47 protein-coding genes (2 of these 47 only partly in view) are annotated in these 57,671 nt (G+C 68.9%); 33 read left to right on the plus strand and 14 right to left on the minus strand.

Annotated features, from left to right (window positions below; genetic code table 11):
• On the minus strand, positions 1-588 hold the 5' end (the start) of the coding sequence (locus AVL48_RS06745) for an MFS transporter (protein ID WP_208616247.1). The gene continues 786 nt to the left of window position 1, outside the view; 588 of the gene's 1,374 nt are visible here — the first part of the coding sequence; the start codon lies at positions 586-588; its stop codon lies off the left edge, out of view.
• A 229-nt stretch (positions 589-817) separates the two neighbouring features.
• On the opposite strand from AVL48_RS06745, the gene AVL48_RS06750 reads away from it, so the two are divergent.
• From AVL48_RS06750 to AVL48_RS06765, 4 genes are all read left to right on the plus strand, one after another.
• A complete protein-coding gene (locus AVL48_RS06750) occupies positions 818-2,527 on the plus strand; it encodes an ABC transporter family substrate-binding protein (protein WP_082857555.1) in 1,710 nt (569 codons plus the stop codon).
• 285 nt (positions 2,528-2,812) lie between these two features.
• Complete coding sequence (locus AVL48_RS06755) at positions 2,813-4,615, plus strand: ABC transporter family substrate-binding protein (RefSeq protein ID WP_061986004.1); 1,803 nt, start codon at positions 2,813-2,815, stop codon at positions 4,613-4,615.
• Between the two features lie 181 nt (positions 4,616-4,796).
• The gene (locus AVL48_RS06760) at positions 4,797-5,813 is read left to right on the plus strand and encodes an ABC transporter permease (protein WP_061986070.1); all 1,017 of its coding nucleotides are present in this window, start codon (positions 4,797-4,799) and stop codon (positions 5,811-5,813) included.
• Between the two features lies 1 nt (position 5,814).
• Positions 5,815-6,738, plus strand: coding sequence for an ABC transporter permease (locus tag AVL48_RS06765; protein ID WP_061986002.1), 924 nt, complete (start codon positions 5,815-5,817; stop codon positions 6,736-6,738).
• A gap of 209 nt (positions 6,739-6,947) precedes the next feature.
• Here AVL48_RS06765 and AVL48_RS06770 read toward each other — a convergent pair whose 3' ends face one another.
• Entirely contained in the window at positions 6,948-8,729 is a 1,782-nt protein-coding gene (locus AVL48_RS06770) for an ABC transporter ATP-binding protein (protein ID WP_061986000.1), read from the minus strand.
• A 157-nt stretch (positions 8,730-8,886) separates the two neighbouring features.
• On the opposite strand from AVL48_RS06770, the gene mshB reads away from it, so the two are divergent.
• The 3 genes from mshB to AVL48_RS06785 are packed head-to-tail and all read left to right on the plus strand — an operon-like array spanning position 8,887 to position 10,941.
• The gene (gene mshB / locus AVL48_RS06775) at positions 8,887-9,720 is read left to right on the plus strand and encodes an N-acetyl-1-D-myo-inositol-2-amino-2-deoxy-alpha-D-glucopyranoside deacetylase (RefSeq protein WP_061985998.1); all 834 of its coding nucleotides are present in this window, start codon (positions 8,887-8,889) and stop codon (positions 9,718-9,720) included.
• Complete coding sequence (locus AVL48_RS06780; protein ID WP_061985996.1) at positions 9,717-10,142, plus strand: hypothetical protein; 426 nt, start codon at positions 9,717-9,719, stop codon at positions 10,140-10,142. Before mshB ends, AVL48_RS06780 begins: the two co-directional genes overlap by 4 nt.
• Positions 10,135-10,941: a hypothetical protein gene (locus AVL48_RS06785; RefSeq protein WP_061985994.1), complete on the plus strand. Its 807-nt coding sequence runs from the start codon at positions 10,135-10,137 to the stop codon at positions 10,939-10,941. Before AVL48_RS06780 ends, AVL48_RS06785 begins: the two co-directional genes overlap by 8 nt.
• On the opposite strand, the gene AVL48_RS06790 is transcribed toward AVL48_RS06785, so the two are convergent.
• Complete coding sequence (locus AVL48_RS06790) at positions 10,925-11,686, minus strand: site-2 protease family protein (RefSeq protein WP_061985992.1); 762 nt, start codon at positions 11,684-11,686, stop codon at positions 10,925-10,927. The genes AVL48_RS06785 and AVL48_RS06790 overlap by 17 nt on opposite strands.
• 171 nt (positions 11,687-11,857) lie before the next feature.
• Between AVL48_RS06790 and AVL48_RS06795 the strand changes: the two genes are divergently transcribed.
• Both AVL48_RS06795 and AVL48_RS06800 read left to right on the plus strand, forming a co-directional pair.
• Positions 11,858-12,241 carry a WhiB family transcriptional regulator gene (locus AVL48_RS06795; protein ID WP_007028952.1) on the plus strand — a complete coding sequence of 128 codons (384 nt, stop codon included), beginning with the start codon at positions 11,858-11,860 and terminating at the stop codon, positions 12,239-12,241.
• Between the two features lie 164 nt (positions 12,242-12,405).
• Positions 12,406-15,702, plus strand: coding sequence for a glycosyltransferase family 2 protein (locus AVL48_RS06800; RefSeq protein WP_061985990.1), 3,297 nt, complete (start codon positions 12,406-12,408; stop codon positions 15,700-15,702).
• Between the two features lie 319 nt (positions 15,703-16,021).
• Here AVL48_RS06800 and AVL48_RS06805 read toward each other — a convergent pair whose 3' ends face one another.
• Positions 16,022-16,453, minus strand: a complete 432-nt coding sequence (locus AVL48_RS06805; protein ID WP_037306554.1) for a metallopeptidase family protein — start codon at positions 16,451-16,453, stop codon at positions 16,022-16,024.
• 116 nt (positions 16,454-16,569) lie between these two features.
• On the opposite strand from AVL48_RS06805, the gene AVL48_RS06810 reads away from it, so the two are divergent.
• The 5 genes from AVL48_RS06810 to manA all read left to right on the plus strand — a co-directional run bounded on the left by AVL48_RS06810 (position 16,570) and on the right by manA (position 21,022).
• Entirely contained in the window at positions 16,570-16,923 is a 354-nt protein-coding gene (locus tag AVL48_RS06810; RefSeq protein WP_074038239.1) for a DUF3499 domain-containing protein, read from the plus strand.
• A gap of 71 nt (positions 16,924-16,994) precedes the next feature.
• Positions 16,995-18,350, plus strand: a complete 1,356-nt coding sequence (locus tag AVL48_RS06815) for a phosphomannomutase/phosphoglucomutase (protein WP_061985986.1) — start codon at positions 16,995-16,997, stop codon at positions 18,348-18,350.
• A gap of 84 nt (positions 18,351-18,434) precedes the next feature.
• Positions 18,435-18,656: a Trm112 family protein gene (locus AVL48_RS06820; RefSeq protein ID WP_061985984.1), complete on the plus strand. Its 222-nt coding sequence runs from the start codon at positions 18,435-18,437 to the stop codon at positions 18,654-18,656.
• A complete protein-coding gene (locus tag AVL48_RS06825; protein WP_061985982.1) occupies positions 18,640-19,731 on the plus strand; it encodes a hypothetical protein in 1,092 nt (363 codons plus the stop codon). The genes AVL48_RS06820 and AVL48_RS06825 overlap by 17 nt, the downstream gene beginning before the upstream one ends.
• A gap of 67 nt (positions 19,732-19,798) precedes the next feature.
• On the plus strand, positions 19,799-21,022 hold the full coding sequence (manA, locus tag AVL48_RS06830; RefSeq protein WP_061985980.1) for a mannose-6-phosphate isomerase, class I: 1,224 nt from the start codon (positions 19,799-19,801) through the stop codon (positions 21,020-21,022).
• A gap of 331 nt (positions 21,023-21,353) precedes the next feature.
• Here the strand turns inward: manA and AVL48_RS06835 are convergent, their stop codons facing one another.
• Positions 21,354-24,359, minus strand: coding sequence for an AfsR/SARP family transcriptional regulator (locus AVL48_RS06835; protein ID WP_061985978.1), 3,006 nt, complete (start codon positions 24,357-24,359; stop codon positions 21,354-21,356).
• 144 nt (positions 24,360-24,503) lie between these two features.
• Between AVL48_RS06835 and AVL48_RS06840 the strand changes: the two genes are divergently transcribed.
• The 3 genes from AVL48_RS06840 (at position 24,504) to AVL48_RS06850 (ending at position 28,290) form a co-directional block, all read left to right on the plus strand.
• Positions 24,504-25,418 (plus strand): cation diffusion facilitator family transporter, encoded by a 915-nt coding sequence (locus AVL48_RS06840; RefSeq protein WP_061985976.1) that lies wholly within the window; start codon positions 24,504-24,506, stop codon positions 25,416-25,418.
• Positions 25,419-25,841: 423 nt separating this feature from the next.
• Positions 25,842-27,362 (plus strand): amino acid permease, encoded by a 1,521-nt coding sequence (locus tag AVL48_RS06845; protein ID WP_061985974.1) that lies wholly within the window; start codon positions 25,842-25,844, stop codon positions 27,360-27,362.
• A gap of 223 nt (positions 27,363-27,585) precedes the next feature.
• Complete coding sequence (locus AVL48_RS06850) at positions 27,586-28,290, plus strand: LPXTG cell wall anchor domain-containing protein (RefSeq protein ID WP_061985972.1); 705 nt, start codon at positions 27,586-27,588, stop codon at positions 28,288-28,290.
• 44 nt (positions 28,291-28,334) lie between these two features.
• Here AVL48_RS06850 and AVL48_RS06855 read toward each other — a convergent pair whose 3' ends face one another.
• Complete coding sequence (locus AVL48_RS06855) at positions 28,335-30,629, minus strand: hypothetical protein (RefSeq protein WP_061986068.1); 2,295 nt, start codon at positions 30,627-30,629, stop codon at positions 28,335-28,337.
• Positions 30,630-30,721: 92 nt separating this feature from the next.
• On the opposite strand from AVL48_RS06855, the gene ahcY reads away from it, so the two are divergent.
• Both ahcY and AVL48_RS06865 read left to right on the plus strand, forming a co-directional pair.
• On the plus strand, positions 30,722-32,194 hold the full coding sequence (gene ahcY / locus AVL48_RS06860; RefSeq protein WP_061985970.1) for an adenosylhomocysteinase: 1,473 nt from the start codon (positions 30,722-30,724) through the stop codon (positions 32,192-32,194).
• Between the two features lie 192 nt (positions 32,195-32,386).
• Entirely contained in the window at positions 32,387-32,830 is a 444-nt protein-coding gene (locus AVL48_RS06865) for a hypothetical protein (RefSeq protein WP_143104842.1), read from the plus strand.
• A 43-nt stretch (positions 32,831-32,873) separates the two neighbouring features.
• On the opposite strand, the gene AVL48_RS06870 is transcribed toward AVL48_RS06865, so the two are convergent.
• The gene (locus AVL48_RS06870; protein WP_061985966.1) at positions 32,874-33,869 is read right to left on the minus strand and encodes a hypothetical protein; all 996 of its coding nucleotides are present in this window, start codon (positions 33,867-33,869) and stop codon (positions 32,874-32,876) included.
• 250 nt (positions 33,870-34,119) lie between these two features.
• Here AVL48_RS06870 and AVL48_RS06875 point away from each other — a divergent pair, with 250 nt between their 5' ends.
• From AVL48_RS06875 to AVL48_RS06885, 3 genes are all read left to right on the plus strand, one after another.
• Complete coding sequence (locus AVL48_RS06875) at positions 34,120-34,722, plus strand: papain-like cysteine protease family protein (RefSeq protein ID WP_061985964.1); 603 nt, start codon at positions 34,120-34,122, stop codon at positions 34,720-34,722.
• Positions 34,719-35,486: a hypothetical protein gene (locus tag AVL48_RS06880; RefSeq protein WP_061985962.1), complete on the plus strand. Its 768-nt coding sequence runs from the start codon at positions 34,719-34,721 to the stop codon at positions 35,484-35,486. The genes AVL48_RS06875 and AVL48_RS06880 overlap by 4 nt, the downstream gene beginning before the upstream one ends.
• 85 nt (positions 35,487-35,571) lie before the next feature.
• The gene (locus tag AVL48_RS06885) at positions 35,572-36,204 is read left to right on the plus strand and encodes a dTMP kinase (RefSeq protein WP_061986066.1); all 633 of its coding nucleotides are present in this window, start codon (positions 35,572-35,574) and stop codon (positions 36,202-36,204) included.
• A 38-nt stretch (positions 36,205-36,242) separates the two neighbouring features.
• Here AVL48_RS06885 and AVL48_RS06890 read toward each other — a convergent pair whose 3' ends face one another.
• The 4 genes from AVL48_RS06890 to AVL48_RS06905 all read right to left on the minus strand — a co-directional run bounded on the left by AVL48_RS06890 (position 36,243) and on the right by AVL48_RS06905 (position 41,962).
• Positions 36,243-37,346: an aromatic ring-hydroxylating oxygenase subunit alpha gene (locus AVL48_RS06890; protein WP_061985961.1), complete on the minus strand. Its 1,104-nt coding sequence runs from the start codon at positions 37,344-37,346 to the stop codon at positions 36,243-36,245.
• Complete coding sequence (solA, locus tag AVL48_RS06895) at positions 37,343-38,488, minus strand: N-methyl-L-tryptophan oxidase (protein ID WP_061985959.1); 1,146 nt, start codon at positions 38,486-38,488, stop codon at positions 37,343-37,345. The genes AVL48_RS06890 and solA overlap by 4 nt, the downstream gene beginning before the upstream one ends.
• Positions 38,485-40,923 carry a GcvT family protein gene (locus AVL48_RS06900; protein WP_061985957.1) on the minus strand — a complete coding sequence of 813 codons (2,439 nt, stop codon included), beginning with the start codon at positions 40,921-40,923 and terminating at the stop codon, positions 38,485-38,487. Before AVL48_RS06900 ends, solA begins: the two co-directional genes overlap by 4 nt.
• Before the next feature lie 253 nt (positions 40,924-41,176).
• Positions 41,177-41,962, minus strand: a complete 786-nt coding sequence (locus AVL48_RS06905; protein ID WP_061985955.1) for an IclR family transcriptional regulator — start codon at positions 41,960-41,962, stop codon at positions 41,177-41,179.
• Positions 41,963-42,115: 153 nt separating this feature from the next.
• Between AVL48_RS06905 and AVL48_RS06910 the strand changes: the two genes are divergently transcribed.
• From AVL48_RS06910 to secA, 8 genes are all read left to right on the plus strand, one after another.
• On the plus strand, positions 42,116-42,433 hold the full coding sequence (locus AVL48_RS06910) for a bifunctional 3-phenylpropionate/cinnamic acid dioxygenase ferredoxin subunit (protein WP_061985953.1): 318 nt from the start codon (positions 42,116-42,118) through the stop codon (positions 42,431-42,433).
• Entirely contained in the window at positions 42,430-43,566 is a 1,137-nt protein-coding gene (locus tag AVL48_RS06915) for an NAD(P)/FAD-dependent oxidoreductase (protein ID WP_061985951.1), read from the plus strand. The genes AVL48_RS06910 and AVL48_RS06915 overlap by 4 nt, the downstream gene beginning before the upstream one ends.
• A 111-nt stretch (positions 43,567-43,677) precedes the next feature.
• Positions 43,678-44,355, plus strand: coding sequence for an MtrAB system response regulator MtrA (mtrA, locus tag AVL48_RS06920; protein WP_005150760.1), 678 nt, complete (start codon positions 43,678-43,680; stop codon positions 44,353-44,355).
• Between the two features lie 94 nt (positions 44,356-44,449).
• Positions 44,450-46,132: an MtrAB system histidine kinase MtrB gene (gene mtrB / locus AVL48_RS06925; RefSeq protein ID WP_061985949.1), complete on the plus strand. Its 1,683-nt coding sequence runs from the start codon at positions 44,450-44,452 to the stop codon at positions 46,130-46,132.
• Complete coding sequence (locus tag AVL48_RS06930; RefSeq protein ID WP_061985947.1) at positions 46,129-47,859, plus strand: LpqB family beta-propeller domain-containing protein; 1,731 nt, start codon at positions 46,129-46,131, stop codon at positions 47,857-47,859. Before mtrB ends, AVL48_RS06930 begins: the two co-directional genes overlap by 4 nt.
• 546 nt (positions 47,860-48,405) lie before the next feature.
• Positions 48,406-49,056: a ComF family protein gene (locus AVL48_RS06935; protein WP_061985945.1), complete on the plus strand. Its 651-nt coding sequence runs from the start codon at positions 48,406-48,408 to the stop codon at positions 49,054-49,056.
• A 543-nt stretch (positions 49,057-49,599) separates the two neighbouring features.
• Complete coding sequence (hpf, locus tag AVL48_RS06940) at positions 49,600-50,292, plus strand: ribosome hibernation-promoting factor, HPF/YfiA family (protein ID WP_061985943.1); 693 nt, start codon at positions 49,600-49,602, stop codon at positions 50,290-50,292.
• Between the two features lie 249 nt (positions 50,293-50,541).
• Positions 50,542-53,370 carry a preprotein translocase subunit SecA gene (secA, locus tag AVL48_RS06945; protein WP_061985941.1) on the plus strand — a complete coding sequence of 943 codons (2,829 nt, stop codon included), beginning with the start codon at positions 50,542-50,544 and terminating at the stop codon, positions 53,368-53,370.
• A gap of 53 nt (positions 53,371-53,423) precedes the next feature.
• On the opposite strand, the gene AVL48_RS06950 is transcribed toward secA, so the two are convergent.
• Complete coding sequence (locus tag AVL48_RS06950) at positions 53,424-53,939, minus strand: Rv3235 family protein (protein ID WP_061985939.1); 516 nt, start codon at positions 53,937-53,939, stop codon at positions 53,424-53,426.
• Between the two features lie 89 nt (positions 53,940-54,028).
• Between AVL48_RS06950 and AVL48_RS06955 the strand changes: the two genes are divergently transcribed.
• Positions 54,029-54,469 (plus strand): HAD-IA family hydrolase, encoded by a 441-nt coding sequence (locus tag AVL48_RS06955; protein WP_143104844.1) that lies wholly within the window; start codon positions 54,029-54,031, stop codon positions 54,467-54,469.
• On the opposite strand, the gene AVL48_RS06960 is transcribed toward AVL48_RS06955, so the two are convergent.
• The gene (locus tag AVL48_RS06960) at positions 54,466-55,230 is read right to left on the minus strand and encodes a TrmH family RNA methyltransferase (RefSeq protein WP_061985936.1); all 765 of its coding nucleotides are present in this window, start codon (positions 55,228-55,230) and stop codon (positions 54,466-54,468) included. The genes AVL48_RS06955 and AVL48_RS06960 overlap by 4 nt on opposite strands.
• Before the next feature lie 34 nt (positions 55,231-55,264).
• On the opposite strand from AVL48_RS06960, the gene AVL48_RS06965 reads away from it, so the two are divergent.
• Together AVL48_RS06965 and AVL48_RS06970 are read left to right on the plus strand one after the other, a co-directional pair.
• On the plus strand, positions 55,265-56,671 hold the full coding sequence (locus AVL48_RS06965; RefSeq protein WP_061985934.1) for a WS/DGAT/MGAT family O-acyltransferase: 1,407 nt from the start codon (positions 55,265-55,267) through the stop codon (positions 56,669-56,671).
• Positions 56,668-57,159: a DUF6912 family protein gene (locus AVL48_RS06970; RefSeq protein WP_143104845.1), complete on the plus strand. Its 492-nt coding sequence runs from the start codon at positions 56,668-56,670 to the stop codon at positions 57,157-57,159. Before AVL48_RS06965 ends, AVL48_RS06970 begins: the two co-directional genes overlap by 4 nt.
• A gap of 82 nt (positions 57,160-57,241) precedes the next feature.
• Here the strand turns inward: AVL48_RS06970 and AVL48_RS06975 are convergent, their stop codons facing one another.
• On the minus strand, positions 57,242-57,671 hold the 3' end of the coding sequence (locus tag AVL48_RS06975; RefSeq protein ID WP_061985932.1) for an NAD-dependent epimerase/dehydratase family protein. Its footprint extends 455 nt past the window's final position; the window shows 430 of its 885 coding nt (coding positions 456-885); the start codon falls outside the window, past its right edge; its stop codon occupies positions 57,242-57,244.

The following is a 57,671-nucleotide window of genomic DNA, read 5'->3' on the forward strand; positions in this document are numbered from 1 at the left end:
GGCGCCCGCCCAGTCGACCCGGCGCCCGGAAGTCCCGGGAACTCGCGGGAGAAGCGGCGTCAGGGCCAGTACGAGCGCCGCCACGGCGGCCGGTGCGCCGAAAACGGCCCGCCAGCCCAACAGTTCGACGAGCAGGCCGCCGATCGACGGCCCGAACGCGAGCCCGATCCCGAGCACCGTGCCGACCGAACCGAACGCGCGGGTCCTCGCCGCGCCCTGGAAGGTTTCGGTGAGGATCGCCAGTCCGCCGGTGACCGCGGCGGCCGCGCCGGTCCCGGCGATCAGCCGGACGACATCGAGCACGACGATGTTCCCCGCCACGGTGCAGGCGATGCCGCCGCCGGCGAACAACGCGAGGCCGGCCACGTAGATCCGGCGTCTGCCCAGTACATCGGCCAGAGAACCCGCGAAGACCAGGAAGCTCGCGAAGCAGGCGTTGTACCCGTTGACGACCCACTGGGTCGCCGCGAGGCCCGCACCGAGGTCGTCCGCGATGTCGGTCAGGGCCACCGAGGCGCCCGTGATGGTCAGCGGGAAGGTGAACGTGGACATGAGCACGATCACGAGGACGAGCGCGCGTTTGGTCACCCCGGCAAGCTAGCGGCCCGGTACTTCGCGCGGCTAAGCGTTTTCCCGCGGTCCGCGCAGGAACCTCGCGGGCCTCCCGCACGTCCACCGGATGGGTGGTACTCAAGCCGGTCGGGCGACGGCCAGGCCGATATGGGAATCTCGCTGTGGCGGTCGGATCGACGTGGCAGCATGGCGAGGGACAAATCAGGAGGACTCAGGCGTGCGGTTAGTGACCACAGCGGCGCCCATGCTGGCGTGCGCGGCCGTGCTCCTCGCCGCCTGCAGCAATACGCCGCCCCCACCCGTGGTCAGCTCCTCGGCCTCCCCGGTGAGTTCCTCGACCACGAAGACGCCTTCGCAGGTCGTAGTGGGTGTCGACACCATTCTCGGCGGCTACAACCCGCATAACCTCGCAGACGCCTCCCAGGTGACGTCGGCGCTCTCGCAGCTTCTGCTCCCGTCGGTGTTCCGCCCCAAGGACGACGGCAGTGTCGAGCTGGACAAGAACCTGATGAAGTCCGCCGAAGTCGTCTCGCAGCAGCCGTTCACGGTCGCCTACACGATCCGGCCGGACGCGTCCTGGTCCGACAGTGCGCCGATCGCCGCCGAAGACTTCGCGTACTTGCGCGAGGCGATGCGCGACCAGCCCGGCGTGATCGGCGCCGCGGGCTACCGGCTGATCTCCGACATCCAGTCGCGTGAGGGCGGTAAACGGGTCGAGGTCACCTTCGGCAAGCCGTACCCCGGCTGGCAGACGCTGTTCGCGAACCTCCTGCCCGCCCATCTGCTCAAGGACGCCCCGAACGGATGGCAGGGCGCGCTGGCGACCACCTTCCCGGCCGTCGCCGGCCCCTACTCGATCAAGAGCCTCGACACCGCGCGCGGAGAGGTGATCCTGGAGCGCAACGAGCGCTATTGGGAGAAACCCTCGGCACTGGACCGGATCGTCCTGCGTGCGGCCGATCAGGACGGCACACTGGCCGCGCTGCGCAGCGGCAACGACCAGTTCGTGATGACCAGGACCGGCGCCACCGGTCTCAAGCGGCTCGGCGAGCTGGGTTCCGCCGTGCAGCTGCACACGGTCGCCCGGCCGACGGTCGCGCAGATCCTCCTGCGGCCGGTGAGTTCGACGCTGTCGGATCCCAAGGTGCGCGAAGGCGTCACCGCGCTGATCGACCGCGGCAAGCTGATCACCGAGGCGGCGGACGGGGGCCCGTCGGACAAGCTCCGTGCCGACGCACAGGCCCGGGTCCCGTCGGGAACCGGTTTCCAGCCGACGATCCCCTCGCCGGGCCCGCCGTCGGCGCCCGATCCGGCCAAGGGCGAGGAACTGCTCAAAGCCGCCGGATACACCAAGGAAGCCGGAACCTGGCGCAAGAACGGGAAGAACCTTTCGCTGGTTGTCGCTTCGCCCGCCAAGCAGGAGCCGTACGCGACGATCGCCAAGGAGCTGACGGCGCAACTGGTGGCCGCGGGGATCGAGGTCAACGCGATCGCGCCGCAGCCGAGGGAGCTGTTCTCGACGCTGCTGGCGATGCCGGTGCTCAACGGCGTCCAGCAGACGACGTCCGAGGGCGCGGGCAACGTCGGCATCGACATCGCCGTGATCGGCCAGGCCACCGGCGGCGCGGACGTCGCGTCGGTGCTGGCGTCCACCTTCGGCTGCCGTCCCGATCAGCTCGCCGACAAGACCAAGGCCGTCGTGCCGGGGAACCCGCTCGGCTTCTGCGATGCGGCCCTGCAGCCGGCGATCGACGCCGCGCTGACCGGCGCCACGCCCGCCGCCGACGCGCTTTCGACCCTCGAACCGGAATTGTGGCGCCGGAATGTGGCCATTCCGTTGTTCCAGCTGGCCGATACCCTCGCCATCGGCTCTGGTATTTCCGGAGTAACCGCAGGTCCTCCTATGGTCGGCCCTTTCGGGTCGGCGGTGAACTGGACGCGGGGTCCGAAGTAGCCCATTCGCGCTCAAGTTCGCGCCGGAGGGTGACCTTTCGCGGCACGTTCGAGTGGCGGACTGATTCCTCCTGGTAACCAATATATTTCTCGAAGTCAGCCGCAAGTTACCCTTTGGTCACGATCGCCCCGTAACTGGTGACTGTTCGTGCATTTCCTTTCTAGCGTGCACCCGCAGTGCGCCAAATGAGGTTGCTTGGCGTGTCATAGGCTCCGGGCCATCTCACCGGAGCGGTGTGGGGTCCTGTTCCGATCTCAGGAACCCAGTGCTAGGAGGGCACACTTCATGAGGAAGTCCAAGGCAGTCTCCGCCTGGTCGCTGGTCGCGGCCTCCGCGCTTGTGCTGAGCGCATGCAGCGGTGGCGACAGCGGTAGTTCCGACCAGAACGGGTCGTCTACCGACATCAAGAGCATGGCGGTCGGCAAGGCGCAGAACGGCGAAAACTTCAAGCTCGCGGACACCCCGGGGTACGAAGGCACCGTCACCGTGGGTATCGACGACGGGTACTCGGGCTACAACAACGACACGCCCGACACCAACACGTCGTACAACACCTACATCCTGACGGCCGTGCTCGCCGGTGCCGATGTGCTCGACGGCAACAACAAGGTGCTGCTGAACAACGACGTGTTCGACTCCTGGGAGGTCACCACCAAGGAGCCGCAGACCGTCGTCTACAAGATCAAGCCGAACGTGAAGTGGTCCGACGGCGAGGCGTTCGACTGCGACGACATGTACCTGTCGTGGCTGTCGCACTCCGGTGCCGCCAAGACCGCTGACGGCAAGCAGGCCTTCCTCGCCGCTTCGACGACCGGCTACCAGCTGATCAACCAGGCGACCTGCAAGGACGACCTGACCTTCGAGACCAAGTACACCGAGCCGTACCTGGACTACAAGGGTCTGTTCAACTCGACCGCGATCATGCCCGCGCACATCGTCGAGAAGCGCGCGAACGTCCCCGACATCACCAAGCTGACGCCGACCAGCGACTCGGCCCAGCTCAAGGCGGCGGGTGACTTCTGGACCAACGGCTTCAAGCAGTTCAAGGCCGAGGACATGCCGGCTTCGGGTCCGTACAAGATCACCCAGTTCGACGCCAACCAGAAGGCCGTCACGCTGGAGAAGAACCCGAACTGGATCGGTGGCAAGGGTGGCCCCTCCAAGATCGTCGTGAAGGCGATGGAGGACACCAAGGCCATGGCGACCGCGCTGCAGAACGGTGAGATCGACATCGCCGCTTCGACCCAGCCCGACGCCACCGCCGCCGGCACCCTGAAGAGCCTTTCCGCTCAGGGCGTCACCTATGGTTCGGCCTCGCAGCTGACCTTCGAGCACATCGACCTCAACTACAAGCGCATGTTCAAGGACAAGAACCTGCGCAAGGCGTTCTTCGAGGTGGTCAACCGCCAGGAGATCACCGACAAGCTGCTCAAGGAGGTCCAGGCCGACGCGAGCCCGCTGAACAGCATCGTGTTCATGCCGGGCGAGCAGGGCTTCAAGGACCTGTACAGCAGCAAGGCCGGTCTGGGCGCCGAGGCCGCGGCCAAGACGCTGACCGACGCCGGCTGGGTCAAGGGTGCCGACGGCATCTTCGCCAAGGACGGCCAGCGCGCGTCGTTCAAGATCTCGCACAACCAGAACGCCCGCCGTCAGCAGACCGTCGAGATCATCATCTCGCAGGCCAAGCTCGCCGGTATCGAGATCACGGACGACCAGGACGCGAACTTCCTGAAGGGCGGCCGCCTCGCGGCCAGTGACTACGACGCCGCGCTCTTCGGCTGGTCCGCCGCTCCGTTCAAGGCCGAGCAGAAGTCGATCTACATCACCCGGGTCGACGACAGCAGCCAGAACTACCAGGGCCTGTCGAACCCGACGATCGACTCCGCGTTCGAGGCGGCCGTGAAGGCCACCGACGAGGCCGTCCAGCTGGAGAGCTACCAGAAGGCCGACGCGGCGATCGCGGACGAGTACGCGACGCTGCCGCTGTTCCAGACCCCGTCCATGTGGGCGTTCAAGGGCATCGACCGCACTTACATGCAGTCGTACAACGGTGTCCTGTGGAACGCCGGTGAGTGGGAGAAGAAGTAGGGCTTAGCCCCGCTTTTTCACCTCTCGCTTACGCGATCCTGGTGGTAAGGGGGCCCGGCCACAAGCCGGGCCCCCCTACCCGCCGGAAGTAGCTGTTGACCGTAGGGTTACCGCCACTACGGTGGACAACCGGGCGACGGTCCAGCACTTCGGCGACCAGGCCCGGATGAGGAGCAGTTCGTTGAACCTGGTGATCTACATTCTTCGCCGTCTGGCGATATCGATTCCCGTCCTGCTGGTCGGGACTTTTCTGTGTTTCATCATGGTCGCCGGCACCGGTGACCCGCTCGCCGAGCTGAAGAGCAACCCGGCCATGAACCCGCAGGTACTCGCGGAGACGGCCGCGCGGCTCGGACTCGACCAGGGCATCATCCCTCGGTACTTCTCGTGGCTCGGCAACTTCATCACCGGCGACTGGGGCGTTTCCATCGCCCAGGGCAACGCGCAGGCCCCGGTGTTCCCGAAGGTGATGGCCGCGTTCGAGGTCACCTTGAAGCTCGTCGTCGGAGCCGAGATCCTCGCGCTCATCCTCGGCGTTCTCGTCGGTGTGGTCGCGGCGGTCAAGCAGTACTCGATCCTCGACTACGTCGCCACCACGCTGGCCTTCCTGCTGTTCTCGATGCCGATCTTCTGTGTCGCCATCGTGCTGAAGGGCTACGCGATCCAGTTCAACGGCTGGGTGCGGGACCTGGGACTGTCCGATGTGCTCGGTAATCCCTGGATCCGCACCACGAGTCCGGAATCGCTGAATTTCGACGGGCCGGGCGGTTTCCTCGCCAGTTACGTCGGCGCGTATCTGCTGCCGACACTGTCCATCATGGCCATCAGCTTCGCCGCGTACAGCCGGTTCCAGCGCGCTTCGATGCTGGAGACGCTGAACGCGGACTACGTGCGGACCGCGCGTGCCAAGGGCCTCGCCAACGGCCGGGTCATCTTCCGGCACGCCTTCCGGAACGCGCTCATCCCGGTGACCACCCTGTTCTCCGTGAACTTCGGTGCCGTGCTCTCGGGCGCGATCATCACCGAGTCGGTGTTCAACTGGAATGGCATGGGCAAGCTGCTCGTCGAAGCCGTCGTCAAAAACGACACACAGGTGATGATGGGGTGGCTGGTGCTCATCGCCAGCAGCATCATCGTCGCCAACCTGATCGCCGATCTGATGTACGGCATCCTGGACCCGAGGATTCGCGTTGGCTGACTTGAACTCCCTCATCGCGGCGGAAGGCTCGACGTCCGCCGACGGCAAGCTTCCGGAAGAGGCCCTGCCCGAACCCCGGAGCCAGGGCAAGCTGGTCCTGCGCAAGTTCCTGCGGCACAAGCTGGCGATGATCTGCACGGCGATCCTGCTGTTGCTCGTGCTGACCGTCATCATCATGCCGATCTTCTGGCCGTACGACTACGAGGACAGCTCGTTCCCGTCCTTCGCCAAGCCCAGCGGGGACTACCCGCTCGGCACGACGCAGGTCGGCAAGGAGATGGTGTCGCAGATCCTGCGCGGCACGCAGTACTCGCTCCTGATCGCGCTCATCGTGTCGATCGTCGCCACCACCATCGGCACCATTTTCGGGGCCATGGCGGGATACCTGCGTGGCTTCACCGACTCGGCGATCTCGCGCGTGACGGACCTGTTCCTGATCGTGCCGCAGATCGCCGCCGCGGCGATCCTGGCGAAGGTGTTCGGCGGCGGTACCTGGTACATCGTCGCGATCGTGCTGGCCGCCTTCGGCTGGATGCCGATCGCGCGGATCGCCAGGGCCGAGTCGATGTCGCTGTCCCAGCGTGAGTTCGTGGACGCCGCTCGCGCGTCCGGCGCCGGGACGCTGCACATCGTGTTCAAGCACCTGGTGCCGAACATGGTCGGCCTCATCACGGTCAACGCGACCCTCGCGATCGCGCAGGCCGTGTTGATCGAGGCGGCGCTGTCCTTCATCGGGCTGGGGGTGCAGCTGCCGGACACCTCGCTCGGCCGCGTCATCCTCGAGAACTACTCGCAGCTGCAGAACCGGCCCGCGTTGTTCTTCGGTCCGTTCATCGTGCTGGTGCTGATCTCGCTGACGATCAACTTCATCGGCGACGGTCTGCGGGACGCTTTCGACCCGCGGCAGCGCCGGATGAAGGCGTAAGGCTCCTTATCGCGTGAAGGCCCCCTTTCCTCGGCTGAGTCGAGGAAAGGGGGCCTTCACGCGTTTCGGGACGTTCTATGGACTTCGGGTACCGCGACACGCTTCAAGCCGCCGTGTGCCGCGATTCGGGCAGCCCCTCGCCCCAGTACATGAAGGCCCCCATCACTGCGCTAGACGCAATGAAGGGGGCCTTCATGTACTTCCAGAGGCTAGTCGGCCACCGGCGCGAGCTTGCCGGCCTGCCAGGCCGCACGGCGCTCGGCCTGCAGCACCGGGTCCGCGACCGGAGCGGCCGAGAGCAGACGGCGCGTGTAGTCCTCGCGCGGCGAGTGCAGCACCTGGTCACGCGTGCCGACCTCGACCAGCTTGCCGTGCTGCATCACCGCGACGCGGTCGGCCAGCAGGTCGACGACGGCGAGGTCGTGGCTGATGAAGAGGCAGGCGAACTGCAGCGAACGCTGCAGGTCCAGGAACAGGTCCAGCACGCGCGCCTGCACCGACACGTCCAGCGCCGAGGTCGGCTCGTCCGCGATCAGCAGCGCCGGGTCGAGCGAGAGCGCCCGCGCGATGGCGACGCGCTGGCGCTGGCCGCCGGACAGCTCGTGCGGGTACCGGTTGCGGTAGTGGCCGCCGAGCTCGACCTTGTCCAAAAGGGACGCCACGCGCTCGTTCAGCGCCTTGCCCTGCAGGAACTTGTGCAGCACCATCGGCTCGGCGATCGACTCGCCGATGGTCATCTTCGGGTCGAGGGTGGACGCCGGGTCCTGGAACACGATGGAGAAGTAGCGGCGCAGCGGGCGCAGTTCCTTGTTGGACATGTTCGTGATGTCCTTGCCCGCGATCGACACCGACCCCTCGGTCGGGGTCAGCAGACGGATCGCGCAGCGGCCGACGGTCGACTTGCCGGAACCGGATTCACCGACCAGGCCGACGATCTCGCCCTTGGCGATGCTCAGCGAGACGTCGTCGACCGCGCGGTTCTTCGCCTGGCCGCGGCGGCCGGGGTACTCCAGCACGAGGTTCTTGATCTCGAGCGCCGGGGCGTCCGCTTCGATCACGGCTTCGAGCTCGGCGTCCTTGAGGCGGATGTCCTCGGCGATCTTCGAAGCCTCGTCGCTGTCGGCGTCGATGCCGGAGTCGTCGAGCAGACGGCGTCCTTCGGGGCGCTGGCCCAGCACCGGCACCGCGGCGAGCAGCTTGCGGGTGTACTCCACCTGCGGCGACGCGAACAGGTCGCGCACCGGCGCCTGCTCGACGATGTTGCCCTGGTACATCACGACCACGCGGTCGGCGAGGTCGGCGACGACACCCATGTCGTGCGTGATCAGCACGATCGCGGTGTTGAGAGTGTCGCGCAGCTTGCGCAGCAGGCCGAGGATCTCCGCCTGCACGGTGACGTCTAGTGCCGTGGTCGGCTCGTCGGCGATGATCACCTTCGGGTCGCACGAGATCGCCATCGCGATGACGACGCGCTGACGCAGACCGCCGGAGAGCTGGTGCGGGTACTGCTTGAACCGCAGCGGCGGGTTCGGGATGCCGACCATCTCCAGCAGCTCGATGGCGCGCTTGTCGGCGGCTTCCTTCGAGATGTCCTGGTGCGAGCGGAGCGCCTCACGCAGCTGCCAGCCGACGGTGTAGACCGGGTTGAGCGCGGTCATCGGCTCCTGGAAGATCATCGCGATCTGGTTCCCGCGGATCTTCTGGAGGTCCTTCTCCTTGAGGTCGGCGAGGTTGCGCTCGCCGAGGCGAAGCTCGCCCGCGATCCGGCTCGTCTTCGGAAGCAACCCGAGCACCGACATCGAGGTCACGGACTTGCCGGAACCGGACTCGCCGACCACCGCGACGATCTCACCCGGTTTGACGTCGAACCCGATGCCCTTGACGGCGTCGACAACGCCTTCGTCGGTCGGGAACGAGACGCTCAGGTCGGAGATGGACAGAACCGAACCCGACACGCCGCCGAGGTCCGACGATGCTGCTTCAGTGCTCACCAAGATGCCCTTCGTGGGGGTACATATGGTCACGGCGCAATGTCCATGACTCGCGCGAGGATAACCGAGAGTCGCCCGACTAAGGTCGGTGCTCGTGGCTTCCGTTCCCGACACCCTATAAAGGAATGCCCGCCGTGTTCGAATTAGTCTTCAAGCCGTGATCTCCGCTCAGGCCAAATTGCTACTGGTGCACGCCCATCCGGACGACGAAAGCATCACCACCGGCGGGACCATCGCGCGGTACGCGGCCGAAGGCGCCGACGTGACCGTGGTCACGTGCACTCTCGGTGAGGAAGGCGAGATCATCCCGCCGTCCCTCGGCGGGCTCGGTTCGTGGGCTTCCGACCAGCTGGGCGGATACCGCGCGGGCGAACTGGCGTCGGCGTGCGCCGCGCTCGGCGTCTCCCGGCACCGGTATCTCGGCGGCATCGGCCGCTGGCGCGACTCGGGGATGGCCGGAACGCCGTCCGCGGCCCACCCGCGGGCCTTCTCCGGTGGCGACGTCGAGGAGCAGGCGGCTCAGCTCGCCGAGATCCTCGACGAGGTCCGTCCTCAGGTCGTGGTCACTTATGACGCTTTCGGGGGTTATGGGCACCCCGACCACATTCGCGCGCACGAGATCACGATGGCCGCCGCGCCGAAGGCCGCTTCGGTCGAGCGGGTGTTCCATACGGTTTCTTCGCGTGACGCCGTCGCGGCCGGGCTCGCCGCGCTGCGCGGCCACTCGCCGTTCCGGGTTCCGGAAGACGGCGAACTGCCGGTGACGCCGGACGAGACGATCACGACCGTCCTCGACGTCCGCGCGCATCTCCCGGCGAAGGCCGCCGCGCTGCGCGCGCACGAGACCCAGGTCAGCGTGCCCGCTTCCGAGGACCACTTCGCGTTGAGCAACGACGTCGCCCAGCCGATCACGCCGAACGAGTACTTCGTGCTCGCACACGGGCCGGCCGAGGGTGCCGCCGCGGATCTGTTCGGAGGGCTCGCGAAGTGACGGTCACGCCTCAGCCGCTCACCGCGCGTCAGCGTGGACTGCTGGTCTTGCTGTCCTTCGACGCGTTCCTGCTGGGGCTGCTCGAGTTGTTCTTCCTGCCGCTGCGGCTCGACGGCATCGTGCTCCCGAAGCTCGGGGACGCGCCGATCCCGCTGACCGTGGTGCTCGCCGTGCTCACCACCCCCTTGCTGGTCATGATGACCGCGAAAGTGATCCGCCCGTCCTTTTCGGTGATTCCGCTGCTCGTCTGGGTACTAGTCGTACTCGTGATGGGCGTGACGGGCCCGGGAGGTGATCTGGTGCTGGTACAGGACTGGCGGGCGTTGCTGCTGATCGGCGGCGGGGCGCTGCCGGGCGCGCTGGCGCTGGGTGGAGGCCTTGGCAGGGCGGCGAAGGCGGGCAAGGGAGGCAATCATGGGTGAAGCGATTTCGGATCGCCAGGTCGTGACGGTGTTGCGGCCGTTCGTCCGCGCCTGCGGTCCGATGGTCGACGCGTTGCGGGTCGCGGATCCGTTCGGCCTGCAGGCCAGGGGCCGTCGCGAGGACGCGCTGGAAGGCGTCGAACCCAAGCTGAAGGACAAACTCCTCGACGGGATCACGTCGGTCAAGGTGCCCGGCACCGCAGCGTGGGCGGAGATGTCGAACTATCAGCGGACCCATTGGTGGGTGAACCGGGTCGGCCGGGTCACCGCGCTGATCACCGCGATCCCCGGGCTGGGTGGCGCGCTCGCCGACCGGCTGCCGGTGCAGGACGCGCTCGGCTCCGCGTCCCAAGGGATCCTGCTGTGCGCGATCGCGGGGGAGTACGGCGTGACCGACGTCGGTGCCCGGGTCCGGCTGATCGCGTGGGTGCTCTTCGAGCGCGACATCGATCCGGTGATCGCGGCGGGCAAGCACGCCGAGCACGACAAGGCCGCCGAAGACGACGAAGCGGCGAAGCTCACCGAAGAACTCGACGATGCCAAGCAGAAGCACGGCAAAGTCACCTTCAAGGCGGCCGCGGGCACGCTGTGGCGGCTCGGCCGGGGATTGCTGGGCATCGTCGAGGAACTGGAGAAGCGGCCGCGTGGCCGTCTCATCCACCGGGCGCTCGGCAAACTGCCGGTGGTCGGGATGGCGGGCGACTACCTCGGCGAGCGCTCCGGACTGAAACGTGTCTGGAAGCGGGCGCACGCGTGGTTCACCGAGCACCCTGACGGCGGGCTCACTTCCAGAACATGAACGCGTCTTGCCCGTACTGAGCCGCGAGCGAAAAACCGCCGACGGCGTCGAAGATCGCGAAAGACGCCCGCCACAGCAGAAGGCTCGCTTCGTCCACCAGGAACAGCACGGCGAACAGCACGAGCGGCGCCCACGGCCGGGCCTTGGCGCCGAACTCGCGCGCACCGGGTGAGAGATAGGGCTCGATCGCGCCCCAGCCGTCGAGACCGGGGATCGGCAAGATGTTCAGGATGAACGTCACGATCTGAAGCAGCGCCAGGAAGGACAGTCCGATCACGAGCCCGGCCGTCATCGGCACGAGCGCGACGACGAGGGTCAGCAGCACGCCGACGGCGAGGTTGCTCAGCGGCCCGGCGAGCGACACCCATGACTGGACACCGCGGGACCGCAGGCGGCCGTGTTCGATCCAGACCGCGCCACCCGGCAGCGGGATGCCGCCGATGATGAGGAATACCAACGGCAGGATGATGGACAACGCCGGATCCGTGTACTTCCGGACGTCCATGGAGAGGTAACCCTTGTGGGCGACACTGTGGTCGCCGCCGCGGAACGCCACGATCGCGTGCCCGAACTCGTGCAGCGTCAAGGACGCGACCCAGCCGCCCGCCACGAGCAGGACCACGCCGGCGATGATCAGCGGGTCGTACTTCTGACTGGGAATCGTGGTCACGTCACCGAAAGCCGCCAGTACACCGCCCAGGACGGTGACCGCGAGGATGCCGAGGAAGATCGGGCTTGGCCGCACTGCTGATCTCTGCACCCCTCCAGTCTTCCGTATGCCCGATGTGAAGTTCTCGGCGTGTCCCCTTGCGCGGTCGCGCCGAAGTATCCCCCGAACTCGCTACTCCGCTTGACCTGACCGCACTACACGGGTGTAATCACAGTGATGTCATTCGTCGCTGGAAGGGGGCGGCGGATGGTGTTTCAACACCGCCAGCCTGGGGAGTGCGTGGACAGCGAGGAGGCGGACGTGCGGTTGGAAGCAGATGGAAGGGAATGGGGGCAAGTCGTGGGCTGGGGTGAGGTCCCGGAGCAGCAACTGGGCGATCTCACCGAGCTTTTCGACGATGCCTCCGCGGAAGAGCAGGACTGGCAGGAACGGGCCCTCTGCGCGCAGACGGACCCGGAGGCGTTCTTCCCGGAGAAGGGCGGCTCCACCCGCGAAGCCAAGCGGATCTGCCTCGGTTGCGAGGTCAAGGACGAGTGCCTCGAGTACGCCCTCGCGCATGACGAGCGGTTCGGTATTTGGGGCGGGCTCTCCGAACGCGAGCGTCGGAAACTGAAGAAACGAGCTGTGTGACGGCGATCTCCGGCACCCCGTGCGCCGGAGATCGCTTCCTGCCCGCTTCCACCTGGTCCGGGTTCCACACGGTCGTTGTTCCATACAGTGGGGCCACCAACGGGTGACAGGGTCGCGTCGTAGGGTGGCGGCACTCGACTTCGCCGCCACATCTGGAGTGCCCGTTGTCCCGCACTGCCGCGTCACCCGCACTGCGCACGGTCCCCGTTCTGGCCATTGTGGTCTGTCACAACGGCGAGAACTGGTTGCCGCTGGCGCTTTCCGCGTTGCGGCGCAGCGGTGTCCGGCCCCGGCACGTGCTCGCCGTCGACACCGGTTCCACTGACCGGACCGCGCGAATCCTCACCGATGCGGCGGCGGCCGAAGGCGTCGCGGGAGAGGCGCCGGTCCTCGACGGAATTCTCACGCTATCGGATGACGTCGGCTTCGGCGCCGCGGTCGGCGAGGCCGTCGAGTACGCCGTCGAACGCTGGGGTGATCCCGGCGGCTGGCTCTGGCTGTTGCACGACGATTGCGCGCCGGAACCCGACTGTCTCGAAAACCTGTTGGCAGCGGCCGAAAACGAGCCCGCCGCGACGGTGCTCGGTCCACTCGCGGTGGACTGGAGCGATCCGCGGCTGATCGTCGAAGCCGGGCTGTCGACCGACGCCATCGGCCATCGGCAGCAGATCTCGCCCGAGGAGACCGCCGCGGCGGTGCTCGCCGTGCCGAGCGCGGGATCGCTGGTACGGCGGGAGATTTGGCACGATCTGGGCGGTTACGACCCCGGGTTTCCTTTGCTGCGTGAGGATCTCGACTTCGGCTGGCGCGCGAACGCCGCGGGCGGCCGCGTGCTTTCGGTGCCGTCGGCCCGGCTCCGGCACGCTCGCGCGCTCAGCACCGGACAGCGGGAACCGGACGCGCTCGGGATTTCGCTCGCCGCCGCCAACCGCGCGCACGGCCTCCGGGTGTTCCTCGTCAACTGCTCGCCGTTGTCGTTTTGGTTCGGCTTGTTCCGGATCCCGTTCTTCGCGGTGCTGCGCGCGCTCGCGTTCCTGCTGCTGCGCCGCACCGGCGAGGCGGGCGCGGAACTCGCGGCGACCTCGTACCTGCTGCGCGGCCGCGGTGGGCTGCGCGCGGCCCGCGCCGAACGCCGCGAGACCGGCGAACCCGGCGCTGTCCGCGGCCTCTTCACCGGGCGGATGACGCGGGTGCGCAACGCGGTCCGCGCCGGTGTCGTCGGTCTCGTCCGGCGCGGCGTCGAACGGGACTACGCGCTCGGGACCGTGCCGGAGACCGTGGATCAGCAAGGCGCCTGGATTCCGCCGGAAGCCTTGAAGGCCGGACAAGAGCGGCCGGTCGGCCCCGGCGCGCTGCCCGCGGGGGCGATGCGCGGTGTCGGCTCGCGGGGGACCGGTCTGCGACGGCCCAGCGGGGTCGTGGCGGTCGCGGTGCCCGAGCAGGCGGCCGAGCCACGCGGCGAGGGCAGGCCGAAACCGTCGCCGGTACCGCGTGACGGCGCGCGGCCGGAGCCGGAACTCGTGTTCGTCGAGGTCGACCGGAAACGGGTGCTCGGCGCGACCGTGTTCGCCCCGCCGGTGCTGATGCTCGTCGTGCTGACGGCGCTCGCGTTCGTGGTCAACGGTTCGCGGCTCGGGCTCGACCTCTTCGGCGGGAAACTGCTGCCGGTCGGCGGGCTCGGCGAGATCTGGTCGTCGTATCTCGCGCCGTGGCACGCGATCACCGGCGGGACGGCGAGTCCAGCCCCCGCGACGCTGCCGGTGCTGGGCGTCCTCGGCGCGATTTTCACACCGATCGGGGGACCCGCGGCGCTGGTCGCGATCCTGCTGATCGGTGACATCCCGCTCGCCGCTCTGAGCGCGTACGTGGCCACTCGGCACCTTCGCGTGCGTCGCTGGGTGCGTGCCGTCGTCGCGGCGGCGTACGGCGTGCTTCCCGCCGCCACGGCTTCGGTCGCGCAGGGACGGCTCGACGTCGTCGTCGTGCACCTGCTGCTGCCGCTGGTGATCGCCGGCCTCGTGGGGTTGCTGGTCCGCGCGGATTCGCGGTGGCTGCACGTCTCCGCGCTGAGCGCGATCGGGCTGGCGCTGATCGGCGCCTTCTCGCCGCTGGCGCACGCGCTGGCGCTGGTCGGGCTGGTGGTCGGCTTCGTGGTGCTGCCCTCGCCGAGCGGGCTCGCGCGGCGGATCGCGTCGGTCGGCATCGTGGTCTTCCTGCCGCTGGCGCTGCTGCTGCCGTGGCCGAGTGTGCTGCTGAGGCATCCGGAACTGCTGTTGCACGGCCTCGGTGGCGGTGCCACGGCCGCGTCCGGCGCCGATCTCGCCGGGCTGGACCCCGGCGGTCCCGGCGCCTGGCCGATCGGGGTGGTGCTGGTCGCGGCCGCGATCGTCGCGCTCGTGGTCCGGCCGTCGAGGGGCGCGGGCGGCGGCGTCGCGGTCGTCGTACTGGGTGTGCTCGGGCTCGTGGCCGTGCGGTTCGTGGCGGTGACGCCGATGTCGGGCGGCGCGCACGCGACCGGCTACGCCGGGGTGCCGCTGCTGGTGATCGGCGCCGGGCTGCTGTGGACGGTGCTGGCGACCTGGCAGCGTGGCGCGGCCGGTGTCGAACCGGCGCCGTGGCTCGCGAAGGTGACGGCCGTGGCGGGGGTGCTCGTGCTGCTGGCGCTGGCGACCGGTGCCGTCGTCGCCGGACGCGAAGGGCCTTTGAGGTCGGGTGACCGTCCTACACTGGCCCCGGAGATTTCGGCGGAACTGGCTTCGAGCGGACGTTCGGTACTGGTCGTGGGCTCATCTCCGGACCTGGTCCGGCAGACCGGTGGCCGGTTGCCGCTTTACGGCGACGACGAACTCGCACCGACGCCCGGCAGCGCCGACAGGCTGGCCTCGTGGCGCAAGGACCTGCTGCAGGGCTCGCCGGACGCGGTCAAACAGGCCTTCGCGGCGGCCGCCGCTTCCGGGGTGCAGTACGTCGTGCTGCCCAGCGGGGTCGACGGCTCGGCCTTCGCCGGACTCGCGCGGGACCTGGTCGCACCGGTCGCACCGACCTCCGACGGGCGTGCGGTGCTGCGGCTGCTGCCCGCCGGTGGCCAGGTGGCGCTGATCTCGCCGGAACTGGCGCAGGCGGCGGTGACCGGGAAGGGCGCGCCGGGCGCGTCGCCCGGCGTGGCGCCGGTGCAGGCCGGACTGCCGGACGTGCGGGTGCGCGTCTCGGAGGGGCCGACCGGACGGCTGCTCGTGCTGGCCGCGGAGTTCGAGGCGGGCTGGCAGGCGACCGTGGACGGGAAGGCCGTCCCGATCGTGCGGGCTTGGGGCCACCAGGTCGCCGTCTCGGTGCCTCCCGCGCCGTCGGAGGTGGTGGTGGAGCACCAGGGCACCACGCGGAACTTGCTGCTGCTGGCGCAGATCGCGGCGGTGCTGTTCACGCTGCTGACGGCGGTGCCCACGCGGCGCCGTCCGGACTGATCCGCGGTCTTCGGCCCGCTGCTTTCGCGACTCGCAAAGGCCTCCTTTGAGACGTTGAAGGTCTCGACGGAGGCCTTCGCGACTTCGCTGCTCCGTCTCCCTGAAGCGCGCTATGAAAGGTCCTTTACTTGCAAAATTTGCGAGGAAAGGACCTTTCCTCGCACCGGAACCGAGTTGTCCACAGCCCCGCCCTCTTGTGGACAACTCCGCGCTCCAGGCCCGTTTTCCCAGGTCAAGTCGGTCCCTCGCGGTACGCTGGGCTGGGGACGCCCCCCGGGAAGGGTGGGGGCTGGGCCGGGGCGGGCAGGGAAGGTGAGGGTTATTCGCCTTCGATGACGTCGGGTTCGACGCCGAGGTAGCCCGCGACCTGTTCCACGAGGACGTCATGCACGAGTTCCGCGAGTTCGCCCGGGTCCTTCGCGCGCGCTTCGAGTGGGCGGCGGTAAAGGACGATGCGGGCGCGCGTGGGCAGTCCGGCGCGGTCGACGCCGGCGGGCACGAGTCGCGAGAGCGGGACGGCCCCGTCGTGCAACACGCCGTCCACTCCGCTCGGTGCGCCATCCGAGCGAACTTCGGGAACGTCGTCGACGGCGACATCGAGCTTCGTCAGCTCGTGCCGCCACCGTGCCTCGATCGGTTCGAGCGCGTCCAAAACCAGTGCGTCGAACCTTTCCGCCCTGCTAGCGGCGGCGGGAAGGGTCGACGGATAGAGCGCACCACGCAGGCCCCGGCCGTGCCGGTCCCGGCGCATCCGCCGTCGCTGTCGGGAATCACGAGCCGTCGCCACGAACCGAAGGGTACGCGCTCGGCGAGTCGAAGCGCGTGTCGCCGGTACGCCTGGCTCGCGACGCGCTATCGTTCTCGATCGTGCGGAGCGTACGAAAGTGTTCGCGAACGGGTTGCCTCGAACCCGCTGTCGCCACGCTCACGTATGCCTACAGCGATTCGACGGCCGTGGTGGGACCTCTGGCTACCGCGAGCGAACCGCACTCCTATGACCTCTGCGAAGCCCACGCCCTCCGGCTCACCGTGCCCAAGGGTTGGGAAGTCGTCCGGCACGAGGGGGCCTTCGCCGCCCCGGACCCGTCCGCCGACGAGCTGACCGCGTTGGCCGAGGCCGTCCGCGAAGCGGGCCGCTCGGACAAGCCCGCGCCCGACCCCGAACCCGAGGGACCCTCGGGCAGGCGCGGCCACCTGCGCGTCCTGCCCGGCCGCGCCTGACACCAGGGCTCGCCGGTAGGCTTTCGAGGCGCCAGAGGGCGTTGTAACGAGACTATCGGCGGGGAGCAGGCGTGCCAGACCTTTCGGGCATCGTGAAGGCCTACGACATTCGTGGTGTGGTCGGTGAACAGCTGGACGTGGCGCTCGTCCGCGACCTCGGTTCGGCGTTCGCCCTGTTGATCAAACCCGAGTCGGACGCGATCGTCATCGGCCACGACATGCGCGACTCCTCGCCCGAGCTGTCCGCCGCGTTCGCCGACGGCGTGACCTCGCAGGGCCTCGACGTCGTCACGATCGGTCTCGCCAGCACCGACCAGCTGTACTTCGCGTCCGGGTCGCTGAACCTGCCCGGCGCCATGTTCACCGCCAGCCACAACCCGGCCGAGTACAACGGCATCAAGCTGTGCCGTTCGGGCGCGGCCCCGGTCGGCCAGGACTCCGGTCTCGCGGAGATCCGCGACACCGTCGAGCAGGGCGTGCCCGCCTTCGCGGGCCAGCGCGGTTCGGTGACCGAGAAGGACGTCCTCGCCGACTACGCGGCGTACCTGCGCAAGCTCGTCGACCTGTCGGGCAGCCGCCCGCTGAAGGTCGTCGTCGACGCGGGCAACGGCATGGGCGGCCACACCGTGCCGACCGTTTTCGCGGGTCTGCCCATCGAGATCGTGCCGATGTACTTCGAGCTCGACGGCAGCTTCCCGAACCACGAGGCCAACCCGCTCGACCCGAAGAACATCGTCGACCTCCAGGCGAAGGTGCGCGAAGAGGGCGCCGACGCCGGGCTGGCCTTCGACGGCGACGCGGACCGCTGCTTCGTGGTCGACGAGCGCGGCGAGCCGGTGTCGCCCAGCGCCATCACCGCGCTGGTCGCGATCCGTGAGCTGGAGAAGGAGCCGGGCGGCACCATCATCCACAACCTCATCACGTCGAAGGGCGTACCCGAGATCGTCGCCGAGCACGGCGGCAAGCCGGTGCGCACCCGGGTCGGGCACTCGTTCATCAAGGCCGAGATGGCCAAGACCGGCGCGATCTTCGGCGGCGAGCACTCCGCGCACTACTACTTCCGCGACTTCTGGCGTGCCGACACCGGCATGCTGGCCGCGCTCCACGTCCTCGCCGCCCTCGGCGAGCAGACCGGCCCGCTCTCCGAGCTGACCGCGGAGTACTCGCGTTACGCGGCCTCCGGCGAGATCAACTCGACCGTGGACGACCAGGTCGCGCGCATGATGGCGGTCAAGGACGCGTTCGGCGCGCGCGACGGCGTCGAGATCGACGAGCTGGACGGGCTCACCGTGCAGCTTCCCGGCGGCGGCTGGTTCAACCTCCGCCCGTCCAACACCGAGCCACTGCTCCGCCTGAACGTCGAGGCCGCCGACGCCGAAGCCGTCCGGGCATTGACCGAAGACGTACTGGCGATAGTCCGTGGGTAACGAATGTGTCGTGAAAACACACATAGAGACATGTCTTGGTCTCGAACGTGGCATCCACGACGCACCCACAGGTAGGGAGTAACCATGGCCGTCACGCTTGACGCGCAGCTGCTGGACATCTTGGCCTGCCCGTCCCCCGATCACGCGCCGCTGCGCACGGGGACGGCGGCGGACCCCGAGGCCGACGCGCTGACTTGCACGGAGTGTGGCCGAGTGTATCCGGTCCGTGATGGAATCCCGGTATTGTTGCTGGACGAAGCCACCGAGCCGACGAACCCGGATGGCGAACATGCCGACGGTCCCTGACGATTCCCTGCTCGACGACCCCGCGCGGCTGGCCGAGGCCGACAGCGCGGGGCTTCTCCGCGCCGCCGCGATGGCGGGTGCCCAGGTCAGGGCGACCGCCGAGGCAGCGGCCGAACTCGAGTTGAGCGACCGCCTCGACGTCGGGCGGCCCCGCTCGCTCGTCCTGCTCGACCGGCCCGGGGTCAGCCGGACGCTGACCCGTCTGGTCGCCGCGCTGCTGACCCCGTCGTGCCCGGTCCCGGTGGTCGTCGCCGAGGTGGTGCCCAGCTGGATCGGCGCGCTCGACGTCGTCTTCGCGCACACCGACGACGCCGGTGACCGCGAGCTGGCCGCTTCGCTGGAGCGCGCCGCCCGGTTCGGCGCGACCGTCGTGCTGTCCGCGCCCGCCGAAGGCCCGGTCGCGGCCGCCGTGGCGGGAAAGGGTGTCCTGCTGGCGCCCCGGATCCCGGTCCCGCCGGAGATGGCGTTCCCGCGGGGGCTCGCCGCCGCGCTGGTCACCGCGAACGCGCTCGGCCTGCTCGTGGCCGATCTGGAGCAGCTCGCCGACCACCTCGACGCGGAAGCCGAGAAGGACTACCTGGCCAGGGACTCGTTCGCGAACCCGGCCAAGGCGATGGCGCTGCGCGTCGCCGACCGGCAGCCGCTGCTGTGGGGACTGGACCCGGTCGCGGTCGCCGTCGGCGAGCACGCGGCGCACGCTTTCGCCGCCCACGCGGCGCTCGTCTGTGACGTCGAGGACTACCGCCAGGCGCTGGCCAGGCCCGCTTTGCGGCGTGCGGCATTGTCCGGGGGCGTGGAGCGCGATATCTTCGCGGACCCGGAGGAGGGGGTCGGCTTGACGCCGAGGGTGTTGCTCCTCTCGGTTCGGACGGGGCCCGCCACGGAGGCGGCCCGCTACGAGGCACAAGACCTGTTGCCCGGTGCGGACGTGATCGCCCCGGCCGAAGAGATCGAAACGGACGAGATCGTGCGTGCGGCCGTTCTCGCGCTGCGCTTCGAGCTGGCCGCGGTCTACCTGGGGCTGGCCGTCGGCAGCATCGGCGGCGCCGGGAGGTACACGCCCGCGACGGCGTGAACCCCGCGCGCGAGACGAAGGAATGAGGGCCGGCACCACCCGTGCCCGGCGAGGAGTTGAGGTGACAGTGGAGCTGCTGCGCAATGCCGTGCGGCCCTACGCGTGGGGATCGAGAACGACGATCCCCGAGCTGCTGGGGCGTCCGGTGCCGGCGCCGCATCCGGAGGCGGAACTGTGGATGGGCGCCCACCCCGGTGACCCGTCCCACGTCATCGGCCCGGACGGCACCGAGCGGAGCCTGCTGGAGCTCGTCGAAGCCGACCCGGTCGGCCAGCTCGGCACGAGCTGCGCCGACCGCTGGGGCGGCAGGCTGCCGTTCCTGTTGAAGATCCTCGCCGCCGAAGAGCCGCTTTCGATGCAGGCGCACCCCTCGGCCGCACAGGCGGCGGAGGGCTACGCGCGCGAGGAGTCCGCCGGGATCCCGCGCGACGCCTCGAACCGCAACTACCCGGACCCGACCGCGAAACCGGAACTCGTCTGCGCGCTGACGGAGTTCCACGCACTGGCCGGCTTCCGTGACCCGGAGCGCACGATCTCGCTGCTGAAGGCGATCGAGACGCCCGGTCTGGCGAAGTACGCGGTGCTGCTGGAGGCCCAGCCGGATCCGGCCGGGCTGCGCGCGCTGTTCACCACCTGGATCACCCTGCCGCAGGCCGCGCTCGACGAACTGCTGCCCGAGGTCCTCGACTCCTGCGTCGAACACGTGCGGGAACGCGGCGAGTTCGACGTCGAATGCCGGACCATCCTGGAACTCGGCGAGTCGCATCCGCGGGACGCGGGCGTGCTCGCCGCGCTGCTGCTCAACCGCCTCACCCTCAGCGCGGGTGAGGCGATCTACCTGCCTGCCGGGAACCTGCACCTCTACCTGCACGGCACCGCCGTCGAGATCCTCGCGAACTCGGACAACATCCTGCGCTGCGGGCTCACCCCCAAGCACGTCGATGTGCCGGAACTGCTGCGCGTCGTCGATTTCGCGTGCGGCGAGATGCCGGTCCAGAGCGGCGAACGCGAGGAGCGCATGTCGGTGTACCGCACCGACGCGCCCGAATTCGAGCTGTCGCGGATCGAATGGGAGGCCGGGGACGACGGCGAGGTCGCCGTCCACGACGTCGGCCCGCAGATCCTGCTGTGCACCGCCGGCAGCCTTCAGGTGACCGCCGACGACGGCGAACAGGTCGAACTCCGCCGCGGCCAGTCAGTGTGGCTCCCGGCCGCCGACCCGGCCGTCCGCGTGCGGCCGCTTTCCGGCGAGCGCACCCAGGTCTTCCGCGCCACCGCCGGCACCTGCTAGCTCCCCGACCTCTCGCATTTCGTCCTCTAGTTGCGGTACTTGCACACGCAAGGACCGCAACTAGAGGACGAGATGCGGTCCTTGGCCGAACTGTGTGCGTTCCGTGTGGTGGGTTCCGCAACTATCGCCCGAAGGGGTGACCCGGCGGTTGTCGTCGGCTCATCCCGGATGTCGAGAGCCAAGGAGTGACCAGCAGTGACTTCCCATCCCGACGCGGCGAGCGGGCGCTGGTCATCGTGCTGGCCTGGTTCTCCTCGGCCCGTCGTGAGCCGCGGCTCACGCTTAGGTGATTTCCGGGTGGTGCTCGTCTGAGGGGTCGGGCACCCCCCGGTCAGGCCGGGGCGGGTTCGGTGAGCGACAACAGCAACCGGACGAGGGTCGAAGCGTTGGCGTCGTGGGGGACTTCCAATCGCTTCGCCTCTTCACCCGCCGCCTCGGCCGCCTTCGTCTCCCCGACGGCCTCATACGCCCGGCGCAGCACGTGCAGGGTGAGGCCGGTCGCGGGTTTCCCGCCCATGGCCCGGAATTCGTCGAGGCACCGGCGCAGCACGGGGATCGCGCGATCGGCCCGGCCGTCGCCGATCCAGCTGGCCGCGATCGCGCGGGTGCACGAAAGCTCCCGTGGCCGTTCTTCGAGCGCGCCGGCCAGCTGTCGCGCGTTTTCGTAGGCCTTCACCGCGCCGGCCCGCCGTCCGGCGCCCGCGAGGATGGCGCCCTGGGTGCGCAACGACTTCGCCAGCGCGGACTTCGCCGTCGTCCGGCGCAACACCCGGACCGATTCCTCGATCGTCTCCAGCGCTTCCTCCGAGCGTCCGTCGAGCATCAGCGACCACGAAAGTCCTTGCAGGGCAACGCCGAGCTGACGATCGTCACCTCGTTCGCGGGCGTGCGCGAGGATTCTGCGGTCGATCTCCAGCGCTTCGGCGACCTTGCCGAGCCGGTGCAACGCGGCGGACTCCGCGTGCCGCGCGTACGCACCCGGTCCCGTTTCCTCCACAGTGGACAGTGCGCGGGCCTGGGTCGCGGCGTGCAGGGATTCCCCCGCCCGGCCGAGGCCGACGAGGCAATGCGCCAGGTTCGTCTCCACCCACGCCTGCGCGGAACTGTCGCCGAGAGCCGCCAGCTCCTTCGAGCATTCGCGGTAACCCTCGGCGGCGCGTTCGTACTCGCCGCGAGCGTGCAGCAATACCGCCAAGTTCGCTTCGGCGATGACCACGATATGCCTGTCACCCGCCTCGCGGGCGGCGTCGCGCAGGGTCTCGTACGCCGTCCGCATATCGGTGTAGTGGCTGTGCAGGTACAGGTACGCGGTCAACCTTTCCAGTATCCGCAACGCTTTTCGCAGCCAGCCGACGGCGCACAACGACGAGACGGCGGTGACCAGATTGGCCCGCTCCACGGAGAACCATGCCCCGGGGTCGCGCAGCAGCCGCTCGACCAGTTCGTCCGCGAGCGGTTGCGCGGGCAGGTCCTGATCCGACAACGGCATCGGCACCGTCCTCGGCAGGCGGCGGGCCGCCGTGTCGGCGAGGCACAGCGCCGCGTCCGACACCTTCGCGACGGTGACCACCCGCTCGGCGCGGGTCTCCAGTTCCCGGCCGAGTTCGGTGGCGAAGACGCGCACGAGGTCGTGCACGCGGAACCGCTGTTCGCCCGTCGGGTCGAGGCCGGTGGCTTCGAGCAGGCTGGCTTCGACGAGTTCGTCGATGGCCTCGTCCGCGTCTTCGTCGTCGATGAGGGTCGACACCGCCCAGGCGGGAAGATCGAGGGTGCGGCAGCGGCCGATCAACCGGAACGCGCGCCGCGCGGCCGGGCTCAAGGCCCGGTAGCTCAACGCGATGCTGCCGCGGACCTGAAGATCGCTGACCCGCAGTTCGTCGAGGCGGGAGACCTCGTCCTCCAGCTTCGCGGCGAGTTTGCCCAGCGGCAGCCCCGGCCGCATCGCGAGCCTGCTGCCCGCGATCCGCAGTGCCAGCGGGAGATTGCCGCAGGCCTTGGCGATCCGCTCCGCGTCCGCGCGTGCGGCGCCTACCCGATCCGGCCCGGCCAGCCGCGCCAGCAGGGTCATCGCCTCGGCACCGGACAGTGGGGCGAGGTGGAGGCGATTCGCCCCGGCGAGCCCGGAAAGCCGTTGCCTGCTGGTGATCAGGACGGCGCAGCCCGGCGTTCCCGGCAGCAGCGCGCGGACCTGATCCGGACCGGCGGCGTCGTCGAGCACCACGAGGACCCGCCGGTCGGCGAGGCGCCCGCGGTAGACCGCCGCCCGCGCCTCGACGTCGTCCGGGATGGCGGGGCCGGTGACCCCCAGCGCCCGCAAGAGGTCGCCGAGGACGTCGGCGAGGTCGCGCGGACTGGAGGCGCCTGCCAGCGGGACGAACAGCTGACCGTCCGGAAAGGACCGGCGGAGCCGATGTGCCGTGCTGACCGCGAGCGTGGACTTGCCGGCACCGGGTTCGCCGGTGATCACCGCGACCGGGACGCCGATGCCGTCGCCGAGCACGCCGGAGAGTCGCGCGATCTCGCCTTCGCGGCCGGCGAAATCCGCGATGTCCGGCGGGAGCTGGCAGATCGGGAAGACCGGCGTCACCTTGGTGGCGGGCACCGGATCCTCACCGCGCAGCACGGCGGCGTGCACGCGGCGGACCTCGGCGCCGGGTTCCACGCCGAGTTCCTCGACGAGGGTGGCACGCAGGTCGCGGTAGACGGCCAGCGAATCGGCCTGCCGCCCGGCGCGGTGCAGCGCGATCATCAGCTGCGCGGCCAGCCGCTCGCGCAGCGGGTGTTCGGCGATCATCGCCTGGAGTTCACCGGTGAGTTCGCCGTGCCTGCCGTCGGACAGTTCGGCGTCGACACAGTCCTCGAAGGCGGCGAGACGTTCCGATTCGAGCCGCGCGACGTCCGCGTCGAGCCGGGGAACGTGCAATCCGGACAGGACCGGCCCGCGCCACTCCGCGAGCGCGCGGCGATAGTGCCCGGCGGCCACCGCCGGATCACCGGCCCGCGCGGCGGCCTTCCCCGCGGCCGCGGCCTCGCGGAAGGACAGCAGATCGAGGTCGCCGGGCTCGACCACCAGCCGGTAGCCGTGCGGATCCCGCTCGATCTCCAGCCCCTCGATCCGCGCGCGCAGCCGGGAGACGTAGGTGTGCAGATTCGAGGCGTACGACTTCGGCGGCGTCTCCGGCCAGAGCGTCTCGACCAGGGCATCGACCGGGACGGACGCGTTCGCGTTCAGCAGCAGGACGGCCAGGAGGGTGCGCTGATGATCGCCGCGCGGCGTCGTACGCCGCCCGTGCGGGCTCTCGATCGTCAACGGTCCGAGCACGCCGAATCGCGGCACGGGCGACCTCCCCAGCTCATGAGAGGGGCGAGACTAGCGAGGGCGTCCGACAATTCTGTGACCTGTCCCGCCCGCCGTGTACGGGCTCATCTGCACTGCTAGCCTTCGAACCCGGCATATCGGGACACCATTGGGGAGTTGCACGTGTCTGCAGGTGGCGGAACCAAGGCGATCATCGCCGCGCTCGTGGCGAACGCCGGCATCGCGGCCGCGAAATTCACCGGCTTCCTCATCACGGGGTCGTCCTCGATGCTCGCCGAGTCCGTGCACTCGCTCGCGGACACCTCGAACCAGGGGCTGCTGCTGCTGGGCCATAAGACCTCGCAGCGCAAGGCGACCCGCACGCATCCGTTCGGGTTCGGGCGTGACCGGTACTTCTACTCGTTCATCGTCGCGCTGATGCTCTTCAGCCTCGGCTCGGTGTTCGCGCTGTGGGAGGGCATCCACAAGATCAGCGAGCCGGAGGCGCTGACCTCGCCGCTGGTGGCCGTCGGCATCCTGGTGGTCGCGATCGGGCTGGAGTCGTACTCCTTCTACACCGCGATCCAGGAGTCGAAGAAGATCAAGGGCGACGCGGGCTGGTGGGCGTTCATCCGCCAGGCCAAGACCCCCGAACTGCCGGTGGTCCTGCTGGAGGACGCCGGCGCGCTGCTCGGCCTGGTGTTCGCGCTCATCGGTGTCGGCCTTTCCGTCGTCACCGGCGAGCCGGTGTGGGACGGCATCGGCACCGTCATGATCGGCCTGCTGCTCGGGATCATCGCGATCATCCTGATCATCGAGATGAAGAGCCTGCTGATCGGCGAAGGCGCTTCTCCGGCGGACCTCGACACGATCGTCGACGAACTGGCCGCGGGCAAGGTCGAGCGGGTCATCCACATCCGCACCCTCTACATCGGCCCGGACGAGATGCTGGTGGCCGCGAAGCTCGCTTTGGTGCCCGGACTGGACACCGCCGATATCGCGCAGGCCATCGACGACGCCGAAGCGCGTGTGCGCGCGAAGGTGCCGACGGCGAAGCTGATCTACCTGGAGCCGGACCTGGACCGCTCCCTGGTCTGAGTCCCGCTCGCCCCAAGGCGTGCGATTGCACGAGGTTCGTCCTGGGGCTCCTGAGAGCGGACGTTGGCTATCGGACAGCCAGACGCACCACAGGCCAGACGACAGCCTGAAGGTCCTGCCGGCTCCCGCGACCAGGCGTCGACTCGCAACCAGCGGACCAGTCCCGCTCGCCCCAAGCGTGCAATGAAGGGGCCTTTCATCGCAAAATTTGCGATGAAAGGCCCCTTCATTGCACCGGGGAGGGGGAGAGGGGGAAGGGAGAGGGAGCGGTCACGGACGTCCGCGACCGCCGTCCGGAGCAACTGTCCGTACTCCGCCGGTTACCGTCCCTGCCTCCTCGTACTTCGTTGCTCTCCCACCGCGCTGCCGTCACGACCGGGCGATAGGGTCCCTTGAACCGCAGTCAGGTGTAGGAGGTCAAGGGTGCCCGGAAACGGTCTGTGGCGTACGAAATCCATCGAACAGTCCATCGCGGACACCGACGAGCCGGGGACCAAGCTCAGGCGGAACCTGAGCGCGTGGGACCTGACCGTCTTCGGTGTCGCCGTCGTCATCGGCGCCGGGATCTTCACACTCACCGCGCGTACGGCCGGTGACTTCGCGGGCCCGTCCGTCTCGCTCGCGTTCGTCTTCGCGGCGATCGCCTGCGCGCTGGCCGCCCTTTGCTACGCGGAATTCGCGTCGACCGTCCCGGTGGCCGGGAGCGCGTACACGTTCTCCTACGCCACGTTCGGCGAGTTCATGGCGTGGATCATCGGCTGGGACCTCATCCTGGAACTCGCCGTCGGCGCGGCCGCGGTCTCGAAGGGCTGGTCCGCCTACCTCGAAACCGTGCTTTCCTACATCTTCGGCAAGGGCACGAAGACGACGTTCGAGATCGGCCCCGTGCCGGTCGACTGGGGCGCCCTGCTCGTGGTGCTCGTGCTGGCGACGCTGCTCGCCGTCGGCACGAAGCTGTCGTCGCGGTTCTCGATGGTGATCACCGGGATCAAGGTCGCGGTGGTGCTGTTCGTGATCGTGCTCGGCATCTTCTACATCAAGGGGTCGAACTACACCCCGTTCATCCCGGACGCGCAGCCCGCCGGGGAATCGGCGTCGACCGGGGTCGACCAGTCCCTGTTCTCGCTGGTCGCCGGGGGCGGCAGCAGCGCGTTCGGTGTCTTCGGCCTGCTGGCCGCGGCGTCGCTGGTGTTCTTCGCGTTCATCGGCTTCGACATCGTCGCGACCACCGCCGAGGAGACCCGCAACCCGCAGAAGGCCGTGCCCCGGGGCATTTTCGGCTCGCTCGCCATCGTCACGGTGCTCTACGTCGCCGTGTCGCTCGTGGTCGTCGGCATGGTGAACTACAAGGAGCTCGCCACTTCGGCCGGTGACGGCGGCAAGAAGACGCTCGCGTCGGCGTTCGCGGCCAACGGTGTCGACTGGGCGGCCAACATCATCTCCGTCGGCGCCCTCGCCGGCCTGACGACCGTCGTCATGGTCCTGATGCTCGGCCAGATCCGGATCATCTTCGCGATGTCGCGTGACGGCCTGATGCCGCGAGGCCTGGCGAAGACGGGGGAACACGGCACGCCGAAGCGGGCGACCATCGTCGTCGGCGGGCTGGTCGCGGTCGCGGCGACGTTCTTCCCGGCCGACAAACTCGAGGAAATGGTCAACGTCGGGACGCTGTTCGCTTTCGTTCTGGTCTCCGCGGGGGTGCTGGTGCTGCGCAAGACCCGGCCCGACCTGCCCCGTGCCTTCCGGGTGCCGTGGGTTCCGCTGATCCCGATCCTGGCCATCGCCGCCTGTGTCTGGCTGATGCTGAACCTGACCGTGCTCACCTGGCTGCGCTTCCTGGCGTGGATGGCGCTCGGCATCGTCATCTACTTCGCCTACAGCCGTCGTCATTCGCTGCTCGGCAAGCAGAACAAGGGCGAGGTGCCGACGTCCGTATCGGACTGATCATTCTCGTTTCGGCGGCCCACCATTCCTTTGTGGATGGTGGGCCGCTCCGTTCGGGGCCCCGGTTTCGGTGTGAAATCGGTGTGCGATAGCGTCCGGTCTCTCGTCTCCCCCTGACGGGTGAACGGGGCTCGTGTAGACGCACTGCGAGTCGACCTTCATCCCTCGAAAGAGGCGCCACGCTTTGCTCGTTTGTCCCCCGATCGGTACAGGAGAGCTCTGAATGCAGATCATCACCGGGCGGCGTGTCCGCTCCGCCGCCACCGTCGTCGCGCTGGCCACCGCCGCCCTGCTCGGTGTCACGGGCACCGCGCTGGCGTGCCACACCGACGACCCCCGCGCCATCCCGACCCCGAAGAACGTCAGCACCTGTGAAAAGGCGAAGCTGCCGGGCACCGAGATCTCGACGAAGGACCTGACCTTCACCGGTGGCACCGAGAAGGACAAGTACCTCAACATCACCGCGGTCGGCGAAGGCGTCACCGTCACCGCGATCGTGGTCAAGGGCGGCGACGGCTACAACATCTACGAGCCCGGCAAGCGCGGCCTCGCCGAGACCCCGCCGTGGGAGAAGCTGCGCTCGCCGATGAACGGCGGCGGCAAGCAGGCCGACATCAGCCACTGGTTCGCCTGTGGTGAGAAGAAGACCAAGCCGACCGAGCAGCCGAAGCCGAGCGAGCCGACGAAGACCACGACGGCCAAGCCGCCGACGAGCGCGCCGACCACCACGGACAAGCCGTCCGAGACCTCCTCCGCTCCGTCGAGCACCGCGGTTCCCGCCCCGAACGTCGGCGGTAACGGTGGCAACGGCGGCGGCCTCGCGGACACCGGTTTCGACAACGCCTGGCTGCTGTGGGCCGGTGGCCTGCTGGTACTGGCCGGTGCCGGCGTCCTGGTCCTGCTGCGCGTGCGCCGCAAGGCCAACTGAAGCTAGCTAATGCCTGAAGGCCCTCTTTCTGGTGAAGGGGGCCTTCAGCGCATCTGGGGGAAGTCGCCGAAGAGCGATCCTTGCTCGCCCCAAGGGTTCGTAGGGCGGGGACGGCCGAGCCCGGCGGCCATCGCGACGGCGTTGTCCCACTCGGCGTCGACGACGTAGTCCGTGTGCTTGAGCACGCCGGGTGCCCAGCGATGCCGCCCGGTCGGCCCGCGCATCGGGTCGGGCAGCCAATGGTCGCCCCCGAGCACGAGGACGCCCTGGTCGTCGGCTTCGGCGGCCAGCGGTCCCGTCCCGCCGCCGGGCAGATAGCCGTCGCCCAGCAGTTTTCCGCCCACCACGCGGTGCCGCCACGTCGTGACGCCGCCGCCGAAGATGTCCGTGCCGCGGCACAGCGCCCGCCAGCGGCCGTCGAGATCCTGGTACAGATCGGCGAGTTGTGCCTGCGGCAGCATCGCCGGGAAGGCCCGCTGATAGCCCCATTGCAGCGGTGAACCGGCGGTCAGCAGTCCGACGCGGTCGCGGTCTTCCGGCGGGAGATCGGCGACCACCCGCGCCGCGGCGAGCACAGTGAGCAGGCTGCCGAGGTTGTACCCGGACAGCACCACCCGGGTGCCCGGATCGGCGAGGTGTTCCTTGACCCGGTCCGCGAGTTCCGGGACGACCTTGAGCGCGTAACTCGGCGGAACGGTCGGATGCGCGGCACGCGGCCAGAAGCACACGAGATCGGCCAGCGCGCCGAGGTGACGGCTGCGTTTGGGGGTCGTCGCGGCGGCGAACACGACCCGCAGCAGTCCCGCCGCCAGCGCGCCGAGCGCGAACACCCCGATCGTCGAGAGCGGCTTGAACCAGCCGGGCAGGTGACCGAAACCGAAGCGCACCACCAGGAGCGCGCCACCGCCCGCCGCCATCGCCAGCGCGACGGTGAGCGCGAGATGGTGCAGATGTTTGCGTTCCCACGACGCACGGGCCCAGACGCGCGCGGCCTCCTCTTCCTGCGCCTTGCCGATCTCCATCAGCGCGACGATCTTCGGGATGCCGCGCCGCAGCCGCCGCAGCGGCACCGCGACGGCGAACCCGAGGACACCGAGTACGACGGCGAGCGCGAGCCCGGCGCCCCACAGCACGGTCACCAGGACGTAGGTGTCGGGCAGGCGCAGATCGTTCATCCCGACCACTCGCCGCAGCGCGACCGCGAGTCCCGCGCCGAAACCGCCACCGAGCAACCCGGCGAGCGCGAGGACCGGGGCCGCGGCCCAGCCGCCGAGCCACGGCCGCAACCGGTGCGGCAGATGGTTCCAGGTCGACCGGCCCAGCAACGCCGCCGGGATCAGCATCAGCGCGAACAGCAGGGTCACCGCGACCATCGCCGCGCCGAGCGCTTCGACCGTCCCGTCGGCTCCGCCGAGACCGCCGCCCGACAACCCGGCGGGCAACGGAGTCCGGCGGAAGACGGCGATCCCGACCAGCGCGACGGCGATCGCGATCAGTCCGCCGCGGACGATCGGGCCGGCCGAGAAACCGACCGTCGAGGCCACGAGCGCGGCGACGACGAGCGCCAGCGCGCAGCTCCAGACGATCAGGTCGAAGGTCGCCGTCGGCAGCCGGAACGGCCCGCCGAGCAACGGAAGCGCGACACAGGTCAACGCGGCGACGGTGTGCAGCGTGCGCAGACCCGGCGTCCGCGGCAGGTCCTGTGGCTGCAGCGGACTCGAACTGTGGGCCCGGTGCAGCCTGTTCCGTGATCGCCAGTCCGAGGACGGGATCCGGTCGAGGACGAAGATCAGCACCAGCAGCGGCAGCACGCCGATCGCGGCGCGCAGCGGCGCGAAATCGCGCAGGAACGACGGCGCGCCAGGCAGGCAGGCGGAGCCGGGGGCGAGGCATTGCGCGGCGAACAGGTCCAGCGAGACCACCGCGAGCTGGCTGATCAGCAGCATCGTCAGCAGCAGTGAAGCCACCCGCAACACACCGCGGCAAGCGGCGGTGAGCAACGCGGCGGACCGCTTGCCTTCCGGGACCGGCGGCAGCATCCAATGCGCGACGTTCGCCAGCGAGAAGGGGAACAGCAGCGCCCAGGTGGCCTTGGCCGCGCCCCCGGAGGTCATCCCGCTCCACAGGTAGCCTTCGAGAATGCGCGGGATCGAACGGCCGAGCGCGGGCAGCACCGGACCGGGAGCGGGACGGCGCAGCCGGTCCGACGGCCGGATCAGCCTGCCGATCCCGTCGCCCGCGACGTCGACCACCGACGTCGAATCCAGCAGGCTTTCACCGCTCGTGCCCACCAGCCCGGGTACGCGTATTTCGACGACGCGGGTGTCGGGACCCGGCATGACCACGGTGAAGGCCTCCAAACCATTCCAGTGGGGACTGAGCCGACAACGGTACTGTTCCGATGTCATCCAACCTTGGAGGAAGCGCGCATATGACCCCCGAAAGCGTTGCCAAGCGGCACGACACCCGCAACGGCATCGAGTTCGCCGTCGCCGATCTCGAGGCCGCCGAATTCGGCCGCAAGGAGATCCGCCTCGCCGAGCACGAGATGCCTGGCCTGATGGCGTTGCGCCGCGAGTACGCCGAGGTGTATCCCCTGCGGGGAGCCCGGGTTTCGGGCTCGCTGCACATGACGGTACAGACCGCGGTGCTGATCGAGACCCTCGTCGCACTGGGTGCGGAGGTGCGCTGGGCCTCGTGCAACATCTTCTCCACGCAGGACCACGCCGCCGCGGCGGTCGTCGTCGGCCCGCACGGCACCGTCGAGGAGCCGAAGGGGGTGCCGGTCTTCGCCTGGAAGGGCGAGTCGCTGGAGGAGTACTGGTGGTGCACCGAAAAGATGCTGACCTGGGACGGCGAAGGTCCCAACATGATCCTCGACGACGGCGGCGACGCCACCATGCTGGTGCACAAGGGAACCGAGTTCGAGAAGGCGGGCGTCGTCCCCTCGCCGGACGAGAACACCTCGGACGAGTTCCGCGTGTTCCTTCAGCTGCTGAGCGCCTCCGTCGCGGCCGACACCGGCAAATGGACCAAGATCGGCGAAGGCATCCGCGGGGTCACCGAGGAGACCACCACCGGCGTGCTGCGGCTCTACCAGCTCGCCGCGGCCGGTGAGCTGCTGTTCCCGGCGATCAACGTGAACGACGCCGTGACCAAGTCGAAGTTCGACAACCGCTACGGCATCCGGCACTCGCTGATCGACGGCATCAACCGCGGCACCGACGTCCTCATCGGCGGCAAGGTCGCGGTCGTCTGCGGCTACGGCGACGTCGGCAAGGGTGCCGCGGAATCGCTGCGCGGCCAGGGCGCCCGCGTGATCGTCACCGAGATCGACCCGATCTGCGCGCTGCAGGCGGCGATGGACGGCTACCAGGTCAAGAAGCTGGAGAACGTCCTCGGCGAAGCCGACATCATCATCACGACCACCGGCAACAAGGACGTCGTGCTCGTCGAGCACATGGCTCAGATGAAGCACCAGGCGATCCTGGGCAACATCGGCCACTTCGACAACGAGCTCGACATGGCCGGCCTCCAGCGCTACCCGGGCATCCGGCGGATCAACATCAAGCCGCAGGTCGACGAGTGGGTGTTCCCGGACGGCAAGAGCATCATCGTGCTGTCGGAAGGCCGCCTGCTGAACCTGGGCAACGCGACCGGGCACCCGTCGTTCGTGATGTCGAACAGCTTCTCCAACCAGGTGATCGCGCAGATCGAGCTGTTCACCAAGTACGAGGAGTACGACAAGGAGGTCTTCCGCCTTCCGAAGAAGCTCGACGAGAAGGTCGCGAAGATCCACCTCGACGCGCTCGGCGGTGAGCTCACGAAGCTGACCAAGGAGCAGGCCGAGTACATCGACGTGGACGTCGAAGGCCCGTTCAAGACGGATCACTACCGGTACTGAGCGCTGCAATGAAAGGCCCCTTCATCGCAAATTTTGCGATGAAGGGGCCTTTCATTGCGCGCGCCAGGGCCGCATTCGGGTGAAGCGGGTCGGCAGGCGGCAACCACGGCGCCGCGCCGGACGTGTAGGGCTGGGAGCCCGGAATCGCCGGGTTCCGGCTTGACCACACAGGAGGGGACTTCCTTGGTCTCGATGCTGAGGTCCACACCGCGTCCCGAGCCGACGGCCGGGAGCGGCACCGGACGACTCCGCGCAGCGGCGGCCGGCGCGGCCGCCGTCGTGCTCGTTCTCGCAGGTGCGCCGTCTGCCATGGCCGCACCGGAATCCGTCACCAAGGAGCTGCACGTCGAGTACGGCGCCAGCGTCCTCCACGGCACCGTGACCTTCAGCAACAGGACGGTGACCATCGACGGAACCCTGCACGCTGTCGGCTGCCGCTTCATCTGGGGCGACTCCTACGCGAAGAACAACTATCTCGGCAGCGGGAGTTCGAAGCAGCACTGCGACAAGAACCACGTGATCCACGTCCCGGTTCCGGCGGACGTCCCAGGCGGCGCCACCCTCCTCAAGGTTTTCCTGGACGCCCCGGGGGCGGGCCAAGGACACACGGAGAAGTGGGTTTACCGCGACTTCTGACCGGTCCGCAACCCAGCAACGTTCGGGACGGTGGCGGCACGCGCTAGCGCCACTCGACCTCGATGCCTGCCAGCCCCGGCCCGGCGTCGCTGAAGTACCCGCTGGTCACGCCGCCCATGTCGAGTGGCAGCTCCTCGGACTCGACGGGCACGGCGTCGTCGCGGGTCCGGAACTGCCGGGTGCAGCGGGCGGGCAGCGCGCCAAGCGCGAACTTGAGCTGTACCAGGTAACTGGAGCACTGATCCCGCAGCATCCGGAAGTAGCCGGGCGAAGCGGTGCCCGAGTCGTCGCGGACCTCGAAGCAGAACACGTGGATCTCGCCCTCGGCGAGCTTCCGGTCGAAGAGCAGTTCGGTGGCCATCGTCTCGGCGTCGGCGTTGCGCCGGATCCGGCCGACCCGGCAACCCTCCGCGGTGATCAGCTCGACGTCGCCGATATTGCAGCCGGGGTCGCCGTTGTAGACCGTGACGTACCGGTCCGGGCCGTGCCGCCGTGCCCGGCACACCAGCCGGGTCTGCAGGCCGACCTGCCGGTGCGCGGCGTCGAAGGTGATCGTGTCGTGCACCGAAAGCATCTCGAGGTCGGCGTTGTAGCGGTTGGACGAGGGGTACGCGCCGAGTTCGGACAGCAGCTGGTCGACGATCGAGCCCATGTCACCGGAACGGATGTCGTGGAACGACGCGGCCATCTGATGCCCGCGCGCCCGCGCCGTCCGCGGCCCGATCAGCACGACGAGCGCGTCGGCAGGCAGCTGCAGCACCGATTCCAGGGCCCGGACCGCCGGCAGCGCCTTGGGTACCTCCGGCTGGCGTAACCCGCGCTGCCAGTAGCTCAACGTCGACTGTCCGATTTGGACGCCGCGAAGCCCGAGATGGGCGCGGAGCCGGGCCAGCGAGAGGCCTCGGTAGGCGATCGCCTGCCGCAACGCGTGGTGGAATTCGCCGCTGCGAAGGGCTTCGACCAGCTCTTTGGGCAGGGCTTCGAGCGGTTGACGGCGCGCGCCGTCGATGATCGTCGGGGTGTCCCCTTCTCGTGTCACCGCTCGTCCCTTCACCAGACCAGTGTGTGCGCTGAGCGTGAACACCGCGGAACGTTCACGTTAGCAGCGCACTGTGAACACTACGTCCCCCGTTCGGGGTGGTTGACCCCGGAAGAGTGACCGTTCCGGGGTGTGGAAACGCCCCGGAACGGTCCGTTCCGCCGAGTGCCCATCTTGCTCTGTGTGAACCTTCTGTTCACCGTTGTGACCACATTGGTTCGCCATGGTGACCAGGAGGCCCGTCGTGCCTGTGTTCTCGAGGAGGGTTTGCGCCGCGGGCGCCGCGAGTCTCGCGGCGTGGCTCGCGGTCCAGACCCCGGCGAGCGCGCTGCCCCCGCCGTCGGCCGAGCAGCACTCCGCCTATCAGCGCCCCTCCGCCCATCAGAACCCCATCGTCATGCAGGTACAGGAAAAGCCGCAGTGGTGCTGGGTGGCTTCGGGCAACACCATCGCGGCACGCCACGGCGTGACCGTCAGCCAGAACGAATTCTGCCGGATGGCCCACGGCGAGCGGCGCCGGGACTGCGCCGACCGCCCCGGGACACTGGGCGACGTCCGGCGCGCCTTCGGCAAGCTCGGCTTTTCGGCGCCGGGGAACTACGTCAAGGGCCGCATCGGATACGCGGGCGTTCAGGCGCAGACCGGTGCCGGGCAGCCGGTGCAGACCCGGGTCGGCTGGGCGGCGGGCGGCGGCCACATGCACGTGCTCTACGGCTCCGACGCCGGCCGGAAGTGGGTCTCGTGGGGGGATCCACTGCCCACCGGTAACCGCTACAACTGGTCGACCTACGACTTCTACGCCGGCAACCGGTCCTTCACCTGGACCCATACCCTCACCGGGATCCGGCGATGAGGGCACGGCGGATCCTCGGGCTCGCCGGGCTGGTCGCGATCACGTTGCTGATGTCGGCGCCGGGAGCGCGCGCGGATCAGCTGTCGAGTGAAGATCTCGCGGCCGCCAAGGCAGCCGCCGACGATCCCACGCTGCGTGCGGAAATCAGTCGCTTCTTCACCCAGACGGGTGGTTCGGGACATTCCCCGTCGGTCAGCGCCGTCGGCGAATCCTTCCCGGTTTACGAGCTTTCGAGGGATTTCGTCGCCGGAGACGGCGCGGGCGCCGGGCAGCTCGCCTACGTCGCCGTCCCGGTGACGGCGTCCGACGGACAGACCGCGACGGTCTGGTCGGTCCGTGGCGACGACGGCGTCTGGCGCGTCGGCAACATCGCCTCGGGTGACCGGGAAAGCGAACTGGCCCGGCGGCTGCCCGCCGGGGCGACGCTGCTCCACGAACCTCAGGTCGACGCCTGGTACGCGCTGCGCGACGGCCGGGTGACACTGCTCGACCCGGGTGCCGGCGGCTACGCGACCGGCGCGTCGGCCACCCTCGCGGAGTACCAGAAGACGGTCTCCGGCCGGTACGGGGCGATGCTCGCGGGCTCGCCCTACGCCCAAGAAGGCAAGGCCGGTGGTTACAACGCCCAGGTGATGCCGCGCGGCGACGGCGGCCCGGCACCCGACGCGCAGGACACCGGCTTCGTCCCGCTGCTGATCTTCGGCGGCTTGCTTCTCATCGGTATCGCGGGCTTCTTCCTCCACTCGAAGCGGCGCGTCCCCTAGCGGACCGGTGGGCCGGGCGTGTGCTGACCCCGTCTGGCCCGCCGGTCGACCACGGCACCTTAAGGTAGGCGTTGTGGGACGACTCGTGGTGATCGAAGGTCTGGACGGCGCCGGTAAGCGCACGCTCGCCGACGCGCTGACCGGTGCGCTGAACGCCGACGGCGCGAGCGTCACGTCGATCGCGTTCCCGCGCTACGGCGAAAGCGTGCACGCCGACCTCGTGCGCGAGGCGCTGCACCGGGGCCACGGCGACCTCGCCGACTCCGTGTACGGCATGGCGATGCTTTACGCGCTCGACCGCCGCGGCGCCGCGGACGAGATTCGCGCCCGGCTCGATGATCACGACGTCGTGCTGCTCGACCGGTATGTAGCGTCGAACGCGGCGTACGGCGCGGCCCGGCTCCATCAGGGCGCGGACGGCGAGTTCGTCCGGTGGCTCCGCGACCTGGAGATCGACCGGTTCGGGCTGCCCGTACCCGCCGCGCATCTGCTGCTGCGGGTCACCCCCGACGTCGCCGCCGAACGCGCGCGGCGCCGTGCCGACGGCGACGCCGCCCGCGCGCGGGACTCCTTCGAAACCGACGACGCGCTCCAGAAGCGGTGCTCGCTGGTCTATGACGAGCTGGCCGCGACCGGCTGGCTCGCGCCTTGGCACGTTCTCGACGGCGTCGCCGGTGTCGACGCCGCCGCGCTGGCCTCCACTCTTCTCCGCGTTTAGTCCTCTGAATGCGGTACTTGCGCGCGCAACTACCGCGTTCAGTCCTCTAAATGCTTGAGTAGCCAGTCATGGAACTCGCCGATGTGGTGTTCCGAGGGCATCAGGACGCCGCCGTCGCGGTAGGCGCGGGACGCCATCGCGGGCTGGCAGCGTTCGCACGCGGCGAAGTCCTGCTCGTTGACGCGGTGGAACAACTCCACCGACCGCGACACGTCCCGGCCCGAGGCGACGACGTCGGCCGAGTACAGCCAATCGCATTCGACGACCGTGCGGTCCGCCGCGAGCGGGTACATCCGGTGGAAGATCACGTGATCCGGCACCAGGTTCACGAACACCTGCGGCCGGATGGTGATCGCGTAGTACCGCCTGTCCTGCTCGGTCGCGACGCCGTCGAGCCGGTCGAAACCCGACCCGCCGTCGATGGTGAACCCGTCGACGTCGTCGCCGAACTCGGCACCGTGCCCGACGTAGTACTGCGCCGCGTAGCCGTCGGCGAACTCCGGCAGCACCTCGGTCAGCTCAGGATGGATCGTCGCGCAGTGGTAGCACTCCATGAAGTTCTCGACGATCAGCTTCCAGTTCGCCTTGACGTCATAGGTGATCCGGCGTCCGACCGAAAGTCCGTCGAGGCCGTACCGGTCGATCGACTCGACGTCGCCCAGTCGTTCGCGCACCGCGCCCTGGACATCGGCCTCGAACGACGGCGGCTCCGTGGCCAGGCAGACCCACGCGTAGCCCAGCCACTCCCGCAGGCGCACGGTGTGCAGCCCGTATCCGGTGCGATCGATGTCGGGCAGGCTCGTCAGGTTCGGCGCCGCGATCAGCTTCCCGTCGAGTCCGTACGTCCACGCGTGGTACGGGCATCGGAAGGCGCGCTTCACCGTCCCCGACTCCTCGGTGCACAGCCGGGCGCCCCGGTGGCGGCAGACGTTCAGGAACGCCTTCAGCCCGCCGTCACGCCCCCGGCTGACGATCACGTTCTCGCGTCCGATTTGGACGGTCCGGAAGTCGCCAGCCGACGGCAGATCCGCCGCACGCACGGCGCAGAACCACTGGCGTTCGAAGAGCTTTTCCTGCTCGGCCGCGAAGATCCCGGGATCGGTGTAGTAACCGCCGCCCAGGGTCGGGATGAGACTCGTCATCTCGCGACTCCGGCGAACCGGGCGGGGTCGAACAGGGCGATCGGGTGTCCGGTGGAGCCGTCCACCACCAGATCGGCGAGCACCTCGCCGACCACCGGCACGAATTTGAAACCGTGCCCGGAGAAGCCGCAGGCGACCACCACACGATCGCAGGCGGGATGGCGGGAGATGACGAAATGTTCGTCAGGGGTGTTCGTGTACATGCAGGTCGCCGCGCGCAGGAAGGTGCCGGGCAGTGACGGCATCTTCCGGCCGACGAACGCGGAGATCTCGCCGACCTCTTCGGCGTGCACCGTCCGGTCGATGGTCTCCGGTGTGCAGGTCTTGCCGCCCCGGAAGAAAGCGACCTTCACGCTCCCGGCGTCGTCGTGTGACGGGAAGCCGTAGAACTGGCGGCCGTTTTCGCCTTCCCAGACGTAGATCGGATGTCGTTCCGCGCGGAACGCGTCCGCGGGGCCCGACGGCGCGAACCAGTACTGGATCTGTCGTTCGATGGTGAACTCGACGCCGAGTTCGGTGAGCAGTTCCGGTGCCCAGGCACCCGGACAGATCACCAACTGCCCGGCGGTGTAGAAGTTCTGCGAGGTGCCGACCCGGACACCAGTGGACGTCTGGTGCCACGTGAGGACTTTCTCCTCGTGACGCAGCTCCGCGCCGGCCCGCGCGGCGAGTTGCAGATGGGCCGCGACGCTGCCTTCCGGTACCACGAATCCGGCGTTCTCCTCGTACAGCGCGATCTCGCCCTCGGCCGGGTTCATCGTCGGGAACCGGCGCCGGACCTGCGACGCGTCCAGGATCTCGTGCGGCAGTCCCCATCGCCGGGCGCTGGCAAGACTTCCCGACACCGTCCGCGAATCGGGGTCGCCGAGCATGATCCCGCCGCAGCGGGTGAAGATCTTCCGACCGGAGTCGCGTTCGATCCCGTCCCACAGTTCGTGTGCCCGCAAAAGCAACGGGACGTACGCCGGATCCTCGAAGTACGCCTGCCGCGTGATCCGCGAGCCGCCGTGGCTGGACCCGAGGTCGTGCACCGGCGCGAACTGGTCGATGCCCAGCACCCGCTGTCCGCGCCGGGCGAGCCGGTACGCGGCCGCGCTGCCCATCCCGCCGAGGCCGATGACGATGACGTCGTAATGGCTCATGCGGCACTCCTGATCCGGCTCATGCCGGCGTCGAACAACGGTTCGTTCGCCACGACGGCGCGGATCCGCTCGCCGAAGTACTCGATCTCCAGCGGCCTGCCCGGCTGGGTGAACTCCACCGGAAGCCAGGCGTACGCGATGTTCTTCGCGACGGTGTAGCCGTACGCCGCACTGGTGACGTATCCGGCGGGACGGCCGTCGGCGTACACCGGTTCCTTGCCGAGGACGACCGAGTACGGATCGTCGACCGTGAGACAGGTCAGCTTCCTGGTGGCGGTGTCTTCCGAGCGGCCGGCCAGCGCGTCCCGCCCGACGAAGTAACCCTTGTCCATCCGTACGGCGAAGCCCAGTCCGGCCTCGAACGGGTCATGCTCGGCGGTGACGTCGGTACCCCACAGGCGGTATCCCTTCTCCAGCCGCATGCTGGAGAAGGCGTCGCGTCCGGCGGCGATGACGCCGTGCTCCTGCCCGGCGTCCCAGAGCGTGTCCCACAGTTCACGGCCGAGGTCGGCGCTCGTGTACAGCTCCCAGCCGAGTTCGCCCACATAGGACAGTCGCATCGCGGTCACCGGGACTTGGCCGACATAGGCCTGTTTCGTCTTGAAATAACCCATGGCCTGGTGTGAAAAGTCCGTTGTGGACAGTGGTTGCAGGACGGCTCTGGCGAGCGGTCCCCACAAACCGACGCAACAGGTGCCCGGGGTGGTCTCGTGGATCTGCGCCGCGCCGTTCCTCGGCAGATGCCGTCGCAGCCAGTCGATGTCGATGGCGCTGTCGACCCCGACCTGGAACCGTTCGGTGCCGAGCCTGGCCACGGTGAGGTCGCCGCGCACGCCGCCGTTCTCGTCGAGCAACAGCGTGTAGGTGACCGAACCGGGTTTCTTGTCGAGCTGGTTCGTCGTCATGGTCTGGAGGAACGGCAGCGCGCCCGGGCCGGTGACCTCCACGCGTTTCAACGACGTCATGTCGAACATCGCGACCCGCTGCCGCGCGACCAGTGCCTCGGCGCCGCCGATCGGGGACCAGTACCGCGCCGCCCAGTCGTTGCGGGCGGGGACGCGCTCGACTTCCGGCAGGTTCGCGTTGGCCTCGTACCAGTGCGGCCGCTCCCAGCCGCTCGCTTCGAGGAAGAACGCCCCGAGTTCCGTCTGCCGCTCGTAGAACGGGCTCGTCCGCAGCGGCCGTGGTTCTTCCATGGGCTGCAAGGGATGGACGACGTCGTAGACCTCGACGAAGCTCTGGCAGCTGCGTGCCATGACGTAGGCCGGGGCCAGTTGCACCTTCTCGAACCTGGCGAGGTCACAACCGTGCAGATCCGCTTCGGGCTGTCCGTCGACCAGCCACTGCGCCATCGCGCGGGCGACCCCGGCCGAATGCGTGATCCAGACGGCTTCCGCGACCCAGAACCCGTCGAGCTCCGGATGCTCACCCAGCAGCGGCATCCCGTCCGGGGTGAAGGAGAACAACCCGTTGATGCCTTCTTCGACCTTGGTCTCGGCGAGCGAGGGCAGCAGGTCGACGGCGGCGGACCAGGACGTCTCGAAGTCCGCCGGGGTGAACGCCAGTTCCGACGGCATACCCTCCCCGGCGCCGATCTCCTTGGCGGGCAACGGCATCGGCCGGTGGCCGTAGGCGCCGATGCCGATACGGTCGGTGTGCTCGCGGAAGTAGAGGTCGGCATCCTGATGCCGCAGGATCGGCAGGGTCGCTTCTTCGAGCGCGCCGACGAGTGACGGCAGGGGACCGGTGCGCGCGTACTGGTGCGCCATCGGGACCAGCGGAATCGTGAGGTTCACCAGTTCGCCGAGCAGCGGCCCCCACATCCCGGCGCAGGAGAGCACGATGTCCGCGCGGAAACTCCCGGTCTCGGTGGTGACGCCGGTGACCCGCCCGCCCGAGCTTTCGACGCCGACGACCTTCTGACGCGCGTGGAACTTCGCGCCACGCCCGATCGCGCGGCGCGCCTGCGCCTCGGCCGCCCACAGGGGTTTCGCCAGCCCGTCGGAGGGGATGTGGAACCCGCCGAGCACCTTGGCCGGATCGAGCAGCGGATGCAGTGCGGCGCATTCGTCCGGCTCGATCAGCCTGCTTGCGACGCCCGACGCGGTCGCCCAGCCGTGCCGCCGCTTGAGATCGGCGAGCCGCTCCGGTGTCGTGGCCACCTCCAGCCCGCCGACCTGCCGGAAGCACGGCTTCCCGTCGAGGTCGAGCGCGCCGTATTTGGCGACGGTGTAGCCGGCGAACTCGGTCATCGTGCGGCAGCCGGTGGTCTGGAAGACCAGCCCGGGCGCGTGCGAACTGGATCCGCCGGTGATGAACAGGTCGCCCTGTTCCAGCACGGTGAGGTCGGTCCAGCCGCGTTCGGTCAGCTCGTCGGCGATCGCGCAGCCGACGATGCCGGCGCCGATCACGACCACGCGGGGTCTGGGGGCCATGGGGATGGGAACCTCCTGCCTGCCCCGGACGTCCACAGTGGACACGGGGCATCGGGGTGACCGGCGCTGTTGCGGATGAGGCACGGTGTTCCGTCTTCAGCAACAAAGTGCGGCACGTGCGGGCACGCTGTCAAGAGCCCGAAGAGGTCGGCTGCTTCAACCCGCGCGTGCAATGAAAGGCCCCTTCATTGCAAAATCTGCGAGGAAGGGGCCTTTCATTGCACGCCTGACGGTCGTGACCGGACCGGTCACCTCACTCGGTGAAGTACCCCAGCTGAGCCGAGAGATTCGCGGAGGCCTTGGTCAGTGGCCGCACGATCTGCCGTACCCGCTGCTTCGAGAGCCGGTACGAAGGACCGGACGCGCTCATCGCCGCGACGACCTCGCCCCCGGGGCCGCGAACCGGGACCGCGACCGCGTGCATCCCCAGCTCCAATTCCTCGAAGCAGGCCGCGTACCCGTCCTCGGTCACGCGCTCCAGTTCGGCGGTCAGCTCGTCCGGGTCGATCGTGGTCCGCGGCGTGAACTGTTCGAGTTTCCGCCGGAGCAAGCGTTTGCGCTCGACGTCGCCCATGTACGCGAGCAGGACCTTTCCGCTGGAGGTGGCGTGCAGCGGCGTGCGCTGGCCGGTCCAGTTCTGCGTCGTGATCGCGGCCGAGCCGCGGGCCTGGCTGATGTTGATCGCGACCCCGTCGTCGGCGATCGCGATGTTGACCGTTTCCCCGAGGGTTTCGGCCAGGCCCTGGCAGGTCTGCCTGCCGAGTTTCGCCAGATCCATCCGGCCGGTGGCGGCACCGGCGAGCCGGACGACGCCGAAACCGATCGCGTACTTGCCGCGCTCACCGAGCTGTTCGACGAGGCCGCGGTTTTCCAGGACGCTCAGCAGGCGCGAGGCCGTCGACTTGTGCACGCCGAGTTCGCCGGCGATCTCGGTGATCCCGGTTTCCCCATTGCGCGCCAGCAGTTCCAGCACGCTGATCGCGCGGTCGACGGACTGCACCTGACTGGGTGTTGCGTTCCCCGTGTCCTGGTTCCGCATGACGCAACAGTAGCCGTTTCGCCCGCATCCGCTCGGCTGAGTGGGCGAATCTCTTGACGTACTGTCTCCTCAGGGGTGATTGTTGCGCAGAGCACGTCTTGTCTCGTAATACGCAACATCAACAAACCGCCGGTCCTTTCCCCGGAGGCCCCGATGATCCGTGCCTGCTCCGTCTCCGAACTCCCCGAGGGTGAGGCTCTCCGTCTGGAGGGTCCTGTCCCCGTTTCGGTCTTCCACGCCGAGGGCGGCTATTACGCCCTCGACGACACCTGCACCCACCAGGACGCGTCGCTGGCCGACGGCTGGATCGAGGACTGCTTCGTCGAATGCCCGCTGCACGCCGCGCGGTTCGATCTGCGGACCGGCGTCCCGGCTTGCCTTCCCGCGAAGCACGCCGTGCGCACGTATCCGGTCGTCGTCGACGACGGCGTGATCTACGTGGACACCGAGGCGCGCCAGGAAGTGGCTTGAGAGCCGTCGCCGTCGTCGGCACGTCGCTGGCCGGACTCCGGTCGGCGCAGGAGCTGCGCGCGCAGGGCTTCGACGGACGGCTGGTGATGATCGGCGCGGAACCGCCGTACGACCGGCCGCAGCTGTCGAAGGATTTCTTGCTGGGCAAGGTTTCCGTCGAGGACCTCGCCCTCGTCGAGCAAGCCGGTCTCGACGACCTGGCGGCCGAATGGCACCTCGGCGCCCGCGCCGAACGGCTCACAGGTGATGGCGTGACACTCGGCGACGGCACGACGATCGCCGCGGACGGTTACGTCATCGCGACCGGCGCCGTGGCCAGAACCCTTGGCGCGGCAAGGAATCTGAAAGGCGTTCACACCCTGAGAACGCTCGACGACGCCGTCGCGCTGAAACGTGATCTCGCGACTGGGCCTGCTGCGGTGGTCGTCATCGGCGCGGGTTTCATCGGCGCGGAGGTCGCGTCCGCCTGCCGTCTGCTCGGTCACGACGTCACCGTCATCGAGGCGATGGCCGTCCCGCTCGCCTCGGTCGTCGGCCCGGAAATGGGCGCGGTGTGCGGTGGGCTGCATGCGGAAAACGGTGCCCGGTTGCTCACGGGCGTTCCCGTCGCGGGGTTCGCCGGAACCGATCGCGTGACCGGTGTGCGGCTCGCGGACGGCAGGGAGATCGCCGCCGATCTCGTCGTCGCCGGGGTGGGCGCGCGACCGGCCACCGAATGGCTGACCGGTTCCGGGCTCGCCGTCGACGACGGGGTGCTGGTCGATTCCGGCTGTGTCACAGCGAATCCCCGAGTGATCGCGGTGGGTGACGTCGCGCGGTACCACCGCCATCAGCGTGGCGGACGGCTCCGCGCCGAGCACTGGACGGCCGCGAACGAACAGCCCGGTGTCGCGGTCGCGAATCTGCTCGCCGGCGCGACCGTCACGCATTTCGCGCGACCCGGTTACTTTTGGTCCGATCAGTACGGACGCCGCATCCAGTTCGCCGGAGTGGCCACAGAAGACGTCCGGATCGTCGAGGGTGATGTCACGGCGAAGCGTTTCGTGGCGGCCTACTACCGCGAGGACGCCCTGACCGGTGTGTTCGCCATCGACTCTCCTCGCCCCTTCACCAGGCTCCGGCGCTCTCTCTAGGGCCCGAATGCCCTACTCGGATGGAGCAATTTGCCCGATCCGATGATCTTTCTGGTGGTCACATCGCCGGGTCGCGCGCTCGCGCGGGGAAACTAGTGCGAACATAGGTTTATGAAGGCACGTGTTCTGGTCGTCGACGACGACCCTGCTCTCGCGGAGATGCTCACCATCGTGCTGCGTGGGGAGGGGTTCGACACAGCCGTCGTGGCCGACGGCTCACGGGCGCTGCCCGCGCTTCGTGAGCTGAAACCGGATCTGGTCCTCCTCGACCTCATGCTGCCCGGCATGAACGGCATCGACGTCTGCAAGGCGATCCGGGCCGAGTCCGGTGTGCCGATCGTGATGCTCACCGCCAAGAGCGACACCGTGGACATCGTCCTCGGGCTCGAATCGGGTGCCGACGACTACGTGGTCAAGCCCTTCAAGCCGAAGGAGCTGGTGGCCCGGGTCCGCGCCAGGATGCGCCGCACCGAGGCCGAGCCCGCCGAGTCGCTGACGATCGGCGACCTCGCGATCGACGTCCCCGGCCACGAGGTGACCAGGGAGGGCAAGGCCATCCCGCTGACCCCGCTCGAGTTCGACCTCCTGGTCGCCCTCGCCCGCAAGCCGCGGCAGGTGTTCACCCGTGAGGTGCTGCTCGAGCAGGTGTGGGGTTACCGCCACGCCGCCGACACCCGGCTGGTGAACGTGCACGTCCAGCGTCTGCGCTCGAAGGTGGAGAAGGATCCGGAACACCCCGAGGTGGTGTTGACCGTTCGCGGCGTCGGATACAAGGCCGGCCCGCCGTGATCACCCCATGAGAGAACCTTCTCCTTCGATCGCCCAGGCTGAACCACCGGAGTCCCCACGGGATCCTCAGCCGAAAAGCGTGCTCCGAGCCACGATGCGCCAGATCCGGCGCATCGTGGTTTTCGTGCGCCGTAAAGCCGTCGCCTTCAACGAGCTGTGGCGGCATTCGCTGCAGTTCCGGGTCACGGTGTCCACCCTGGCGTTGTCGTCGGCCGTGGTGTTCGTGCTGGGCATGGTGCTGCAGAACCAGATCACCGAACGGCTGCTCGAAACCAAGCAGAACGCGGCGATCGCGCAGACCAGGGCGGTCGTCGAGACCGCGGCCAGCGAGCTGGTCGGCGTCGGTGCCGAAACACCCGAAGCGATGGTCGCGCGGCTGAAGAACGCGCTGAAGAAGATCTCCAGCACCACGACGTCGCAGGACGGCGCGGGTTCGGCCGCCGGCACCTTCGAACCGGTGCTGGCCGCGGGCGGCCGTGACCAGTCGAGCCAGCCGGTGGCCGCCGGTCCCTACGAGCGGGTGCCGGTGCGGCTGCGTCAGTTCGTGGAGACCGAGCAGGTCAGCTACCTGATGCACACGGTCACCGAACCGGACGGCGGCAAGACGACGTATCTGATCGTCGGCGCCCCGGTGACCACCGTGATCAATCCGCTCCAGCTCTATTTGCTCTACCCGCTCACCAGCGAGCAAAACACCGTCTCGACCGTGCAGAACACGCTGCTCGTCGGCTGTCTCGTGCTGCTGCTCCTGCTGGCCGGGATCACGAACCTGGTCACCCGGCAGGTGGTGCGGCCGGTGCGGCAGGCCGCCGCGGCGGCCGAAGGATTCGCCGGTGGCGACCTGGACCAGCGGCTCGCCGTGCTCGGCGAGGACGATCTCGCCAAACTCGCCGTGTCCTACAACGAGATGGCCGCGAGCATCCAGCGGCAGATCCGGCAGCTGGAGGACTTCGGCGGACTGCAGCGCCGGTTCACCTCCGACGTCTCGCACGAACTGCGCACCCCGCTGACCACCGTCCGGATGGCCGCCGACGTGCTGCACGCGTCCCGCGAGCAGTTCCCCGCCGGTCTCGCCCGCTCCACCGAACTGCTGGTCGACGAGCTCGACCGGTTCGAAGCCCTGCTCGGCGATCTGCTGGAGATCAGCAGGCTCGACGCGGGGGTCGAGGAGCTCTCGGCCGAGCTGATCGACGTCCGGCCGATCGCGACCAGGGCCGTCGAACAGGTCCGGGTGATCGCGGGCAACGCGGGCAGTTCGGTCGAGCTGGTACTGCCGGACGAAGAGGCGGCCGCCGAGGTCGACGCGCGCCGCGTCGAGCGGATCCTGCGCAACCTGCTGGCCAACGCGGTGGACCACAGCGAAGGGAAGCCGGTGGTCCTCACACTGGCGGTGAACGAGACCGCGATCGCCATCACCGTGCGCGACCACGGCGTCGGGCTCCGCCCCGGTGAGGCGGAACTGGTCTTCAACCGGTTCTGGCGCGCCGACCCGTCCCGCAACCGCCGGACCGGCGGCACCGGGCTCGGCCTCGCGATCAGTCAGGAGGACGCGCGGTTGCACGGCGGCGTACTCGACGCGTGGGGCGAGACCGGCCACGGCGCCTGTTTCCGGCTCGTACTGCCGCGACGGCAGGACACGCCGATGGGGGAGAGCCCGCTGGTGCTGCCGCCGCCCGATCACAAGGCGACCGACTCGCACGGTCTGTCGTCCGGATTGCTCGAAGTCCGCCCGGCGCCCGAGGCGATCCTCGCCGAATCCGAGGAGGTCGGCCGATGAAACGGCTGCTGACCCTGCTCGCGGTGTTCCTGCTGGTCGCCGGTTGCGCGAACATCCCGCTCGAATCCCAGCCCGTCGTCGTCTCCGGGGACAAACCCGCGCAAGCGCCGGTGGACGTCCCCGAACCGGCGGCCGGGATCGACTCGCTGACCGTCACCCGCCAGTTCATCCGCAACTCCGCGACGCCGGGCACGGCGAACGCCGACGCGCGGGTCTACCTCGACGACGAGGCCCGGCGCACCTGGAAGCCGTCGCCGGGGCTGACGATCATCGACGACACCTTCGGCACCGTCTACGACACATCGTCACCGCAGGAGAACCCGGACGAGCAGCTGGTGAACGTCCGCGGGTTCAAACTCGGCACCCTGAGCCCCGACAACGCGTTCATCCCGCAGAAGGCCGAATACTCGCAGCAGTTCAAGCTGCGGAAGCAGGCGAACGGCCAGTGGCGGATCGTGGATCCGCCGCAGGATCTCGCGATCACCGACGAGGATTTCTCGGTCAACTACTTCCGGGTGCCGATCCGGTTCTACTCACCCGATTCCGGCACCTTCGTCCCCGACCTCCGGTATGTCGCGGCGAAACCGCAGTCCGGACTGCCGGGCCGGGTGATGGACCTGGTGCTGCAGGGACCGTCGGAAGGGCTGAAGGGCGCGGTCAAGGACCTGCTCGCCGATCAGGTCACCACCGACACGAACGTGCGCAGCACGGACGACGGGACCTTGGACGTCGCGCTGACCGGTATCGGCGGGGCCAGCCTCGCGGACCGGACCCTGATCGCCGCGCAGATCGTCCTCTCGCTGCAGACGGTGACGCTGAGCCGGATCCGGTTGCTGGCCGACGGCACCGCGCTGGTGCCGGACCACGAGTACTGGCGCTCCAGCGACCTTCCCGCGTACAACACGGAGATCGAGCCCAATCTGGAGCTGAAGGGGCTGATGACCGTCAACGGGCGGGTCCGGTCCCTCGGCGACGGGGCCCCGGTCGGGGGACCGGCGGGCAATGGCGGGTACAAGGTCGTCAGCGCCGCGCAGTCCGTCGACGGCAAACGGCTCGCGGTGGTCGAAGAGCGCGACGGCAGGCAGTGGCTGCGGGTCGGCGATCTCGGCCACGACCTCGGCTCGGTCGAACTGTTCGGGGGCAGCCTGAGCCGTCCGACCTGGCGTCCGGTCCCGCGCGGCAGCGGCGGGGTCTCGGGCGAGGTCTGGACGGTCGTCGACCACAACACCGTCGCCAGGGTCACCCTCGCCGCGGACGGCCGCTGGGTGAAGGCGGGCGTCGACGCGACCATGCTCACCGGACTCGGCCAGATCACCGAACTGCGGCTCTCCCGCGACGGGTCGCGGCTGGCCGCGGTGGTCAACGGGCAGCTGGTGATCGCCTCGATCGTGCGGACGGCGGATTCGGTGGCCCTGCGCTCGCCTCGCTCGCTGCAGGAACGCCAGCTCAAGGACGTCGTCGACGTCGACTGGGCGACTCAGGACCACCTGATCGTCGCGACGTCGTCGAGCACCCTGCCGGTGGTCAAGGTGCCGTTGGACGGGCAGCGGATGGACGCCTTCAACAGCTCGAACCTCACTCCGCCGGTGCACGGCGTCACCGCGGCGCCGAACCGGCAGAACCTGGTCGCGGACGCGGGCGGGCTGTGGGTCGCCTCCGAACTGGGCGAGGTCTGGCGGCCGCAGGCGCACACCGTCACCGAGGCGGACCCCTTCTACCCGGGCTGAGCTCGCTCCGTTCGCGCGTGAAGACCCTCTTGTGTCCGTGAAGGAATTGGGACACTCAACGTCCCGATTCTTCACAGATACGCTCGACGGCCCGCCGAGAAATCTCGACCCCCACAGTCCCGGCAAAGTTGCGATCTTGCAGGTCAGGCGACTATTCCTGCACTGTCGCGGGGTCGCACGCATCGGCGGTGGAGCTTGATCAACGGAAGATCACGGACACTCAACGTCCCCGATCTTCCGTTGATCAAGAACGAGTCGCCCGCACCCGGCACACTCCGCCGCCGCAAGGACGAGGCCTTCACCGGCTCGGTGGCTCGAAGCGTCACCGAAGCTCTTGGCTGGCTCGGTACCGCCGCACTTACCCACTCGGAGGGAGCAAGGGACCTTTAGTATCGCTAGCTTTTCTAGCAACGCTAGCCACAGCTACGGGTCCTTCTTCTCGGCTGCGGTCATGACCGGTCACCTTGGGTCCCAAACCGTCCAAAGCGGACCTGTCACGACACGAGCCGCCCGGAAACCGTCGGTGCCCCCGAAGACACTCGCCCCATGTCCGAAATCCTGGATCTCCTCATCCCCGCCCGCTGTGCTTCCTGTGGCGCGCCCGGCGCCCCGTGCTGCCCGGTCTGCCAAGCCGTTTGGGGTTCGCTCAGCGAGATAACGCGCGCCCCGATGGCCGGCCTCGTCCCGGTCTACGCCTTGGCCCGCTACGCCGACGAAGCCCGCCGTCTGATCCTCGCCTACAAGGAACGCGGCCGACGCGATCTCGCGCCGTCCCTGGGCCGGGCCGTAGCCGAAGCCCTGCCTCTGCTCCCCACTGGACAGGACGCCGGATGGTGGCTCGTCCCGGTTCCGTCGAGGCGGCACGCCTCCCGTGTCCGAGGTGGACCGCATATCCGACGGGTGGCCGAGGAGTGCGCGAAAATCCTTTCGCATAAGGGGAAACGAGCGACAGTGGCACCCGTGCTCAGCCTCCGGGCCGGCGTCCGCGACGCCGCGAGGCTCACCAGGGCCGAGCGTGCGGCGAACCTGGACGGACGGGTCCGCATCGCCTCCGAGGCCGTCCCGCCGAAGGGGGCACCGGTCATTCTTCTCGACGACGTGATCACAACCGGAGCGACTGCCGCCGCTTGTACGAAACTTTTGGCCGCAAGCGGAATTCACGTTCAGGCCGTGGTCGCGCTGGCCGCCGCCGGGTGATCACGAGGTCACCTACAAGAGTGATGAATGGCCGGGAACGAGAATGGGTACAAGGGCGTTGACGGGATATGAGGAAGCTACCGAGGAACACTCCGGCAGCCCGCCACTCCACCGGGGTGGCGGCGGATTCCCCGGGTAGCGTCACCCTCGGCTTTTTCCTGTCCGAAGGCTTGCGCCGTCCGCGTGAAAAGAAATCACGGGGACGACGCCCGACAGGCCGGATTGTCCCGCTGTCCACCGCTCCGTCGTCGCGTGCGGTGACGAGGTCTCACGTCGTGATATCCCCCGGCTCGGGGGCTGTTGCTCGCGGCATGATGCGGCTAACGTGCAGCGCTATCAGCAATCCCGGCAGGCAGGGAGGTGACCAGCCCATGTCCCTGGCGCCGGAGCCGCGCTGAGTCCGCGCTCGGACATCCGCCACGAGACGTCGTGACCGCATGCCGAGTTCTCTCACCGCCCGCGATCCGGGCTTCGTCCCCGCTTTACCGGCGCCCTAGTGAACACATCTACAGCTCGCAGTCATTTCAGCGAGGGAGGTCGTGTATGGACATCGTCGTTAAGGGCCGCAACGTGGAGGTGCCCGACCACTATCGGGCACTCGTCAGCGAAAAGCTGGCCCGGCTAGAGCGCTACGACAAGAAGGTCATCCGTTACGACGTGGAACTCTTCCACGAGCCCAATCGCCGGCAGTCCAAGAACTGCCAGCGGGTCGAAATCACCGGGAAGGGACGGGGCCCCGCCGTACGCGCTGAAGCGTGTGCAGGCGACTTCTACGCAGCGCTGGATTCCGCACTCAACAAGCTCGAAAACAGGTTGCGGAAGACACACGACCGACGGCGCGTGCACTACGGCCGCAGCCGCCCGGAATCCGTCGCCGAGGCGACTTCGATCGCGGTCGCCGGTGGGATGACCACCGACACCCGACATCTGGCAGGCACCGCTGTGCTCGAAGCGCCAGAGGCCGAACCCATGGCCGACGGTTTCGCTGTCGAGAGCGGTGACGAGTTCGAGCTGCCCCAGCAGCAGCGCTGGGATGACGGGGTGACCGAACATCAGCCCGGTCGCGTCGTCCGCGAGAAGAAACACGACGCGGTACCGATGACGGTGGACCAGGCCCTCTACGAGATGGAACTGGTCGGCCACGACTTCTACCTCTTCAACGACTCCGACGCCGGTTGCCCGAGCGTCGTCTATCGGAGGCGAGGCTTCGACTACGGCGTCATCCGGCTGAGTTAGCCGGCCCCTCCGACCACCACAACGTCCACGACGGCGGCCCGCACGTGCTCGCGTGCGGGCCGCCGCCGTGTCCGGATCAAGCTCGATACGACCCCGTCCCGTCAAGTACCGACAGACGGTGCGTGCGCGAACACCGAGGTGTTCCCTACGATGGGGGTCGGACGGTGGTGCGTACCAGGTACCACCGCGCACGAGATTGCCCGGGACCGGCTCGGGTGCGATCACAAATCAGCTAGTGAGGTCGACCGGATGGTGCTGAACCGCCTGCTCCGCGCGGGCGAGGGCAAAATGGTGAAGCGGCTGCGTAACATCGCCGATCACATCAACACCCTCGAAGACGACGTCAAGGAACTTTCGGACACGGCGCTGCGGGCGAAGACCGACGAGTTCCGTAAGCGGCACGCGGACGGCGAGTCACTCGACGACCTCCTGCCGGAGGCGTTCGCGGTGGCGAGGGAGGCCGCCTGGCGCGTGCTCGGCCAGCGGCCCTACGACGTCCAGCTGATGGGCGGCGCCGCGCTGCACCTCGGCCAGGTCTCCGAGATGAAGACCGGTGAGGGCAAGACCCTGACCCAGGTCCTTCCCGCGTACCTGAACGGGCTGTCCGGCAAAGGCGTGCACGTCATCACGGTGAACGACTACCTCGCCAAACGTGACGCCGAGTGGATGGGCCGCATCCACCGCTTCCTCGGCCTCGAGGTCGGGATCATCCTGGCCGACCAGACCCCCGAGGTCCGCCGTCAGCAGTACGCCGCCGACATCACGCACGGCACGAACAACGAGTTCGGCTTCGACTACCTCCGCGACAACATGGCGTGGAGCCTCGACGACTGCGTGCAGCGTGGCCACAACTTCGCGATCGTCGACGAGGTGGACTCCATCCTCATCGACGAGGCCAGGACGCCGCTGATCATCTCCGGCCCGGCCGACCAGTCCTCGCGCTGGTACATCGAGTTCGCGCGGATGACCCCGCTGATGAAGCCGGACATCCACTACGAGGTCGACATCCGCAAGCGCACCGTCGGTGTCACCGAGAAGGGTGTCGCCTTCGTCGAGGACCAGCTCGGCATCGACAACCTCTACGAAGCCGCGAACACGCCGCTGGTCGGCTACCTGAACAACGCGCTGAAGGTCAAAGAGCTCTACAAGCGGGACAAGGACTACATCGTCCGCGACGGCGAAGTCCTCATCGTCGACGAGTTCACCGGCCGCATCCTGCACGGCCGCCGCTACAACGAGGGCATGCACCAGGCGATCGAGGCCAAGGAAGGCGTCGAGATCAAGGCCGAGAACCAGACACTCGCCACGATCACGCTGCAGAACTACTTCCGGCTCTACGACAAGCTGTCGGGGATGACCGGTACCGCCGAGACCGAAGCGGCCGAGTTCCACCAGACCTACAAGCTGGGTGTGGTGCCGATCCCGACCAACAAGCCGATGGTCCGCGTGGACCAGGCCGACCTGATCTACAAGACCGAGCAGGCCAAGTTCGAGGCCGTCGCCGAGGACATCGCCGAGCGGCACGAGAAGGGCCAGCCGGTGCTGGTCGGCACCACGAGTGTCGAGAAGTCCGAGCATCTGTCGAAGCTGCTGCTCAAGCTGGGTGTCCCACACGAGGTCCTCAACGCGAAGCACCACGACCGGGAGGCGCTGATCGTCGCCCGCGCGGGGCGCAAGGGCGCGGTCACGGTCGCCACCAACATGGCGGGCCGCGGTACCGACATCGTGCTCGGCGGCAACCCGGACATCATCGCCGACGAGGTGCTGCGCCAGCGTGGCCTCGACCCGGTGGAGCACTCGGAGGAGTACGAGGCCGCCTGGCCCAAGGTCCTCGAAGAGATCCAGGCGGAGGCCAAGGCCGAGGCCGAGGAGGTCCGCGAAGCAGGCGGTCTGTACGTGCTCGGCACCGAGCGCCACGAGTCCCGCCGGATCGACAACCAGCTCCGCGGTCGTTCCGGCCGTCAGGGCGACCCCGGCGAGTCCCGCTTCTACCTGTCGCTCGGCGACGAGCTCATGCGCCGCTTCAACGCGTCGATGGTCGAGCGCGTCATGACGACCATGCGGCTGCCCGACGACGTGCCGATCGAGCACAAGATGGTCTCCAAGGCGATCAAGAGCGCGCAGACGCAGGTCGAACAGCAGAACATGGAGATCCGCAAGAACGTCCTCAAGTACGACGAGGTCATGAACGAGCAGCGCAAGGTGATCTACGCCGAGCGCCTGCGCGTCCTCGAGGGCGAGGATCTGCGCGAGCAGATCGAGCACATGCTGGTCGACGTCATCAACGCGTACGTCACCGAGGAGACCTCGTCGGGCTACGCCGAGGACTGGGACCACGAGAAGCTGTGGACGGCGCTCAAGACGCTGTACCCGGTCGGGGTCACCTGGGAAGAGCTCACCGAGGACGACGACCTCGACGCCGAAGGGCTTCGCGAGGCGCTGCTCAAGGACGCTCACCGCGCGTATGACGCGCGCGAGGCCGAGATCGACGCCAAGGTGGGCGAAGGCGCGATGCGCAGCCTGGAGCGTCAGGTGATGCTGACCGTGCTCGACCGCAAATGGCGTGAGCACCTCTACGAGATGGACTATCTCAAGGAGGGCATCGGCATGCGGGCCCTGGCCCAGCGCGATCCGGTCATCGAGTACCAGCGCGAGGGCTACGACATGTTCCGCGCGATGCTGGAGTCGCTGAAGGAGGAGGCCGTCGGCTTCCTGTTCAACCTCCAGGTCGAGCAGGCCGAGCCCGCCGCGCCGTCGCCGGAGTCCGCGGCCGCGCTGCCCGCCGGTGTCGCGTCCGGGAACGGCCAGGCCAACGGCAATGGCCGCCACGCCCGTCCGACGCCTCCGCAGGGGCCGGCTACCGACACCGAATCCGTGCCGTCCGCCTTGCGCGGCAAGGGGCTCGGCGGCGGTTCGCGGTCCGGGCTGACCATGTCGGGCCCGTCCGAGGACGGCGGCGTCGAGTCGCATTCGGACAGCGCCGCCGGTGACGCCGGTGACCAGAGCGGGACCCGCCGGGAGCGTCGCGCCGCGCAGCGCGCCTCCCAGAAGAAGGGCAAGAAGGGCCCGCGCCGCTAACACAAGCCGAAGGGGGCCTTTTCCGCGCAGGACGGCGGAGAAGGCCCCCTTTGTCATGCCGCCAGGCGAAGCGCGGAAACTCGGCGCGGTGGCTTCAGCAACTGGAAACGGGTGCACACCCAGCCGGTCGGCGTCCGCTCGAAGCGTGCGGCCAGTGCGAGGCAGCGACTGTTCTGCTCGACGGTCGCGCAGGCCTCGATGACCCCGTCCGCCGGATGACACAGGTGGATCGACTTCGGCCGGTAGCCACCCGGCGGACGGCGACGGGCGCGGTCCAGCAGGACGCGGTGGAGCGCCGGGTCGAGGATCGGCTGCACCTGGACCGCCGGACGGCGCCCGTCACAGGCCTCCAGGATGGTGGTCAGCAGCCTGCCCACCTGCCGCCCGTCCAGCGCGTCGGGCTCCTGCCGGGGCACCGGTGTCCGCGCGGGCTCTCCGCCGGGCAGCGGCAGATCCAGCACGAGCTGGTTGTCCGGTGGCGGTACCCGGTGGGTCAGCGGATCCGGGCGGATCGTCGTCCGGTAAGCCGGTTCACACGGTTTCAGCCGTCTCAGTACGTACGAAGCCATCAGGTGGTCCCCCTTCGCGGCCCCCTCGGCCGCGCCAGCAATTAAGGGGCCGAAGCTGGCCGAGAAGACGACAGGAACCCCCCGAGAGGATGAAACGGGCGGTAATCGCTTGTGGACGGCCGGGGTACCGTTGGGTGGTGCTGAAAGGGCTGGTCGTCGACTACGTAGGAGTGCTCACGGACGCCGACGCGGATCAGCTGTATGCCTTCCTGCGGGCCGCCAGGGAACGCGGCATCAAAACGGCCTTGCTCTCGAACGCTCCCGGCGCGTCGGACGAGGCCAAGCAGGCGCTGGACCCGTTCTTCGACGCGCTCGTCTTCTCGGGCGAGGTCGGCGTCGCCAAACCCGAGCGCGAGGTCTACCTGCTCACCGCCGGGCTGCTCGACCTGCCCGCCGACCGGTGCGTCTTCGTCGACGACGCCGCGCACAACGTCCGCGCCGCGGTGGCGGCCGGGATGGCGGGGGTGCACCACACATCGGTCGAGGAGACCCTGACCGAACTCAGCGCCCTTTTCGCGGGGGACCGCTAACCGCCGGCCCGCCGGACCAGCTCGAACGACAGCACGGCGGCCGCCGCGGAGACGTTGAGCGACTCCACCTCACCCGGCATCGGGATCGACACCCACTCCGTCACCAGCTCGCCGACTTCCGCGCTGACGCCGTTCGTCTCCCCGCCCAGCACGAACGCCGCGCGCTGCGGCAGCTCGACGTCGAACACCGAAGCGCGTGCCGAAGCACCCAGCGCGTAGAGCCCGTACCCGGCTTCGGTCAGCATTTCGGCGGCCTCGCGCGCGCTGCCGCAGCGCAGCACCGGCGCGCGGAACGCGACTCCGGCGGAGGCCTTCACCACCATCGGGTCGAGGGCGGCGACGCCGCGCCGCGGCACCACGACCCCTTCCAGCCCGGCGGCGGTCGCCGTGCGCAGGATCATCCCGACGTTCGCCGGGGTGGTGATCCCGTCGAGCAGCAGCACCCGCGACGGCGACCTGCCGTCGGAGAGGGCGGCGTGCAGCGACCGCATCCGCGGCGCGACGACGTCGGCGAGGACGCCCTGGTCCTGCTTGCCGTTGCCTGCCAGCACCTTGACGCGGTGCGCGCTCGCCCGCCGCACCGGTACCCCGGCGGCCTTGGCGGCACGCTGGATCTCGGCGGCGTTCGGCCCGCGCACGGTGTCGGCGAGAATCACCTTGTCCACCTCGAGCGCCGCGTCGTCCAATGCCTCGAGCACCGGTTTCCGCCCGTACACCGTCAGGAACCGGTCCTTCGGCGAAATCACCGACTCATCACCCACACCGGCGAGTGTCCCACTATGTAAGGATCGGCTCATGCCCGACCGCCTCTCCGCGCTGGACGCCTCGTTCCTGTACGTGGAAGACCACTCGACCCCGATGCACGTCGGCGGCGTGGCGATCTTCGAACGGCCGCGCGACGGTGTCACCTACGAGCAGCTGCTGGACCTGATCGGGCAGCGCCTCTCGTTCCTGCCGCGTTACCGGCAGCGGGTGCTGGAAGTACCCGGTCACCTCGCCCGGCCGGTGTGGGTCGACGACGTGGATTTCGATCTCCACTACCACGTCCGCCGGTCCGCGCTGCCGCAGCCGGGTTCCGACGGTCAGCTGTTCGATCTCGTGGCCCGGCTCATGTCGAGGCGGCTCGATCCGGGAAGGCCGCTTTGGGAGGCGTACTTCGTCGAGGGGCTCGCGGGGGACCGCGTCGCGCTGGTGACCAAGACGCATCAGTCCGTTGTGGACGGGCTGGGCACCATCGAGCTCGGGCAGCTGATCCTCGACGCCACCCCGCAGGAGCCGGAACCCTTCGAAGACAACTGGCATCCGCGCCGCGAGCCGAGCCGGACGCAGCTGATCCTCGACGCGGTCGCCGAGACCGTGCAGCGCCCGACCGAACTGGTCGAGAACGTCCGGTCCATCGCCCACGACGCCGCCGCGATGGCGGGCAAGGTCACCGAGACGGTCGGCGACGTCGCGTCGGCGCTGAAGACCATGGTCCATCCGGCGCCGTCCGGGCCGCTCAACGTCCGCACGTCCGGCGGCCGCGTGTTCGCCGTGGTCCGCACGCGGCTGGAGGACTTCCGCAAGGTCCGCGCCGCGCACGGCGGCACGGTCAACGACGTCGTGCTGGCCGCGATCACCGGCGCGCTGCGGGAATGGCTGCTCTCCCGCGGCTCGCACCTGACCGCGACGACCACGGTGCGCGCGCTGGTCCCGATGGCCGTGCGTGACGCCGAGACGGCCGAGTACTCGACGCCGGCGCTGGTCGGGAACCAGGTCGACGCCTACCTGATCGACCTCCCGGTCGGCGAGCCGAACGCCGTCCTGCGGCTGCAGCACATCGGCCACGCGATGGCGGATCACCTCGACTCCGGCCGGTCGGTCGCCGCCCGCGGGCTGCTGACGGTCGGCGGCTTCGCGCCCGCGACGCTGCATTCGCTGGGCGCACGGGCCGCCGGATCGATGTCGGGGCGCATCTTCAACGTGCTGATCACGAACTCGCCGGGCCCGCAGGTGCCGCTCTACGCGGGACAGGCGAAGATGGTGGAGATGTACCCGGTCATGCCGCTGGTGCGCAATCAGGCGCTGGCGATCGGGGTCACCTCGTATCACGGGGGTGTCTACTTCGGACTGAACGGCGACCGCAAGGCCGTGTCCGATGTGGACCTGCTCGCCGGGATGATCGAGGAATCGTTGGAAGAGCTGAAGGGTGCGCACTGGTGAGGGTCTATCTACCCGGGACGATCGCGATGCTCCGTGATCTCGAAACCGCCGGTGAATTCCGGGCGCGCAGCGGCACCGGGTTCGCGCTGACCCCGGCGTTGCGGGAGTCCTACGCCAGCGGCTCCGACGAGGAACTCGAGTACGCCGCGCTGCTCGACGCGGCCAGGGCGTCGCTCCGGCTGATCGCGGCCGAGGAGAAGCCCGAGCCGCGGCGGGTGGTGATCTCGGCCGACGTCGACGACGTCACGCTGCGTCCGGATCTCGACGCCGCCGTCGTCCGGCTGTCCGGGCCGGTGAAGATCGCCGACGTCGCCGCGATCCACGTCGACGCGGCCGAGGCCGCCGAGTCCGTGCAGGCCGCGGCCGCGGTGATCGACCAGGCCGACCTCGGCGACCCGGACGCGGAGTTCACCCTCGGCGACGCCGAAGACCACGAACTCGCCTGGTACGCGCCCCAGGAACTCCCTTTCCTGCTCGAACTTCTCTGATCCTCGCGTTTCGTCCTCTGAATGCGGTCCTTGCCCGCGCAACTACCGCATTCAGAGGACGAAACGCCCCAGGGGAGGGAAGCTAGAACCAGGAAGGGCGGGGTACCGGGCGTTCGGGGCGCCATCCGGTCGCCTCGGTGAGCCGGGTCGAGACGACCCGCTGCGAACGCGCCAGTACCGACATCACGCCCAGCCGGTCCGCCAGCCACTTCGGCAGCGCGCGTGCTCGCCGGACACCGGCCGCGGCGGCCATCGCCGCGCCGAGTTCCTGTTTCCGCACCGGATCCGCCGCCAGGTTGTAGACGCCGCTCGGTGCCCGCAGTGCCGCGATCGCCCCCGCCGCCGCGTCGTCCGGGTGGATGGGCGCGGTCCAGTCGGTCCGGCGACCGATGATCAGCGGCGCACCACGCCGCGCGGCCGCCAGCATCGTCCTGGTCATCGCGTCGTCGCCGACCAGGTTCCCGATCCGCAGCCGGATCGCGGTGCGGCCCTCGGCCGCCAGTTCCGCGACG

The organism is Amycolatopsis regifaucium, from assembly GCF_001613935.1.
Lineage (GTDB): Bacteria > Actinomycetota > Actinomycetes > Mycobacteriales > Pseudonocardiaceae > Amycolatopsis > Amycolatopsis regifaucium.

Bases quoted from the DNA above. Each gene is read 5' to 3' on its own strand.
- AVL48_RS06750 (WP_082857555.1), top strand. From the start codon at position 818: ATGCTGGCGTGCGCGGCCGTGCTCCTCGCCGCCTGCAGCAATACGCCG.
- AVL48_RS06755 (WP_061986004.1), top strand. From the start codon at position 2,813: ATGAGGAAGTCCAAGGCAGTCTCCGCCTGGTCGCTGGTCGCGGCCTCC.
- AVL48_RS06785 (WP_061985994.1), top strand. From the start codon at position 10,135: ATGGGTGAAGCGATTTCGGATCGCCAGGTCGTGACGGTGTTGCGGCCG.
- AVL48_RS06795 (WP_007028952.1), top strand. From the start codon at position 11,858: ATGGTGTTTCAACACCGCCAGCCTGGGGAGTGCGTGGACAGCGAGGAG.
- AVL48_RS06805 (WP_037306554.1), bottom strand. From the start codon at position 16,453: ATGCGCCGGGACCGGCACGGCCGGGGCCTGCGTGGTGCGCTCTATCCG.
- AVL48_RS06820 (WP_061985984.1), top strand. From the start codon at position 18,435: ATGGCCGTCACGCTTGACGCGCAGCTGCTGGACATCTTGGCCTGCCCG.
- AVL48_RS06825 (WP_061985982.1), top strand. From the start codon at position 18,640: ATGCCGACGGTCCCTGACGATTCCCTGCTCGACGACCCCGCGCGGCTG.
- AVL48_RS06850 (WP_061985972.1), top strand. From the start codon at position 27,586: ATGCAGATCATCACCGGGCGGCGTGTCCGCTCCGCCGCCACCGTCGTC.
- AVL48_RS06855 (WP_061986068.1), bottom strand. From the start codon at position 30,629: ATGCCGGGTCCCGACACCCGCGTCGTCGAAATACGCGTACCCGGGCTG.
- ahcY (WP_061985970.1), top strand. From the start codon at position 30,722: ATGACCCCCGAAAGCGTTGCCAAGCGGCACGACACCCGCAACGGCATC.
- AVL48_RS06865 (WP_143104842.1), top strand. From the start codon at position 32,387: ATGCTGAGGTCCACACCGCGTCCCGAGCCGACGGCCGGGAGCGGCACC.
- AVL48_RS06880 (WP_061985962.1), top strand. From the start codon at position 34,719: ATGAGGGCACGGCGGATCCTCGGGCTCGCCGGGCTGGTCGCGATCACG.
- AVL48_RS06890 (WP_061985961.1), bottom strand. From the start codon at position 37,346: ATGACGAGTCTCATCCCGACCCTGGGCGGCGGTTACTACACCGATCCC.
- solA (WP_061985959.1), bottom strand. From the start codon at position 38,488: ATGAGCCATTACGACGTCATCGTCATCGGCCTCGGCGGGATGGGCAGC.
- AVL48_RS06900 (WP_061985957.1), bottom strand. From the start codon at position 40,923: ATGGCCCCCAGACCCCGCGTGGTCGTGATCGGCGCCGGCATCGTCGGC.
- AVL48_RS06905 (WP_061985955.1), bottom strand. From the start codon at position 41,962: ATGCGGAACCAGGACACGGGGAACGCAACACCCAGTCAGGTGCAGTCC.
- AVL48_RS06910 (WP_061985953.1), top strand. From the start codon at position 42,116: ATGATCCGTGCCTGCTCCGTCTCCGAACTCCCCGAGGGTGAGGCTCTC.
- mtrA (WP_005150760.1), top strand. From the start codon at position 43,678: ATGAAGGCACGTGTTCTGGTCGTCGACGACGACCCTGCTCTCGCGGAG.
- mtrB (WP_061985949.1), top strand. From the start codon at position 44,450: ATGCGCCAGATCCGGCGCATCGTGGTTTTCGTGCGCCGTAAAGCCGTC.
- AVL48_RS06930 (WP_061985947.1), top strand. From the start codon at position 46,129: ATGAAACGGCTGCTGACCCTGCTCGCGGTGTTCCTGCTGGTCGCCGGT.
- AVL48_RS06935 (WP_061985945.1), top strand. From the start codon at position 48,406: ATGTCCGAAATCCTGGATCTCCTCATCCCCGCCCGCTGTGCTTCCTGT.
- hpf (WP_061985943.1), top strand. From the start codon at position 49,600: ATGGACATCGTCGTTAAGGGCCGCAACGTGGAGGTGCCCGACCACTAT.
- secA (WP_061985941.1), top strand. From the start codon at position 50,542: ATGGTGCTGAACCGCCTGCTCCGCGCGGGCGAGGGCAAAATGGTGAAG.
- AVL48_RS06950 (WP_061985939.1), bottom strand. From the start codon at position 53,939: ATGGCTTCGTACGTACTGAGACGGCTGAAACCGTGTGAACCGGCTTAC.
- AVL48_RS06955 (WP_143104844.1), top strand. From the start codon at position 54,029: ATGAAACGGGCGGTAATCGCTTGTGGACGGCCGGGGTACCGTTGGGTG.
- AVL48_RS06965 (WP_061985934.1), top strand. From the start codon at position 55,265: ATGCCCGACCGCCTCTCCGCGCTGGACGCCTCGTTCCTGTACGTGGAA.